This window comes from Kitasatospora saccharophila (genome assembly GCF_039529925.1).
Lineage (GTDB): Bacteria > Actinomycetota > Actinomycetes > Streptomycetales > Streptomycetaceae > Kitasatospora > Kitasatospora saccharophila.
The window spans coordinates 1-57,381 of sequence record NZ_BAAANS010000024.1; the positions used below are offsets into that span (position 1 = coordinate 1).

General features: G+C 75.2%; 48 protein-coding genes (1 of these 48 only partly in view). 24 read left to right on the plus strand and 24 right to left on the minus strand.

The genetic code is table 11. The features are described from left to right. Positions 1–254: 254 nt before the first annotated feature. On the plus strand, positions 255–758 hold the full coding sequence (locus ABD345_RS18425; protein WP_344553346.1) for a PadR family transcriptional regulator: 504 nt from the start codon (positions 255–257) through the stop codon (positions 756–758). Between the two features lie 16 nt (positions 759–774). Here ABD345_RS18425 and ABD345_RS18430 read toward each other — a convergent pair whose 3' ends face one another. The 8 genes from ABD345_RS18430 to ABD345_RS18465 form a co-directional block, all read right to left on the minus strand. Continuing rightward, positions 775–1,524, minus strand: a complete 750-nt coding sequence (locus tag ABD345_RS18430; protein WP_344553348.1) for a TetR/AcrR family transcriptional regulator — start codon at positions 1,522–1,524, stop codon at positions 775–777. Between the two features lie 69 nt (positions 1,525–1,593). Continuing rightward, complete coding sequence (locus ABD345_RS18435) at positions 1,594–3,135, minus strand: MFS transporter (RefSeq protein ID WP_344553349.1); 1,542 nt, start codon at positions 3,133–3,135, stop codon at positions 1,594–1,596. Between the two features lie 148 nt (positions 3,136–3,283). Then, positions 3,284–4,057: an SDR family NAD(P)-dependent oxidoreductase gene (locus ABD345_RS18440; protein WP_344553350.1), complete on the minus strand. Its 774-nt coding sequence runs from the start codon at positions 4,055–4,057 to the stop codon at positions 3,284–3,286. Between the two features lie 23 nt (positions 4,058–4,080). Further along, positions 4,081–4,719: a 4'-phosphopantetheinyl transferase family protein gene (locus ABD345_RS18445; protein WP_344553354.1), complete on the minus strand. Its 639-nt coding sequence runs from the start codon at positions 4,717–4,719 to the stop codon at positions 4,081–4,083. Next, positions 4,704–10,571: an SDR family oxidoreductase gene (locus ABD345_RS18450; RefSeq protein ID WP_344553355.1), complete on the minus strand. Its 5,868-nt coding sequence runs from the start codon at positions 10,569–10,571 to the stop codon at positions 4,704–4,706. The genes ABD345_RS18445 and ABD345_RS18450 overlap by 16 nt, the downstream gene beginning before the upstream one ends. Further along, positions 10,568–11,905 carry an acyltransferase domain-containing protein gene (locus tag ABD345_RS18455; protein ID WP_344553356.1) on the minus strand — a complete coding sequence of 446 codons (1,338 nt, stop codon included), beginning with the start codon at positions 11,903–11,905 and terminating at the stop codon, positions 10,568–10,570. The genes ABD345_RS18450 and ABD345_RS18455 overlap by 4 nt, the downstream gene beginning before the upstream one ends. A 221-nt stretch (positions 11,906–12,126) precedes the next feature. After that, the gene (locus tag ABD345_RS18460) at positions 12,127–13,410 is read right to left on the minus strand and encodes an MFS transporter (protein ID WP_344553487.1); all 1,284 of its coding nucleotides are present in this window, start codon (positions 13,408–13,410) and stop codon (positions 12,127–12,129) included. Continuing rightward, a complete protein-coding gene (locus ABD345_RS18465; RefSeq protein WP_344553358.1) occupies positions 13,407–13,931 on the minus strand; it encodes a MarR family winged helix-turn-helix transcriptional regulator in 525 nt (174 codons plus the stop codon). The genes ABD345_RS18460 and ABD345_RS18465 overlap by 4 nt, the downstream gene beginning before the upstream one ends. A gap of 121 nt (positions 13,932–14,052) precedes the next feature. On the opposite strand from ABD345_RS18465, the gene ABD345_RS18470 reads away from it, so the two are divergent. From ABD345_RS18470 to ABD345_RS18480, 3 genes are all read left to right on the plus strand, one after another. Beyond that, positions 14,053–14,376, plus strand: coding sequence for a hypothetical protein (locus ABD345_RS18470; protein ID WP_344553359.1), 324 nt, complete (start codon positions 14,053–14,055; stop codon positions 14,374–14,376). 89 nt (positions 14,377–14,465) lie between these two features. Beyond that, on the plus strand, positions 14,466–14,819 hold the full coding sequence (locus tag ABD345_RS18475; protein WP_344553360.1) for a hypothetical protein: 354 nt from the start codon (positions 14,466–14,468) through the stop codon (positions 14,817–14,819). Positions 14,820–14,870: 51 nt separating this feature from the next. Beyond that, positions 14,871–15,869, plus strand: coding sequence for an SDR family oxidoreductase (locus ABD345_RS18480; protein WP_344553361.1), 999 nt, complete (start codon positions 14,871–14,873; stop codon positions 15,867–15,869). On the opposite strand, the gene ABD345_RS18485 is transcribed toward ABD345_RS18480, so the two are convergent. From ABD345_RS18485 to ABD345_RS18495, 3 genes are all read right to left on the minus strand, one after another. Next, complete coding sequence (locus ABD345_RS18485; protein WP_344553362.1) at positions 15,860–16,906, minus strand: helix-turn-helix transcriptional regulator; 1,047 nt, start codon at positions 16,904–16,906, stop codon at positions 15,860–15,862. The two genes, ABD345_RS18480 and ABD345_RS18485, sit on opposite strands and share 10 nt — an antisense overlap. Before the next feature lie 228 nt (positions 16,907–17,134). Next, positions 17,135–19,405, minus strand: a complete 2,271-nt coding sequence (gene yicI, locus ABD345_RS18490) for an alpha-xylosidase (RefSeq protein ID WP_344553363.1) — start codon at positions 19,403–19,405, stop codon at positions 17,135–17,137. A gap of 145 nt (positions 19,406–19,550) precedes the next feature. Further along, positions 19,551–22,400: a beta-glucosidase family protein gene (locus ABD345_RS18495; protein WP_425556849.1), complete on the minus strand. Its 2,850-nt coding sequence runs from the start codon at positions 22,398–22,400 to the stop codon at positions 19,551–19,553. 228 nt (positions 22,401–22,628) lie between these two features. On the opposite strand from ABD345_RS18495, the gene ABD345_RS18500 reads away from it, so the two are divergent. The 8 genes from ABD345_RS18500 (at position 22,629) to ABD345_RS18535 (ending at position 34,171) form a co-directional block, all read left to right on the plus strand. Continuing rightward, positions 22,629–24,311: an ABC transporter substrate-binding protein gene (locus ABD345_RS18500; RefSeq protein WP_344553365.1), complete on the plus strand. Its 1,683-nt coding sequence runs from the start codon at positions 22,629–22,631 to the stop codon at positions 24,309–24,311. Then, positions 24,308–25,288: an ABC transporter permease gene (locus ABD345_RS18505; protein ID WP_344553366.1), complete on the plus strand. Its 981-nt coding sequence runs from the start codon at positions 24,308–24,310 to the stop codon at positions 25,286–25,288. Before ABD345_RS18500 ends, ABD345_RS18505 begins: the two co-directional genes overlap by 4 nt. After that, a complete protein-coding gene (locus tag ABD345_RS18510) occupies positions 25,285–26,286 on the plus strand; it encodes a carbohydrate ABC transporter permease (RefSeq protein ID WP_344553367.1) in 1,002 nt (333 codons plus the stop codon). Before ABD345_RS18505 ends, ABD345_RS18510 begins: the two co-directional genes overlap by 4 nt. A 92-nt stretch (positions 26,287–26,378) precedes the next feature. After that, positions 26,379–27,425 (plus strand): LacI family DNA-binding transcriptional regulator, encoded by a 1,047-nt coding sequence (locus ABD345_RS18515; protein WP_344553368.1) that lies wholly within the window; start codon positions 26,379–26,381, stop codon positions 27,423–27,425. An 8-nt stretch (positions 27,426–27,433) separates the two neighbouring features. After that, positions 27,434–28,918, plus strand: coding sequence for a glycoside hydrolase family 43 protein (locus ABD345_RS18520; RefSeq protein ID WP_344553369.1), 1,485 nt, complete (start codon positions 27,434–27,436; stop codon positions 28,916–28,918). A gap of 76 nt (positions 28,919–28,994) precedes the next feature. After that, entirely contained in the window at positions 28,995–31,004 is a 2,010-nt protein-coding gene (locus ABD345_RS18525; protein WP_344553370.1) for a beta-galactosidase, read from the plus strand. Next, positions 31,001–33,184 carry a glycosyl hydrolase family 95 catalytic domain-containing protein gene (locus ABD345_RS18530; protein WP_344553371.1) on the plus strand — a complete coding sequence of 728 codons (2,184 nt, stop codon included), beginning with the start codon at positions 31,001–31,003 and terminating at the stop codon, positions 33,182–33,184. Before ABD345_RS18525 ends, ABD345_RS18530 begins: the two co-directional genes overlap by 4 nt. A 6-nt stretch (positions 33,185–33,190) precedes the next feature. Next, positions 33,191–34,171, plus strand: coding sequence for an acetylxylan esterase (locus ABD345_RS18535; protein WP_344553373.1), 981 nt, complete (start codon positions 33,191–33,193; stop codon positions 34,169–34,171). Positions 34,172–34,227: 56 nt separating this feature from the next. On the opposite strand, the gene ABD345_RS18540 is transcribed toward ABD345_RS18535, so the two are convergent. Next, positions 34,228–34,914, minus strand: a complete 687-nt coding sequence (locus ABD345_RS18540; protein ID WP_344553374.1) for an MBL fold metallo-hydrolase — start codon at positions 34,912–34,914, stop codon at positions 34,228–34,230. A gap of 144 nt (positions 34,915–35,058) precedes the next feature. On the opposite strand from ABD345_RS18540, the gene ABD345_RS18545 reads away from it, so the two are divergent. After that, positions 35,059–35,916: a CHAD domain-containing protein gene (locus ABD345_RS18545; protein ID WP_344553375.1), complete on the plus strand. Its 858-nt coding sequence runs from the start codon at positions 35,059–35,061 to the stop codon at positions 35,914–35,916. A 174-nt stretch (positions 35,917–36,090) separates the two neighbouring features. Here the strand turns inward: ABD345_RS18545 and ABD345_RS18550 are convergent, their stop codons facing one another. Beyond that, positions 36,091–36,846, minus strand: a complete 756-nt coding sequence (locus ABD345_RS18550; protein WP_344553376.1) for a uracil-DNA glycosylase — start codon at positions 36,844–36,846, stop codon at positions 36,091–36,093. 108 nt (positions 36,847–36,954) lie between these two features. Between ABD345_RS18550 and ABD345_RS18555 the strand changes: the two genes are divergently transcribed. Together ABD345_RS18555 and ABD345_RS18560 are read left to right on the plus strand one after the other, a co-directional pair. Further along, on the plus strand, positions 36,955–37,878 hold the full coding sequence (locus ABD345_RS18555; protein ID WP_344553377.1) for a slipin family protein: 924 nt from the start codon (positions 36,955–36,957) through the stop codon (positions 37,876–37,878). Between the two features lie 108 nt (positions 37,879–37,986). Continuing rightward, positions 37,987–38,409, plus strand: coding sequence for a CBS domain-containing protein (locus ABD345_RS18560; RefSeq protein WP_344553378.1), 423 nt, complete (start codon positions 37,987–37,989; stop codon positions 38,407–38,409). A 94-nt stretch (positions 38,410–38,503) separates the two neighbouring features. Here the strand turns inward: ABD345_RS18560 and ABD345_RS18565 are convergent, their stop codons facing one another. Both ABD345_RS18565 and ABD345_RS18570 read right to left on the minus strand, forming a co-directional pair. Continuing rightward, positions 38,504–39,433, minus strand: coding sequence for an SGNH/GDSL hydrolase family protein (locus ABD345_RS18565; protein WP_344553379.1), 930 nt, complete (start codon positions 39,431–39,433; stop codon positions 38,504–38,506). A 154-nt stretch (positions 39,434–39,587) separates the two neighbouring features. Next, positions 39,588–40,058, minus strand: coding sequence for a PaaI family thioesterase (locus ABD345_RS18570; RefSeq protein ID WP_344553380.1), 471 nt, complete (start codon positions 40,056–40,058; stop codon positions 39,588–39,590). Positions 40,059–40,157: 99 nt separating this feature from the next. Here ABD345_RS18570 and ABD345_RS18575 point away from each other — a divergent pair, with 99 nt between their 5' ends. Further along, positions 40,158–41,264 (plus strand): PP2C family protein-serine/threonine phosphatase, encoded by a 1,107-nt coding sequence (locus tag ABD345_RS18575; protein ID WP_344553381.1) that lies wholly within the window; start codon positions 40,158–40,160, stop codon positions 41,262–41,264. Between the two features lie 268 nt (positions 41,265–41,532). Beyond that, entirely contained in the window at positions 41,533–42,531 is a 999-nt protein-coding gene (locus ABD345_RS18580) for a Gfo/Idh/MocA family protein (protein ID WP_344553382.1), read from the plus strand. Here the strand turns inward: ABD345_RS18580 and ABD345_RS18585 are convergent. Both ABD345_RS18585 and ABD345_RS18590 read right to left on the minus strand, forming a co-directional pair. After that, positions 42,516–45,404, minus strand: a complete 2,889-nt coding sequence (locus ABD345_RS18585) for an FAD-binding and (Fe-S)-binding domain-containing protein (RefSeq protein WP_344553383.1) — start codon at positions 45,402–45,404, stop codon at positions 42,516–42,518. The two genes, ABD345_RS18580 and ABD345_RS18585, sit on opposite strands and share 16 nt — an antisense overlap. Positions 45,405–45,411: 7 nt before the next feature. After that, entirely contained in the window at positions 45,412–45,900 is a 489-nt protein-coding gene (locus ABD345_RS18590; RefSeq protein WP_344553384.1) for a hypothetical protein, read from the minus strand. On the opposite strand from ABD345_RS18590, the gene ABD345_RS18595 reads away from it, so the two are divergent. After that, positions 45,890–46,072 carry a hypothetical protein gene (locus tag ABD345_RS18595; protein ID WP_344553386.1) on the plus strand — a complete coding sequence of 61 codons (183 nt, stop codon included), beginning with the start codon at positions 45,890–45,892 and terminating at the stop codon, positions 46,070–46,072. The genes ABD345_RS18590 and ABD345_RS18595 overlap by 11 nt on opposite strands. Positions 46,073–46,181: 109 nt before the next feature. Continuing rightward, complete coding sequence (locus tag ABD345_RS18600) at positions 46,182–46,706, plus strand: GNAT family N-acetyltransferase (protein ID WP_344553388.1); 525 nt, start codon at positions 46,182–46,184, stop codon at positions 46,704–46,706. 55 nt (positions 46,707–46,761) lie between these two features. On the opposite strand, the gene ABD345_RS18605 is transcribed toward ABD345_RS18600, so the two are convergent. The 3 genes from ABD345_RS18605 to ABD345_RS18615 all read right to left on the minus strand — a co-directional run bounded on the left by ABD345_RS18605 (position 46,762) and on the right by ABD345_RS18615 (position 49,932). Continuing rightward, the gene (locus tag ABD345_RS18605; protein ID WP_344553389.1) at positions 46,762–47,589 is read right to left on the minus strand and encodes a hypothetical protein; all 828 of its coding nucleotides are present in this window, start codon (positions 47,587–47,589) and stop codon (positions 46,762–46,764) included. 218 nt (positions 47,590–47,807) lie between these two features. After that, entirely contained in the window at positions 47,808–48,803 is a 996-nt protein-coding gene (locus ABD345_RS18610) for a glycosyltransferase family 2 protein (RefSeq protein WP_344553390.1), read from the minus strand. 235 nt (positions 48,804–49,038) lie between these two features. Further along, entirely contained in the window at positions 49,039–49,932 is an 894-nt protein-coding gene (locus tag ABD345_RS18615; RefSeq protein WP_344553392.1) for an aggregation-promoting factor C-terminal-like domain-containing protein, read from the minus strand. A gap of 560 nt (positions 49,933–50,492) precedes the next feature. On the opposite strand from ABD345_RS18615, the gene ABD345_RS18620 reads away from it, so the two are divergent. After that, complete coding sequence (locus ABD345_RS18620; RefSeq protein WP_344553393.1) at positions 50,493–51,797, plus strand: metallophosphoesterase; 1,305 nt, start codon at positions 50,493–50,495, stop codon at positions 51,795–51,797. Between the two features lie 79 nt (positions 51,798–51,876). Here the strand turns inward: ABD345_RS18620 and ABD345_RS18625 are convergent, their stop codons facing one another. Next, on the minus strand, positions 51,877–52,395 hold the full coding sequence (locus ABD345_RS18625; RefSeq protein WP_344553394.1) for a GNAT family N-acetyltransferase: 519 nt from the start codon (positions 52,393–52,395) through the stop codon (positions 51,877–51,879). Positions 52,396–52,473: 78 nt separating this feature from the next. Further along, positions 52,474–52,923, minus strand: a complete 450-nt coding sequence (locus tag ABD345_RS18630; protein WP_344553396.1) for a hypothetical protein — start codon at positions 52,921–52,923, stop codon at positions 52,474–52,476. A gap of 241 nt (positions 52,924–53,164) precedes the next feature. Between ABD345_RS18630 and ABD345_RS18635 the strand changes: the two genes are divergently transcribed. Beyond that, positions 53,165–54,391 (plus strand): glycoside hydrolase family 6 protein, encoded by a 1,227-nt coding sequence (locus tag ABD345_RS18635; protein WP_344553398.1) that lies wholly within the window; start codon positions 53,165–53,167, stop codon positions 54,389–54,391. Between the two features lie 33 nt (positions 54,392–54,424). Here ABD345_RS18635 and ABD345_RS18640 read toward each other — a convergent pair whose 3' ends face one another. Continuing rightward, positions 54,425–54,802: a hypothetical protein gene (locus tag ABD345_RS18640; protein WP_344553399.1), complete on the minus strand. Its 378-nt coding sequence runs from the start codon at positions 54,800–54,802 to the stop codon at positions 54,425–54,427. Further along, positions 54,786–55,316: a MarR family winged helix-turn-helix transcriptional regulator gene (locus ABD345_RS18645; protein ID WP_344553401.1), complete on the minus strand. Its 531-nt coding sequence runs from the start codon at positions 55,314–55,316 to the stop codon at positions 54,786–54,788. Before ABD345_RS18645 ends, ABD345_RS18640 begins: the two co-directional genes overlap by 17 nt. A 138-nt stretch (positions 55,317–55,454) precedes the next feature. Between ABD345_RS18645 and ABD345_RS18650 the strand changes: the two genes are divergently transcribed. From ABD345_RS18650 to ABD345_RS18660, 3 genes are all read left to right on the plus strand, one after another. Beyond that, positions 55,455–56,303 (plus strand): alpha/beta fold hydrolase, encoded by an 849-nt coding sequence (locus tag ABD345_RS18650; RefSeq protein ID WP_344553403.1) that lies wholly within the window; start codon positions 55,455–55,457, stop codon positions 56,301–56,303. An 83-nt stretch (positions 56,304–56,386) separates the two neighbouring features. Further along, a complete protein-coding gene (locus tag ABD345_RS18655) occupies positions 56,387–57,115 on the plus strand; it encodes an ABC transporter ATP-binding protein (protein WP_344553404.1) in 729 nt (242 codons plus the stop codon). Then, positions 57,112–57,381: the 5' portion of a hypothetical protein gene (locus ABD345_RS18660; RefSeq protein ID WP_344553405.1), read on the plus strand. The gene runs 1,482 nt beyond the window's last position; 270 of the gene's 1,752 nt are visible here — the first part of the coding sequence; the start codon lies at positions 57,112–57,114; its stop codon lies beyond the right edge, outside the window. Before ABD345_RS18655 ends, ABD345_RS18660 begins: the two co-directional genes overlap by 4 nt.

Genomic DNA, 57,381 nt, shown 5'->3' on the forward strand with positions numbered 1-57,381 from the left:
GGGAACCATCGTGGGCAACCCCCTGAAAGCCATGCCCGGCGTCTCTGGGCCTCTGGACCTTACGACGGCCCGTCCAACCCACCAACAACGTAGGACCTCCTGAGTCGGAGAGTGCCACCAGTCGGGGCGAATCAGGGCGAATAAGGGGGCGCACAACGGGGTAGGGCAAAGCCAAGGAGAGCCGCCCGGCGTACGACCGACGAAGTTCGGCCGCACGGCGCACTCCCCCCGCCCATTTCGAAGGGAGCACCCGAGTGCGGCTTCCGCTCCTCGCGCTGCTTGCCACCGGACCCGCGCACGGCTACCAGCTCCGGCGCGCCCTGGAGTCCACGTTTGGCCCGGCCTACGCGCGCACCAACGACGGCCAGGTGTACGTCACGCTCGGCCGGCTGGAGAAGTCCGGCCTGATCGAGGGCCAGGACGTCGCCCAGGACGGCCGCCCCGCCAAGCGCGTCTTCGTCCTCACCGACGACGGCCGGCGCACCCTCGCGGACTGGTTCGCCCGCCCCGCCGACGGCGGCAAGGTCCGCGAGGAGTTCTTCCTCAAGCTCGTCCTCGCCCCGCGCACCCGCCTCGCCGACCCGCGCACCCTGATCGACCTCCAGCGCTCCCACTGCCTCGCCGCCATCCGCGGCCTGCACGCCACCGCCGACCGGGCCCCCGACCACGGCGTCTCCCGCCTCCTGATCGAGGGCGAGGTCCTCCACCTGCAGGCCGAACTCGACTGGCTGGAGCGCTGCCAGCAGGAGTTCACCTGACCGGCGCGCGGGCCGCTCAGCGCAGGCCGGAGCGCATGCCGATCAGGAGCCAGTCGAGGGCGCGGTGGAAGTCGCGTTCGCGCAGGACGTGGTCGGGTTCGGCGGGGCGTTCGACCAGGACACCGGAGTCGGCGACGCCGGGGAGGTCGCGGACGGCCTCGGTGATCTCCTCGATCAGGTCGTCGGTGGTGCTGTTGGCCTCGGCGGCCTTCTCGGACCAGTTGATCTCGGTGGCGGTGAAGCCGTAGGTGTACTGGAAGATCGCCGAGAGGGCCGCCATCGAGTCGGCCTCGGAGAGCGGGGAGGCGCGGGCGATCTCCAGGGCCCGGGCGGAGTAGCGGACCGAGTTCGGGCCGATGTTCAGGTAGTCGGCGTAGATCCGGATCGCCCAGGGGTGCGCCAGCATGGCGGCGCGCCAGGTCACGGCCAGGGCGCGCAGACCGGACTGCCAGTCGGTGCCGTCGCCCGCCTCCGGCAGGGACATCTCGCCGGCCACCACGTCCAGCGCCAGCTCCAGCAGGTCGTCCTTGTCGGCGACGTACCAGTAGAGCGACATCGGCGTGACGTCCAGCCGGGCGGCCAGCGCGCGCATCGAGAACCTCGACTCGCCCTGCTCGTCCAGCAGCCGGACGGCCGCGGCGACGATCACCTCGCGGTCCAGGCCGCCCGGCCCGCCCGCGCCCGCCCGCGGGGAGCGGCGGCCGCGGACCGGGCCGGGCGTGAGCCAGACGCTCTTCTTGACCTGCGAGGCTCGCTTGGTGGCCACGCTGCTCCTTCGCTTCGACGGGTGCCACCACCGTACGGCCCGGGCGGAGCGGCGGGCCGGGAAGGGCGGTCAGTGGGCCGCGGGGACGGGCTCCGGGGCGTCGCTGCCGGAGGGGGTGCCGGCCGGGCGGTCGGCGCGGTGCAGCAGGGCGGCGGAGACCAGGCCGCCGAGCAGGACGGCCGCGGCGCCGATCAGCTGACTGGACGACAGGCCGTGGGCGAAGGCGTCGTGCACCGCGGCGCGCGCGGTGTCGTCGGGGGCGGCGGCCAGCGCCTCCGGCAGCGACTTCGCGGCCGAGGCCGGGACGCCCCCGGGCAGGCCCGCCGCGAACCGGGAGCCGAGGACCGCACCGAGCACCGCCACGCCCAGGCCGCCGCCGAACTCGGTGACGGTGCCCTGCACGCCCGCGCCGGCCCCGGCCCGCTCCGGCGGGATGGCGCCCATCACGGCCGCCGCCATCGCCGGGTTGGCGATCGCGATGCCGCAACCCATCAGCAGCAGGCCCGCCAGCAGCCCCGGGTACCCGTGGCCCGAGCCCAGCGCGGCGACCAGCGCCAGCCCGCCGGCCAGCAGCCCCATGCCGCTCGCGACGGCCCCCGCGAAGCCGATCCTCGGCAGCAGCCGGGCGCCGACGCCCGACAGGTTCAGCAGCACGATCACCAGGGCCAGCGGCGACATCCGCAGGCCGGCCTCCAACGGCTGGTAGCCGAGCACCAGTTGGAGGTACTGGGTGAGCAGGAACAGCGACCCGGCCATGCCGAAGGCGACCAGGACGCCGCCCGCCACCGCGCCGTTGAAGCGGCGGTCGCGGAAGAAACCCAGGTCGAGCATCGGGGTGGGGGTACGGGCCTCCCAGCCGACGAAGCCCGCCAGCGCGGCCAGGCCGACCGCGCCCGCCAGCAGCACCGGGCCGGAGCCCCAGCCGTGCACCGGCCCGGAGATGATCGCGTACACCAGGCCGACCATGCCGACGGTGGACAGCACCGCGCCCGGGACGTCCGGCCGGCGGCCCGAGGGGTCCTTGCTCTCCGGGAGCAGCCGGGCGACCGCGACCAGGCCGACCAGCGCCACCGGGACGTTGATCAGGAAGATCGAGCCCCACCAGAAGTGCGCCAGCAGCACGCCGCCGAGCAGCGGGCCGCCCGCGAAGCCGAGCGAGCTGACGGCGCCCCAGATGCCGATCGCCTTCGGCACCTCGGGGCCGTGGAAGACCTGCACCACCACCGCCAGCGTGGTGGTCATCAGCAGCGCGCCGCCGATGCCCATCCCGGCCCGGGCGGCGATCAGCTGGCCGGAGGACTGGGCCAGCGCCGCCGCCGCGGACCCGGCGCCGAACAGCGCCAGGCCGATCAGCAGCGCGCGCTTGCGCCCGTACCGGTCGGACAGGCTGCCGGCGGTCAGCAGCAGGCCGGACTGGACCAGGGCGTACGCGTTGATCATCCACTGGATGTCGGCGGTGCCCGCGCCCAGGTCCTCGGTCAGTGAGGGGATGGCCACGTTGAGCACGGTGTTGTCGAGCAGCACCACCAGCGTGGCCAGGCAGACCACCGCCAGGATGACCCACCGCCGCGGGTCCGGTGCGGGGGGCGTGTGGACGGAGTCTGGAGACAAGGGGGCTCCCAGGGCGGGGGGAAGGGCGGGGCGGGGGGAAGGGCGGGGCGGAACGGCCGGGCGGCCGTCCGTTGTACACCGTAGAGGAGTTCTTCTACGGTGTACAACGCCTTTTCCGGGGCGGGGACGGGGCCGGGGCGGGGACGGATCAGACGGTCATCCCGCCGTCGACCGCGAGGCTGGCACCGGTGATGCCCGCGCCCGCCGGGGAGGCCAGCAGCAGCACCGCCGCGGCGACCTCGTCCGGGCGGGTCAGCCGGCCGGTGGCGGTGCGGCCGGTGAAGTGCCGCACCAGGCCCGGGTAGTCGGTGCCGAACGCCGCCGCGGCCTGCGGGCCCCGCTCGGTGAACCAGTCGGTCTCCACCGCGCCCGGGCACACGCAGTTGGCGGTGACCCCGTACGCCCCGACCTCCTTGGCCAGCACCCGGGTGAAGCCGATCAGCGCGTGCTTGGCGGCCGCGTACGCGCACAGTCCCGGGTCCGGGTCGCGGCCCTCGACCGAGGCGATGTTGACGATCCGGCCGGAGCGCTGCGGCAGCAGGTGGGCCAGCGCGCGGCGGGTGGTGTGCAGGGCGGAGTCCAGGTTGAGGGCGAACGCCTCCCGCCAGGCCGCGTCGGTGATCTCGGCGACGGCGGCGAACCCGGTGGCACCGCCCACGTTGTTCACCACCACGTCCAGGTGCCCGTAGCGCTCGACCGTCCCGTCCACCGCGCGCTCGGCGTCCGCCCGGACGGTGGCGTCGGCGGCCAGGAAGGTGACGTCCGCGCCGCCGTCCAGCCGGGCGAGGGCGGCGCGGCCGGTGGGCTCGGAGCGGCCGGTGACCACCAGCCGGGCGCCGTGGGCGTGCAAGGCGTGGGCGATGGCCAGGCCGATGCCGCGGGTGCCGCCGGTGACCAGGGCGACGGTTCCGGTGAGGTCCATGGGGTGCTGCTCCCGTCGTGGGCTCAGTGGTGCCCGGGCCGGTGGTGCAGGGCGAGGGTGGCGGTGTGCGGGCGGCCGGGCAGCCGGACCGGCAGCAGGTGCCAGCCGAGCGGCGCCCGGTCCCGCCCCAGCCGGACCAGGGCGGGCCGGGGCCGCAGGACCAGCTCCACGTCGACCAGGGCGCGCAGCAGCGGCCAGCCGAGGGCCTTGGCGACGGCCTCCTTCGCCGTCCACAGCGACAGGAAGCCCGACTGCCGCAGGACGGAAGGGAGTTCGGCCAGCGCGGCGCGCTCGGCCGGGGTCAGCGCGAACTCCAGCAACTGCGGGGACGGCGGCGCCGCCAGGTGCTCGACGTCGACGCCGAGCAGGGTGCCGTGGTGCGGGGCGGCCAGCACGGCCGCGACGGTGACCGGCCCGCTGTGCGCCGCGGACAGCCGCAGCGGCGGGAACCGCTCCGGCCAGGCCAGCGCGGGGCGGCCGAGTCGGTCGGGCACCACGCCGACCTCGGCCGTCGGCCGGGCGCAGCGGGCCGCCACCGCGTGCCGCAGCAGCGCGTGCCCGCGCACCGGTGGCCGCTGCGGGCCGACGTGCCACCAGAGGTCGACCGGGCCCGCGGCGGTGGCCAGCCGGCGGTGCCGCGCGCCGCTCAGGGCGGGGAGCACGGGGCGGGCGGCCGGAGCCGGGTCAGGACGGTGGCGTGCAGGCCGGTGAGCTGGGCGACCACCAGGCCGTCCGCCGTCCGGGCGGTGCTGGTGCCGGTCGCGGCCGAGTGGTGCAGCCACAGCCCCTCCGGGTGGGCGAGCAGCAGGTCGTGGTCGTCGCCCGGCCGGTGCAGGGCGATCCGCTCGATGTGCCGGGGCACCGCGACGGGGTGCCGCCCGTCCGGGTCGGGCGCGAGGGCCGGGGTGCGGGCCAGGCTGTCCAGCAGCACCGCCGGGGTGCCGAGCCGGGGCAGTGCGGTCAGGGCGTCCGGGTCGGGCCGCCAGTGGGCGGCGGTGCCCGTGGCGGTGGCGCGGTACCCGTCGGTGGCGCGGAAGGGGCCGGTGAGGACGACGGGCGAGGACGGGTCGTAGTACGGGTCGTAGGAGGGGCCGGGGGCGGAGGTGGGGGCGGGCTGGTCGGAGGGTGGGGCGTGGGGGGTGAACAGCGGTGCCGGGCCGCCGAGTTGGACGGTGGCGCGGAAGTGTTCACGGTCGGCGGCCAGCACCCGTCCGTCCGGCGCCACCACGTCCGAGCGGATGCTCACGTGCACGGCGCGCCCCGGGCGGGGCGCGGGGGACGAGGGGGACGGGCGGAGGCGGGCTTCGACCCGGAAGCGGGCGGGGCGACCGTCGGTGCGGGCGCGGACCCAGGTGCGGAAGGCCAGCCGGTCGAGGCCGCGGACCGGCAGGCCCGGGCAGAGGGTGCGGGCGGCCTGGGCGGCGAGCTCGGCCAGCAGGACGCCCGGCACGGTCGGACGGCCGTCCACCAGGTGGTGACGGAGGAAGGCGTGGGTGTCCAGGTCGAGCAGCAACTCCCAGACTCCGTGGTCGGGTTCGAGCCTGGCGGGCGGGCCGAGCAGGCCCGGGGCGGTGGCTTCCGGGGTGGCGGCTTCCGGGGTGGTGGAAGTGGTGGGAGCGGTGGAAGTGGCGGGGGGTGTGCGCAGGCCGGGGAAACGGGTGTCGAAGGAGCGGTGCTCGGCGGTGCCGACGAAGGTGACCAGCCGGTCGGTCCGGCCCTCCGGGTGCGCGCGGCGGCGCAGTTCGGCCAGGAAGTGCCCGACGCCCTCGGCGGTGCTCATCCGGGACAGCCGCGCGGTGCGGGCCGTGTACGACTGGACGACCGGGCCGGAGCCGAGGCCGGTCTCGTCCCAGATCGTCCAGGCGATGGTGAACTCCCGTCCGTCGGAGGCGGATTGGGCGGCGGCGGAGAGGAAGTCGTTGGCGGGGGAGTAGTCGCTCTCGCCCGGCAGGCCGGCCACGCCGGTGACCGAGCCGAAGTTGCACCACAGCCCCGGGGCGAGCGGGCCGTCGAACGCGGCGCGCAGGTGGTGGTAGCCGGAGAGCTTGACGTCGCGGATCCGGCGCATGCCCGGCAGCGTCTTGCGGGTGATGTCGCCCGGGTGGTGCAGCCCCGCGCCGTTCACCAGCAGGTCCACCCGCCCCTCCCGGGCCCGGACCGCCTCGGCGACGGCCCGGACGGCGGCCGGGTCGGTCACGTCGCAGGTGTGGAAGTGCACGTGCTCGGCCCCGCAGGACGCCCGCAGCGCGCGCAGCGTCAGCGCGGACTCGCGGGCGTGCAACAGCCGGTCGAAGTCGGCGCTGATCTCGCCCACCGGGCGCTCCGGGGTCCGGGACCGTTCGGCGGTGATGTGGCGGGCCCGGGCCGCGGGCAGCTCCGCGTCCGGGGTATCCAGCAGTTCCGCCGGCACCTCGGCGGGCCGGCCGGACCCCACCAGGTGCACCCGGAGCGGGAGTCGACCGGCCAGGCCGAGCAGGCAGGCGGCGGTGATGCCGCGCGCGCCGCCGGTGGCCACCACCACCGGGTGCGGCGGCAGCGGCAGTCCGTCGTCGTCCGGCCGGGGGTCGGCGGCGGACGCGGTCAGGCGCTGCACCAGGCGGACGCCGTCGCGGTGCCGGGCCACGGGCAACCCGTCGGCCGGGCGCGCGAGTTCACCCTCCAGCACGGCCAGCACGGCCGCCGGGTCGGCGCGGTCGGAGACCAGCGCGCGGACGGTGCACTCCGTCAGCTCCCAGGCCAGCGACTTGACGAACCCGGTGAACAGGTGGGCGTGCGGCGCGGGTTCGCCCGCGCGGAACGGGGCGGCCGCGCCGACCGCCAAGGTGGCGAGGGTGTCGCGGAGTCGGCGCACCGCCCAGAACGCCGCCTCCTGCACGGCCAGCAGTTCGGCCGTCGGCGGCGCGGGCCACGGCGGCCCCGCGTGCAGGTCGGCGACCACCCGCAGGTGCCGGAACCCCGCCGGACGCCCGGCCAGGAGGCGGTCGACGGCCCGTTCCGGGTCCTCGTCCGCCCCGACGGCGAGCAGCCGGACGCCGGGCGCGGCGGCCCGGAGGACGGACTCCTGCGCGGTGCCGGTGACCAGCAAGGTGTCGGCCGGGAAAGGGAGTTGCCGTTGCCGGGGGAGGCCGGCGGCCTGCCAGGACAGGGTGTGCCGCCAGGTCAGCGGCCGGGGGAGGGCGGGAGGCTGCGGCGGCTCGGGGTGTCGGGCGGCGGGAGGGCCAGCGGCGGGACGGTCGGGGGCGGGGCGGCGGGCGGCCAGGTGGCGGACGGCGGCCAGCAGGTCGTCCGCGCCCGGGTAGCTCCACCGGTCGGACCCGGCCGGGGGCCGCTCGGGCCGCTCGGGCTGCTCCAGTTCGGCGAGGACGGCGTCGAGCGTGTCGAGCACCGGCCACTGCCGGGCGCGCGCGATCGAGGCCCGGGTGAGGACCACCGCGAACGCGCCCTCCGCCGTGGCCGGTTCGGGGGCGTCGTGAGCGTCGGCGTGGGAGTGGGCGTGGGCGTCGGGGGCTTCACGGGCGTCGAGATCGTCGGGGCTGTCGGGGCTGTCGAGACGGTCGGGGCCGGAGACGCCGTTGACGCCCAGGACCAGCGCCAGTTCCAGCTCGCCGCGCCGCAGGTGTGCGGCCGCCGCTCGCAGGGCGGTGCGCCCCGAGGTGGGGCCGGTGTCGAGCGTCATGGTCGGCCCGTGCAGGTCGTACCGGGCCGCGACCCGGGCCGGGATCACGTTCGGCATCAGACCGGCCAGAGTGTCCTCCCCCGGGTCGGTGCGGTCGCGCACCGCGTCGAGGAAGGACGTGGTGGCGGCGCGCAGCGCCGACCGGTCCAAGTCGTCGTCCGGGGGCTGGAGTTCGAGCGCGGCCGCCAGCGCGGTGGCGTGGCAGCGGACGGTGAGGTCGGGCGAGGCCGCCGGTACGCCGGTGTGTGCGGCGAACACCCCGCAGCCCTCCCGGAGTTCCTCCCACCAGGGCGGGACGCCCGGCCGGACCAGGGCGGCCACGGCCTGCAGCGCCATCAGTTGCGCCCGGTCGACGCGCGCGACGGTCCGGGCGGGCAGCCGCACCGCTTCGAACGGCGGGAGGGGGTAGGGCGATCCGAACGAGCGCAGGTGCGAAGGGTTCTGATCAGACGTCAGGCTGGTTGCGAGGTCCGGATCCCCCGGCAGGTGGGCCGACCAGGCGACCAGCACCACCGGGTCGTCCGGCAGCGGGGCGGGCAGCGACGGCGGGGCGCTCTCGCCCGGGCGCGGGGCGTCCTGGAGCAGCAGGTGCCCGTTGGTGCCGCCGAAGCCGAACGCCGACACCCCCACCGTGCGCGGCCGGTCCGCCGGGCGGGGCCAGGGCACCGGGTCGGTCGGCACCCGCAGCGGCGGCGCGCCGTCCGGGGCCCGGTACGGGACCTGCGGCGGGACGGTGGAGTGCGCGAGGCCCTGCAGCGCGTGCACCACCGAGACCGCGCCGGCCGCCCAACCGGTGTGCCCGACCACCGACTTGTTCGAGGTGCACCAGGCGTGCGGCAGTTGCTCGGACAGCACGCCGCGTTCGACCCCGTCGCCGACCGGCGTCCCGGTGGCGTGCGCCACCACCCAGTCGACCCGCTCGGCGGGCAGCCCCGACACCGCCCGCGCCCGGGCCAGCGCCCGCTGCTGACCGGAGGCGTTGGGCGCGTGCACGGCCCGGCCCCGCCCGTCCGAGGCGGCGCCGAACCCGGCCAGGACGCCCAGCACCCGGTCGCCGTCGGCCAGCGCCGCGTCCAGCCGCTTGAGCGCGACGAACGCCGCCCCGTCGGAGAACAGCACCCCGTCGGCGTCCGCGTCGAAGGCCCGCACCGCACCCGAGCGGCTCAGCCCGCGCAGCCGGGAGAACAGCACGCTGTAGCGCGGTCCGAGCGAGAACGCCCCGCCGCACAGCGCGAGTTCGCACTCGCCGTCGAGCAGCGCCCGGGCACCCAGGTCGATCGCGTACAGGGCGGAGGAGCAGGCCGTGTCGACCACCTGGACGGGCACCGGCCCCGGCAGCAGCGCGGCCACGGCGGCGCGGACGGCGGCGAGCGGCAGGTGCTCCCCAGGGGGCCCCGCGTGCCGGTAGGCGGCGCGCAGCCGGTGCCGCAGCCGGGCCCGCAGGGTCGCCGGCGGGAGGTCGGACGGGCCGGGCCAGTGCGCGGCGAGGCCGGTGACGGCGGCCTCCACCAGCACGCTCTCCTCCAGGTGCTGCGACCCCTCGGCCCAGGCCCCGGCGAAGCAGGCGGTGCGGACTCCCTCGCGGGCGGCGAGCGTCGGCGCGCCGCACTGGAGCAGTGCGGCGCGCGTCCACGCGGTGAGGAAGTCCTCGGCGGGGTCGGGCGCCGGACGGAGGTAGCCGGCCACCCGGCTGTAGGTGCGGTCCGGCGCGTCCCCGGCGGACCAGAAGTGCTCCAGCGGGAAGCGCTCGCCGGGCTCGCCGAACTGCGGGACGCCCTCCACCAGCCGCTGCCACAGCTCCTCCGGGTCACCGGCTCCCGGGGCGACCAGGCCGGTGCCGACCACGGCGACCGTCCGGTCGGCGCCCCGGACGGGGGCGGAGGGGGCCAGGAAGGGCACCGGAGCGGATGCCGGGGCGCGGGTCGGGACGGATGCAGGGACGGATGCCGTGGCGGGGGCCGTGGCGGGGGCCGGGGTGGGGGCCGTGGTGGGGGCCGGGGCGGGCTCAACCGCCTTGGTGGGATCGGGACTTCGCGGGGTGAGCATGGCCCGGCCGACCGAGAGCCCGCCGTCGGCGAGCAGGCACTGTCCCGAGATCCAGCGGGACTGCGGCGAGGCGAGGAAGGCCACCAGTCGGGCCAGGTCCTCCTCGCGGCCGACCCCGCCGAGCGGGGCGGCCGCCGCGCAGGTCGCCCGCAGGGCGTCCGCGTCCGGGAAGAGCGCGGCCGTCGGGTTGTCCAGCAGCCCGGCCGAGGCGGTGTTCACCCGGATGCCGACCGGCCCCAGGTCGGCGGCCAGGTAGCGGGTGAGCGCCTCCAGGGCGGCCTTGCAGACGCCCACCAGCAGGTAGTTGTCCATCGCCAGTCCCGCGCCGATGGAGGACACGTTCACGATCGACCCGCCGCCCCGGGCGGCCATCAGCGGCGCCGCCGCCAGCGCGCACCGGCGGGCGCCGTGCAGGTTGGTGTCCAGCGCCCGCTGCCACTCGGTCTCGGTGAGGTCGTCGTAGCGGGCGAACACGCCCCGCGCCGCGTTGTTCACCAGGACGTCCAGGCCGCCGTGCCGTTCGGCCAGCGTGGCGAACACCGCCGCCACCTGCTCGGGCTTGGCGACGCTGCCCCGCAGCGCCTCGGCTCGCCCGCCCGCTGCCCGGATCGCGGCGACCGTCTCCTCGGCGGCCTGCGGCGAGTGGAAGTGGTTGACCACCACCAGGGCGCCGCGCGCGGCCAGTTCGCGGCTGATCGCCGCCCCCACGCCCTTGCCGCCGCCGGTGACCAGCGCGACCTTGCCGGTCAGGTCCTGCGCGGTGCCGCCGGGTCGGTTCGGGGCGCCGCTCATGCCGACACCCCCGGGGCGGTGGGCAGGGTGCGCAGCAGCTCCGCGAGCGCGTCCAGGGTGGTGTGGCTGGTCAGCCGGGAGCCCTCCTCCGGCAGGGTGCGGCCGAAGCGGGCGGCGGCCTGGGCGAACAGCTCGGTCTGCTTGATCGAGTCGACGCCCAGGTCGGCCTCCAGATCGGCGTCCCCGGTCAGCACCTCGGGCGGGTAGCCGAGCGCGACCGCGTACAACTCCCGCAGGACGGACACGACTTCACCGGGTTCGGGCAGGGAGTCGGCGACCGGTTCGCGGGCCCGGACGGGGGCGGGCGGGGACGCGGACGCGGCTGCCGGAAGCGGAAGCGGCGGGGGCGGAGGCGGTGCGGGGCGGTCGGTGTTCAACGCGGCGACCTCGGCGGCGAGTTCGGGGCCGCTGGTCCGGCGGCGCAGGGGTGCGAACGTTCGGACGCCGGGCACCGTTGCCGTCACCAGGGCGCTGAGCACGCCGCGCGGGCCGCACTCCACGAACAGTTCCACGCCCTGCGCGTGCAGCAGGCGCACCGCGTCGGTGAACCGGGTGGGGCGCACCAGGTGCGCGGCGACCAGTTCGGCGACCGCGTCGTCGCCGTCCACCCGCCGGCCGAGGATCGCCGAGTGCAGCAGGTGCCGGGCCGGACCGGCCCGCAGCGCGCCCGCCCGGCGGCTGAACTCGCCCGCCACGGGGGCCAGTAGGCGGTGGTGGAAGGCGTACGGGACGGACAGCAGGCCGGCCCGGACGCCCACCGCCCCGGCCTGTCGGCGCACCCGTTCCAGCGCCCCGGTCGGGCCGGAGACCACGCACTGGCGCGGACTGTTGTCGGCGGCCACCGTCACCTCCCACTCGCCGAGCCCGCACAGCAGGGCCTCCGTCCGGGTGGCGGACAGCTCCAGGGCCAGCATCCCACCGGGCTCCGGCGGCCGGGCGGCGAACGCCTCGTCGCGCGCGGCCACCAGGGCCAGCCCGTCCGCCGGGTCGTACACCCCGGCGGCGGTGAGGGCGACCAGCTCACCGAAGCTGTGGCCCAACAGGACGTCCGGGACCAGGTGGTGACGTTCCGTCAGGAGTCGGAACAGGGCCGTCCCGGCGGCGAACAGGGCCAGGTGCAGCTCGGCGGGGCGGTCCCGGACCAACTCCTCCAGGGCCGGGGCCCGCTCGTCGAGCAGGAACCGGGACGGGGCGGACCGGCCGAGCCGGGCCGCGGCCGCGTCCAGCTCCCGCAGGGTCTCCGAGACCAGCGGCTCGTCGTCGGCGAGCCGGGCCAACCCGCCCGGCAGGTAGGCCCCCTGGCCGGGGAACACGAAAGCGCAGCGCTCGACCAAAGCAACTCCTCGACACAGAGCGACACTTGGAAGCAGGGGAACGCGCGCAGCGGCGCGCACCGGTCCGGAGGGCGCGGAGAGGGGAAGGGGAGGAGGGGGGAATCGGGCGCGGATCGGGCTGCTGCCCTCCTGCGCACACGCACATTGACGTTACCCGTGCGGGTGACGGCGGTCATCACCCACACGGGTGCGGTGGAGTCGGCGACCAGTTCGAACGCCGCTCAGTCGAGCGGGAAGCCGGGGGTGGTAGAGCCGGGCGGGCGGCCCGGTGCGGCTCCCCCGGTGCGGCGCAGCCCCGGGGTGCCGCACCCGATCAGTGCCACGGCGGCGACGCAGAGCAGGCCGCCGCTGACCAGGGCGGTGCTGCCGGAGGACACGGAGGCGACCAGGCCGCCGCGCAGGTTGCCCACGTCCGGGCCGGCCTGTCCGACGATCTGCTCGGCCGCCCCGACCCGACCCAACAACCGGTCCGGGGTGTGCAGTTGGACGACGGTGCCGCGGGCGACCACGGAGACGGTGTCCGCCGCGCCGGCCAGCGCGAGCAGCGCCAGCCCCGCCCACGGGCCGGACACCAGGCCGAACAGTGCCAGCGCGACGCCCCAGGTCGCGGCGGCGCCGAGCATCACCGCCGACTGGTTCGGCCGCCGGGTGAACGCCCCCGAGCAGACCGACGCGGCGACACCGCCCACCGCGATCGCGCTCAGGAACAGGCCCAGGGTGCGCGGCCCGCCGTCGAAGCGCTCCGCGTTGACCAGTGGGAACAGGCTGATCGGCATCGACAGCACGGTGGCGGCCAGGTCGGTGAGCAGCGCGGCCCGGACGACGGGCGTCCGGGCCAGGAACGCCAGCCCCTCCCGGACGTCGCGCAACCCGGGCCGGTCGGCCGGCCGTTCGGCCGTGTCCGGGCGCATCGGCGGCAGCCGGAAGACCGCGTACAGGGCGGCCGCGAAGCTCACCGCGTCGACCAGGTAGCAGCCGCCCGCGCCGACGCCCGCCAGCAGCAGGCCGCCCAGCGCGGGACCGAGCAGCATCGCGCCCTGGAAGGCGACGCGGTTCAGGGCCAGGCCCGCCGCCAGCTGTTCGGACGGGAGCAGCCGGGGCAGGAACGTCCGGGAGGCCGGGCCCGCGACGGTGGCGAACACCGACTGCCCGGCCACCAGTCCGATCACCCCGGCGGCCGGGAAGTACCCCAGCGCCGCCTGCGCGGCGAGCAGCAGCGCGCACCCCGCCTGCCCGGCGACGGACAGCAGGTACAGCGCCCGCCGGTCCGCGCGGTCCACCAGCGCGCCCGCGAACATCCCGAGCACCAGCAGCGGCAGCGCCTGCGCCAGGCCCACCGCGCCGGTCCACACCGTACTGCGGGTCTCCTCCCAGACCTGGAACACCACGGCGACCAGGGCCAGTTGGCTGCCGAAGCCGGACATCACCCCGCCGGTCCAGAGCCGCCGGAACGCCGCCGAACCGCGCAGCGGGGCGAGGTCGAGCAGCAGCCGCCGTCCGGTCACCGCCACCGCGGGTCCTCGGCGAGCTTCGCGGTGAGCCGGTCGTGGAAGCCGCGGCGGGCCAGCGCCTGCTCGATGTCCGCCACCACCCGGCTGAGCGGGTAAGGCAGTTCGGCCTCCAGCTCGACCAGCGCGGCCTCGGTGGCCTCCCACTCGGCCGCCAGCCGCCCGACCACCTCCCGGGCCTTCGGCGTCAGCGCGACCCGCTTGCTCCGGGCGTCGTCCCCCGGCAGCGTCTCCACCCACCCGGCCCGCCGCATCGCGGCCACCTTCTGGCTGAGCGCCGAGTGCGTGCGGTGCACCGACTCGGCCAGCTCGGTGATGGTCATCGGCCCGCGGGCGTGCAGTCGCAGCAGCTCCATCACGAAGCTCGACCGGAGCCCCTCGACGGGCGCCTCGGCGTACACCCGGGCGATGTCGGCCTCGATCGCGTCCTGCAGCAGGCGCAGCGGGCGCCACAGGCTCTGCTCGGTGGGGTCGGTGGGGTCGGTGGGGTCGGTGCTGGGAGACGGGTTCTCGGTCATGGCGCAATCATAACAGTGCTTGTATAAGTACTGTTGGATTTGGTGGGGGATCGGCCGGACGCGGAAGGACCCGGCGGGGAAGGGCGGTCGACGGGCGAACGCCCGGCAGGAGAATGGGGCCATGAGACCTGAAGTGCGGGCGTTCGCCGCCGACGGCCCACTGCCCGACTGGGACACGGAGGAAGCGGAGATCGACCGGCGGGCCGGGCAGATCGAGGCGATCCCGCGGCCGGTCACGGTGGGGGAGGCGGCCGCCCTGGCCGACTGCTTCGGCCCCGACGACTGCTACGGCGTCGCCTGGACGCTGCTGCACCTGATCGAGACCGGCCCCGGTCCGGCGGTGACCGTCCGCCCCGATCCGGCGACGGACGAGTGGCGCCACCGCCTGTGGCGGCGGGCCGTCAACGGCGGCCTACTGCCCGGGGAACCGGGCGACGACGGGTGACGACGGGCGGTGAGCGCGGTGAGCGCGGTGAGCCGGGCCGCGGGCCGAAACCGGCGGCGGGGGCGACCGCCCGTTCGGTAGCCTCCGGCATGGACTTCACCTCGGGCGGGACGGACGGGCCGCGCTTGGACGCCGCCGCCCTCGAACGGATCGGCCTCGGCGACAACGTGTGGGGCTTCCTGCCGGGGGCGGCCGACGCACGGAGCGCGGCCGAGGCGTTCTACCGGGCCGGGTGGCGGGTGCGCCGGTCGGCCTCGGACGAGTACCAGGTCGAGTGCGCGTACGCGGAACTCACGCTCGCCCCCGGGGCGCCGGTGTCCTTCGGCGGCTTCGTGGACCCCGAGCGGACGGCCGAGTTGACGGCGGCACTGGAGCGGACGGGGCCGGCCTCCGACGTCGAGTTCGCGGACGCGCCGCCCGCTGTGGACGTGATCGAATGGTGAAGAAAAGAAAGGTGACGTGTTCTGTCACCTTTGGGGTCGATCGTTGAAGGCATGGAGAACATGAACGATGCCGGTGGACGCTCCCGCGACAGCCTCCCCGCCCGCCCGCTGACCGGCCGGATCGCCCTGGTCGCGGGCGCCACCCGGGGCGCCGGCCGGGCGCTGGCGGTGGAACTCGGCCGGGCGGGCGCGACGGTCTACGTGACCGGGCGGACCACCCGCGCGCGGGTGAGCGAGGTCGGCCGGACGACCGAGACGATCGAGGAGACCGGGGAACTGGTGACGGCGGCCGGCGGCACCGGGATCGCGGTGCCCACCGACCACCTGGACGAGGAGCAGGTGCGGGCGCTGTTCGGACGGATCGAGGCGGCGCACGGGCACCTCGATGTCCTGGTCAACGACCTGTGGGGCGGCGAGCACCTGACGGCCGGGTCGATCTTCGGGAAGAAGAGCTGGGAGACCCCGCTCGCCGACGGCCTGCGGGTCCTGGAACTCGGCGTCCGCTCGCACGTCGTCACGGCCGCGCTCGGCCTGCCGCTGCTGGTGCGCTCGGACGGGCCGGTGCTGGTGGAGGTCACCGACGGCACGGCGGAGTACAACCGCCGGTACCGGGAGAACCTCTACTACGACCTGGCGAAGAACGCCCCGATCCGGATGGCCTACGGGCTGGGCCAGGAACTGGCGGAGTACGGCGGCACGGCGGTGTGCGTGACGCCGGGCTTCCTGCGCTCCGAGCAGATGCTCGCGCACTTCGGCGCGGCGGAGCGGAACTGGCGGGACGTCATCGCCGTCGAGCCGACCTTCGCGATCGCGGAATCGCCGCAGTACCTCGCCCGCGGGGTGGCCGCGCTGGCCGCGGACCCGCGCCGGGCCGAGCGGTGGAACCGGAAGTCCACCTCCAGTGCCGAACTCGCCCGGGTCTACGGCGTCACGGACGCGGACGGCAGCCGGCCGGACGCCTGGGCCTACTTCGCGGCGCTGGAGGAGCAGGGGAAGCGGGAGGAGCGGGGGGAGCAGGGGCACCCGGTTTCGGCGGAGGACTACCGCTGAGAACCGGCGGGGCCCGCGCCCGGGTCCGCGCCCGGGTCCGCTGCCGCGTCGCGGTAGAGCGCGACGAGGGACCGGGCGTGCCGGGCGAAGCGGGCGCGGAGGGCGGGTGGGGCGAGCACCTCGGCGTCCGCGCCGAGCCGGACCAGTTCGGCGAACGCGATCTCCTCGGACTCCACGGCGAGTTCGAGGGTGACGCGGCCCGCCGGGTCCGGCGGCGGTGCGGCGGCCAGCGCCCGGCCGGCCGCGGTCGGGTCGGTGACCCCGGGCAGGCGGCGCGCGCCCTCCGGGGTGAGCCGCAGCGTGACGGCGGCGCGCAGCAGGGAGCGGGCGAACCGGGCGCTGTGCTCCTGCCAGTACGCGGCCAGGTCGAAGGACGGATCGCGGGTGAACGCCCCGTCCGGGAGCGTGCGCAGCCCGGTGATCCGGTCGGCGCGGTGGGTCAGGAAGGCCGGACTCCCCGCCGGACCGGGGACCCGGCCCACCAGGTACCAGACGCCCGCCTTCAGGACCAGCCCGTACGGCTCCACCCGGCGGGGCGCGCCGGGCTCGCGGCCGGGGCGGGCGTAGGCGAACTCGACCGCCAGGTCCGCCCAGAGGGCGCGGGCCAGTTCCGGCAGCAGGTCGGGGGTGGACGGTTCGCGGAACCAGGCCGGGGCGTCCAGGTGGAAGCGCCGGGCCGAGGACTCGGCGGCCGCCCGCAGCGAGGGCAGCAGGGTGGCGGACAGCTTCAGCCGGGCGGTGTCGGCCGCGTCGGACAGCCCGAGGTCGCGCAGCGCGGAGGGCAGGCCGGACAGGTACAGGGTCTCGGCCTCGGTGGGGTGCAGCGTGGTGAGCCGGGTGCGGTGGCCGGGCGCGAGCCGGTAGCCGCCGGTCCGGCCGCGCTCCGACCGGACCGGGACCCCGGCGTCCTGGAGCGCCTGGACGTCGCGGATGACGGTCCGTTCGGAGACCTCCAGCTCCCGGGCCAGTTCGGCGGCGGTGAGGCCGGGGGTGGACTGGAGCAGGAGGGCCATGCGGATCAGGCGGGCGGCGCGCATGCGCACCAGCATCGCCGATCCGCGACCCGAGCGGGTACGGGCGGCCGAACGCGCGGCCCGGACGGATCCGCAGCGGGCGGACGTGCGTGCGCGACGGACGTGCGTGCGCGGCCCGTGCGGACGTGCGGATCGGGCGGACGCGCGGATCGGGCGGACGCGCCTGCGCGGCTCGCGCGGGTGGAGTTCCCCGGGGGCGCGGCCCCGCCCCCGGGGAAGTGTGAACGGCGGTCAGGCCAGCGGCAGTTCGGCCTCGGTGGTGCCCGCCGGGAAGGCGTGCTCGCGGCCCGCGTGCCGCAGGTTCCAGGGCTTGGCGCTGTCGGTGGAGACCAGCAGCCGGTCGCCCGCGCGGCGGACGGTGAAGCGGGCCGCCGTGCCGGTGCCGGAGGTCTCCGGGACGGCGACCTCGCGCACGGCGCCGTCGGCGAAGGCGTGCACCAGCAGGGTGACGCCGTCGGCCCAGTCGGAGACCGGGCGGCTCTCGTCGGCGGCCAGCGGGACCACCGAGTCCGGGCGGGCCAGCAGCGGCAGGGTGTCGAAGCCGTGCCGCTCGCGGACCCAGCGCGGGCCGGTGACCTCGTCGCCGGTGAGCACGTTCGTCCAGACGCCCGCGGGCACGTAGTAGTCGACCGTGCCCTCCTCGGTGAACACCGGCGCCACCAGCAGGTCGCCGCCGAGCAGGTACTGCCGGTCCAGCGCCGCCACCGCCGGGTCGTCGGGGAACTCCAGCAGCATCGCCCGCATCACCGGGGTGCCGTGCAGGTGGGCCTGCTGGGCGGCGTGCTGGAGGTAGGGGGCGAGGCGGTGCTTGAGCCGGGTGAAGGCGCGGGTGACCTCGACCGCCTCCTCGCCGTAGTCCCACGGCACCCGGTACGACTTGGAGCCGTGCAGCCGGCTGTGCGAGGAGAGCAGACCGAACTGCACCCAGCGCTTGAACAGCGCCTCGGTCGGGGTGCCCTCGAAGCCGCCGATGTCGTGGCTCCAGAAGCCGAAGCCGGACAGGCCCAGCGACAGGCCGCCGCGCAGCGACTCCGCCATCGCGGTGAAGGTCGACTCGCAGTCGCCGCCCCAGTGCACCGGGAACTGCTGCCCGCCCGCCGTCGCGGACCGGGCGAAGAGCACCGCCTCGCCCTCGCCGCGCTCCTCGCGCAGCAGCTCGAAGACGGCCTCGTTGTACCGCTGGGTGTACAGGTTGTGCATCTGCTCCGGGTCGCTGCCGTCGTGCCACACCACGTCGGTGGGGATCCGCTCGCCGAAGTCGGTCTTGAAGCAGTCCACGCCCTGGTGCAGCAGCCGGCGCAGCCGCTCGGTGAACCAGGCGGTCGCCGCCGGGTTGGTGAAGTCGACCAGCGCCATGCCGGGCTGCCACAGGTCCCACTGCCAGACCGTGCCGTCGGTGCGGCGCACCAGGTAGCCCTCGCGCAGCCCCTCCTCGAACAGCTCGGAGCGCTGCGCCAGGTACGGGTTGATCCACACGCACAGCTTGAGGCCCTGCTCCTTGAGCCGGGCCAGCATGCCGGCCGGGTCCGGGAAGGTGTCCGGGTCCCAGACGAAGTCGCTCCAGTGGTAGCCGCGCATCCAGAAGCAGTCGAAGTGGAAGACGCTCAGCGGGATGCCGCGCTCGGCCATGCCCCGGGTGAACCGGGTGACCGTCGCCTCGTCGTAGTCGGTGGTGAACGAGGTGGACAGCCACAGGCCCAGCGCCCAGGCGGGCGGCAGCGCGGGACGGCCGAGCAGGCCGGTGTAGCGGGTCAGCACCTCCTTGGGGGTGGGCCCCTGGAAGACCAGGAACTCCATCGACTGGTCCTCGACGCTGAACTGCACCTGCCCGACGGCCTCCGAGGCCACCTCGTAGGAGACCCGCCCGGGGTGGTTGACCAGCACGCCGTAGCCGCGGCTGCTCAGGTGGAACGGGACGTTCTTGTACGCCTGTTCGCTGCTGGTGCCGCCGTCGGCCTGCCAGATGTCCACCGTCTGGCCGTTCTTGACGAACGGGGTGAACCGCTCGCCCAGGCCGTACACCGACTCGCCGACGCCGAGCGCCAGTTGGGCCACCATGTGGTGCCTGCCGTCGGCGTCGACGGCGAAGCCGAGGCCGCGCTCGCCGAGCGAGGTGAGCAGCTCGCCGCCGGAGAGGAAGTCGGCCCGCCACGGCCCCTCGGTGTCCACCCGCAAGGTCAGTGCGCCGGACCGGAGTTCGACCACCGAGCCGGCCCGGACCACCGTGCCCGCGCCGTCGGTGCGGCCGACCAGTTCGAAGCCGCCGCCGGGGCGGACCGATCCGGCGTGGTGGGTGAACCGGACGGCGATCACGCCCTCGGCGGGGGAGTGGCAATCCACGGTCAGCAGAGGGGAGTTGAGCGTGTCGGCCCGGTTGGTGACCCGGCGCAGCGGCGCCCAGAGGGTGAACCGGTCCGACTCGGTGCGGACGTCGGCCACCTCGGCGGCGTAGCGGTTGGTCACGCCCGGGCGCATCAGCCAGTAGCCGTCGGTGAACTTCATCGGGGGGATCTCCAAGCGGGAGGGCAGGAAGGCGGGGTGCGGCGGGGCCGCGCCCACGGCGGTCAGGTGCGCGTGGGCGCGGCCCCGCCCGGCCCCGGGGGCGGAAGCGGGTCGCGCTCCCGGGGCGGTCGGTCCACCGGCGCGGTCAGGCGACGGTGAAGGCGGCGAGCCGGACCGGCCCGCGCAGGGTGACCCGCAGGTCGTGCACGCCGTGCGGCGCGGCCGCCAGCGCGGCGGTGGCGGTCGTCCAGGCGTAGCGGCCGCCGGTCGGCCGGACGGGGAGGGTGGCGAGCACCTGCCCGTCCACCGCGAACTCCAGCTCGGCGGCGTCCGCGCCGGCCAGGGCGCCGTCCAGCGCGACCTCCGCCGAGACCTCCTGGGCGCCCGTCAACTCGACGGAGGAGAACAGGAGTTCGGCATCGGGGGCGGATCCGGCCGGGGTGACCGCGTCGCCCTCGGTCCGGGTGGCGTCGACCAGGGCGATGCCCCGGTGCGCGTCGAAGTCGGCCGCCCCGGTGCGCCGGCCGAGGACGGTGCGGGGGGCGGGGGCGTCGCCCTCGACGGTGAGCTCCGCGGTGGCGCGGACGTCCTCCGCGGAGGCGGCGGCGAGCAGCTGGTAGCGGCCCGGGTCGACGGTGAACGCGCCGGTGGCGACGTCCCAGTGGGCCAGGTGCGCGGCGGCCGGGAGGTCGAAGACCAGGCGGCGGCTCTGGCCGGGCGCCAGGGTGATCTTCCGGAAGTCGGCCAGCCGGCGGCGCGGCGCCTGGTAGCGGGCCTCCAGCGGGCGCACGTACAGCTGCACCACCTCGGTGCCGCCGCGGCTGCCGGTGTTGCTGACGGTCAGCGCGGCCCGGACGGTGCCGTCCCGGCCGAGGGTGGCCGATTCGACCTCCAACTCGCCGTACTGGAAGGTGCCGTAGGACAGGCCGTGGCCGAACGGGTAGCGCGGCGCGCCCTCGTGGTACTGGTACGTCCAGCCCGCCTGGATGATGTCGTAGTCCAGCGGGTGCGGCAGCTCGTCGTCGCCGCGGTACCAGGTCTGCGGGAGCCGGCCGGCCGGGTCGGCGTCGCCGAACAGCACGTCGGCGAGGGCGTGCCCGGTCTCCTGGCCGCCGTGCGAGCTCCACAGGACGGCGGGCAGGTGCTCGTCGGCCCAGTCGAGGGCGTACGGGTAGCTGCTCATCACGATCAGCGCGGTGTCCGGGCGGACGGCCGCGACGGCGCGCAGCAGCTCCTCCTGGGCGGGCGGCAGGGCGATGCCCTGGCGGTCCAGGGTCTCGCGGCCGTGGATCAGCGGGTGGTTGCCGAGCACGACCACGGCGAGGTCGGCGGCGGCGGCCGCGGCGACGGCCTCCGCCCGTCCGTCGCGCAGCAGTTCGCGGGTGAAGCGCTCGGCGCCGGCGGCGTCCTCGGCGGTCACCGCGAGGGTGCCGGCGGCCGCGTACCTGCCGGTCAGCACGGACTGCAGCAGCACGGCGCCGCCGTCCGCCTCGACCAGCCGGAAGGTCTCGTGCACGTCCCAGCTCTTGATGACGGCCTGGTCGGCGACCAGCGAGCCGTCCTCCTTGACCGAGAGGAACCGCCCGTTGTCGACGGCGCGCAGGGTGAGCACGCCCAGGCCCCAGTCGCCGAGGTCGAAGGCGGTGCCGTTCAGCGGCTCGCCGGTGGAGGCGGCCCGCAGCAGGATCCGGTCGATGCCCTCGTGCACGGTCAACTCGCCGCCCGCGGGGGCGAGTCGGGCGCGCAGGCCGTCGGCGACGGTGACCGCGTAGGGCAGCGTGCCGGAGTACCAGTCCTCGAACAGCGCGTCGCCGTGCGGGCCGATCACGGCGATCTTCCGCGCCGGGTCGGTGAGCGGCAGCAGGCCGGTGTTCTTCAGCAGGACGGTCGACTCGGCGGCCGCCCGGCGGGCCAGCGCGCGGTGCGGGGCGCTGTCGACCACCTCGGCGCCGATGTGCGCGTACGGGTCCAGTTCGGGGTCGAACTCGCCCATCCGGAACCGGAGTTCGAACTGGCGGCGGACCGCGAGGTCGATGTCCTCCTGGTCGATCAGGCCGCGCTCCAGGGCGTCGCGCAGCCGGCCGATGACGGTCTCGCTGTCCTCGCCGTGGTCGGTGAAGGAGTCGATGCCCGCCTTCAGCGCGGCCGCGTGGCCCTCGGCGTGGTCGTCGAAGTAGTGCTCCGGGTCGACCAGGTTGGACGGGGCCTCGGCGTCGGAGACCACGAACAGCTCCCGACCGGTCGGCTCGGCCCAGCGCCGCAGCTCGGTCTCCAGCAGCGGGGAGACGTGGCAGGGGCGGCCGTTGACCAGGTTGTACGCCGCCATCACCCCGGTGGCCGCGCCGGAGGCGACGGCCGGCCTGAAGGCCGCCAGGTCGTACTCGTGCAGGACGCGCGGGCGCAGGCCGGAGGAGGTGGTGCAGCGGTCGTCCTCGTTGTTGTACGCGAGGAAGTGCTTGAGCACCGGGGCGGCCCGCAGGTAGGTCGGGTCGTCGCCGGCCAGGCCGCGGCAGAACGCCTCGCCGAGGCGGGCGGTGTGCACCGGGTCCTCGGAGTAGCCCTCCTCGTTGCGGCCCCAGCGCGGGTCGCGCAGCAGGTTCAGCACCGGGGCCCACGCCTGCAGGCTGTTCGGGCCGCGGTCGGGGGCGATGGCGGGGGAGCGGTGGTGGTGGAAGGCGCGCAGTTCGATCGAGGTCGCCTCGGCGACCTCGCGGACCAGCTCCTCGTCCCAGCTCGCGCCGAGGCCGACGGCCTGCGGGAACGCGGTGGCCACGCCCAGCCAGGAGACGCCGTGCAGCGCCTCCGCGCCGGTGCGGAAGGCGCCGATGCCCAGCCGGGGCACGGCGGGGGCGTACTGGTGGAGCATCGAGAGGCGCTCGGCGGGGGAGAGCCTGGACAGCAGATCGTCGACGCGCTTGTCCAGTGGAAGCGCGGAATCGCGGAACGGGTACCGCTCGGCCGAGGTCTCGGCGGCGGAGGAGGACGGGGAACTCAACGGGCTCACCCCAGGATGATGGTGCGGTGCGGTCGGTCGTCGAAGCGAATCGACGCTGACACGAAGCATCGACCATGTCAACTCCCTGTAGCAACGCGGAAAATGAATTTGTCCAGGCACTTGTCTAACCGGAAACGCGCCGTTAGTGTCGCCGCAACATCAAGCGCTTCGACAGTCAAGCGCTTCGACAGCGCCCAGTGCAGGGCGCCGCGGAAGGGCCTCCCCACCATGAGAACCGAGCTGAACCGCAGATCCTTCGTCACCGCCGCCGTCTCCGTCGCCGGAGCAGCGGTGATGACCCCCCTGCTGGCCGCCTGCGGGGGCGGCGGCTCGAAGCACAAGACCGGTGCGAACTCCGCCGAGGGCGTCAAGTCGGCCCTGCCAGCCTTCGTCGCCAGCACCTCCGTGGCCGCCGACATCCCCTCGGTCACCGGCGCGGACGGCGCGATGACCGACCCGGCCTTCCTCACCTACCCGGCCAGCCCGGTCGCCACGGTCACCGGCGTGCCCGGCAAGGGCGGCAGTTACACCGCCGTCACTCCGCTGTGGGGCACCGTCCCGCCCGCGGGCAACTCGTTCTACACCGCGATGAACAAGGCCCTGGGCATCACGATGGAGATGAAGCCCGCCGACGGCAACAACTACGCCACCATCATCCCCACCATGACCGCGGCCAAGAAGCTGCCGGACTGGATCCAGCTCCCGACCTGGTGGAACCCGAACTTCAACGTCGGCGAGCTCGCCGCCAGCCAGTTCGCCGACCTCACCCCCCACCTGGCCGGCGACAACATCAAGAAGTACCCGAACCTGGCCGCCATCCCGACCGGCGCCTGGCAGGCCGGCATCTGGGGCGACAAGCTCTACGGCATCCCCTCCTTCTCCACCGGCTTCTCCATCGCGGGCACCACCTTCTACCGCCGCGACCTGCTGGAGCCCAAGGGCATCACCGCGGACCAGGTCAAGACCCTCGACGACCTGATGGCCCTGGGCAAGGAGCTCACCGACGAGAAGGCCGGCACCTGGGCCTTCGACGACGTGTGGACCTACCTCTTCCCGTTCTTCGGCGTCCCCAACAAGTGGAAGCTCACCGACGGCAAGCTGGTCCACAAGTACGAGACCCCGGAGCTGCTCGAAGCGCTCGACTGGCACTACAAGCTCGCCACCGCCGGCTACCTGCACCCCGACGCCATCGCCGGCAACAACGCCGACGCCAACACCCGCTTCTACGCGGGCAAGACCCTGATCCAGGGCGGCGGCACCGGCGTCTGGAACCTCGCCGACCACCAGTCCGGCACCGCCGCCACCCCCGGCTTCCGCCGCGGCTCCTTCGACTTCCTCACCGCGAAGGCCGGCGCCACCCCGTCGCTGTTCATGGGCGCCTCCACCAGCCTGATGAGCTACCTGAACGCCAAGCTCAAGCCCGAGCAGATCGAGGAGCTCCTCGCCGTCGCCAACTACCTGGCCGCGCCGTACGGCTCCGCCGAGTACACGATGGTCAACTTCGGCGTCGAGGGCACCCACTACACCCGGGTCGACGGCGTGCCCACCGCCAATGACGAGGGCAAGAAGGACGTCCAGGCGCAGACCTACCCCTTCCTCGCCACCGCCTCCTCGGTCATCTCCAACCCCGGCGCCGACCAGGTCACCAAGGACATCGCCGCCTTCCAGGCCGCCAACGTCAAGTACCTGTACAAGCCGCTGTTCTGGAACATGAACATCTCGATGCCGCAGAACATCGCGACCATCGACACCGCGCAGGCCGTCGAGGACACCATCAAGGACTGCTACCACGGCAAGAAGAAGGTCTCCGACGTCCAGGCGGCCATCTCCACCTGGAAGTCCGGCGGCGGCGACCGCCTCAAGCAGTGGATGACCGACAACGTCCTGAGCAAGTACGGAACGGGTCAGTGAGCACAGCGCGATCGGAGCGGGGTAAGAGCACCGCAGGCCGGAGGACCACCGGCAAGAACGGTGCCGTCCGGCTGAACTGGCGGGTCCGGCTGCGGCGCGACAAGACGCTGCTGCTGATGACCGTCCCGGCCGTGGTCCTGCTGCTGATCTTCAACTACGCGCCGCTGTTCGGCCTGATCACCGCGTTCCAGTACTACGACCCGCTGGTCGGCGTGCGCGACAGCGAATGGGCCGGCCTCGCGCAGTTCCAGCAGCTGTTCCACGACCCGCTGTTCTGGGGGGCGCTGAAGAACACCCTCTGGCTCAGCCTGGTCCAGCTGGTGCTGTTCTTCCCCGTTCCGATCGCGCTGGCCCTGCTGCTCAACACGGTGCTCAGCGAACGGCTGCGCAACTTCATCCAGTCCGTGGTCTACCTGCCGCACTTCTTCTCCTGGGTGCTGGCCATCACGATCTTCCAGCAGATGCTCGGCGGTGCGGGAATCCTCAACCACTTCCTGCGGCAGAACGACATGGCCCCCTGGGACATCACCACCAACCCGCACACCTTCGCCCTCCTGGTCACCTCGCAGGCGATCTGGAAGGAGGCCGGCTGGGGCATCATCGTCTTCCTCGCCGCACTGGCCGCCATCAACACCGACCTGTACGAGGCGGCCGCGGTCGACGGCGCCGGACGCTGGCGCCGGATGTGGCACATCACCCTGCCCGGCCTGCGCGGCGTGATCGTGCTGATGCTGGTGCTCCGCCTGGGCAACGCGCTGACCGTCGGCTTCGAGCAGTTCCTGATCCAGCGCGAGGCGGTCGGCCACGAATCGGCCGACGTGCTCGACACCTTCTCCTTCTACTACGGCATCGCCACCGGCAACTACAGCTTCGGCGCCGCGGCCGGCCTCTTCAAGAGCGTCATCTCGCTGCTGCTGATCTGGGGCGCCAACAAACTGGCACACGCCTTCGGCGAGGACGGGTTGTACCGCAGATGAGCCACTCACCCACCACCGTCCGCGAGGGCGCCGCACAGCCGGGGCCCACCGCCCCCGCCCCCGCGCCCCGCCCGGCCCGGACCGGCCGCCCCCGCGCCCGGGCCGGGCGGGCCCCCTGGGAGGAACCGCCCACCCTGATCGGCCAGGGCGCCAAGGGCATCACCCTGGCCGGCGTGATCGCCGCCGTGGCCGTCCCGCTCTGGATCATCGGACTGACCAGCATCTCCACCCCCGGCGCCGTCAACCGGGCCGGCGGGCTGGTGATCTGGCCCGACGGCATCACCTTCGACGCCTACCAGCAGATGCTCGGCGACGGCACCGTCCGCACCGCCCTGATGGTCAGCTTCGCGATCACCGTCGTCGGCACCCTGGTGTCCATGATCGTCTCGGTGATGGCGGCCTACGGCCTCTCCCGCTCCGAGTCCTTCGCGCACCGCCCGATCCTGACCCTGCTGATCGTCACCATGTTCGTCAGCGGCGGCCTGATCCCGACCTTCCTGGTGGTCACCGGACTCGGCGGCTACGACCAGTGGTGGTCGCTGATCCTGCCCAGCGCCGTCTCGGTGTTCAACATCCTGGTGCTGCGCTCGTTCTACTCCACCACCTCCGCCGACCTGATCGACGCCGCCCGCCTCGACGGCGCCGGCGACTGGCGGATCCTGTGGTCCGTGGTGCTCCCCACCTCCCGGGCGGTCACCGCCGTGATCGCGCTGTTCTACGCGGTCGGCTACTGGAACTCGTTCTTCAACGTGATGCTCTACATGCCGACCTCGGCCGAGAAGTGGCCGCTGCAGTACGTGCTGCTGACCTACGTCAACCGCGGCAACGGCCTGCCCGGCTCCGTCAACTCCGGCTTCGGGGCGGCCAACTCGCAGACCGCGCCGCTCACCCTCCAGATGGCCGTCGTGGTCCTCACCCTGGTGCCGCTGCTCATGGTCTACCCGTTCATGCAGAAGCACTTCCGCACCGGCGTCCTGACCGGCGCCATCAAGGGCTGAGCCGGAGCGGGAACAACGCACGACCCGGCGTCAGTAACCTGGCGCCACAGGGGCCGCACACCCCACCGACCAGGAAAGCAGGAACCCCACCCATGGTGACACTCGCCGACGTGGCCCGGCACGCGGGCGTCTCGCCCAGCACCGTCAGCTACGTGCTCAGCGGCAAGCGCTCGATCTCGGAGGCCACCCGCCGCCGCGTCCAGCACGCCGTAGAGGAGCTCGGCTACCACCCCAACGCCGGCGCCCGCGCGCTCGCCGGACGACGCTCCCACATCATCGCCCTCGTCGTGCCGCTGCGCACCGACGTGTACGTGCCGATCATGATGGAGATCGCCGTCTCGGTCACCATGGCGGCCCGCCAGCACGGCTACGACGTGCTGCTGATCACCAACGACGAAGGCCCCGACGGGGTCCGCCGGGTCGCCGCCAGCGGCCTGGCGGACGGGGTCATCCTGATGGACGTCGAACTCGACGACGAACGCATCCCCGTCCTGCGCGAACAGGGCATCCAGGCGTCGATGATCGGCCTGCCCGCCGACAGCTCCGGCCTGTCCTGCGTCGACCACGACTTCGCCGCGGCCGGCGCCCAGTGCGCCGACCACCTCGCCGACCTCGGCCACCGGGACGTCGCCTTCATCGGCTACGCGCCCGCCGTCTACCACCGGCACGCCGGCTACGCCGAACGCACCCTGACCGGATTCCGGGAGCGCGCCCTCGAACGCGGCCTGAGATTCCTGCACCGGCCCTGCGAAGGCACCTACGAATCCACGGCCGGCACCCTGGCCCGGATCCTCGCCGACCGCCCCGACACCACCGGCTTCGTGGTGCAGAACGAGAGCGCCATCGGCCCGCTGCTGCAACTGCTGCCCACCAGCGGACGCACCGTCCCCGAGGACGCCTCGGTGGTCGCGCTCTGCCCCGAACAGCTCGCCGAGCAGTACGCCCCCGGCCTGACCGCCGTCACCGGACCCGCCCAGGAACTCGGCCGGGTCGCCGTCGACCAGGTGATGCGCCGGATCGCCGCCGCCGAACGCGGCACCGACCCCGAGGACGAACTCGTCCTGCTCGCGCCCGTCCTGACCCCCCGGCAGAGCAGCGGACCGCTGCTCGCCCCCGTCCCGCCCGCCCGAAGGAGGTAGCGCCGCCCGTGACGGCCAGCAACCCGGCGCCCGGCCCGGCCGACCGCCCGCACAACCCCGTCGTCCCCGGATTCCACCCCGACCCGAGCGTCTGCCGGGTCGGCGAGGACTACTACCTGGCCTGCTCCAGCTTCGAGTACCACCCCGGCGTGCCGATCCTGCACAGCCGCGACCTGGTCCACTGGCGGCAGATCGGCAACGCCCTCGCCGACCTGCCGCTCCCCGCGGACACCCCCTCCTCCGGCGGCGTCTACGCCCCCACCCTGCGCCACCACGACGGCCGGTTCCACCTGATCACCACCGAGGTCGGCACCGGCAACCTGCTGGTCACCGCCGAGGACCCGGCCGGACCGTGGTCCGCCCCCGTCCGGCTGCCCGACGTCCCCGGCATCGACCCCGACCTGGCCTGGGACGAGGACGGCACCTGCTGGTGCACCGTCGCCGGCGTCGCCCAGCTGCGGATCGACCCGGCCACCGGCAAGGCCCTGGAGGCCCCCCGCCCGCTGTGGTCCGGCACCCGGCAGGCCCCCGAGGCGCCGCACCTGTACCGGATCGGCGACTGGTGGTACCTGATGATCGCCGAGGGCGGCACCGAACGCGCCCACAGCGTCTCGATCGCCCGCTCCCGCCGCCCCGACGGCCCCTTCGAGCCCTGCCCCGACAACCCGCTGCTCACCCACGCCGGAAGCCACAGCCCGATCCAGAACACCGGCCACGCCGACCTGGTCCAGGGCCCCGACGGCAGCTGGTGGGCCCTGCTGCTCGGCGTCCGCCCGCAGGGCGGCACCCCCGGCTGGCACCCGCTCGGCCGCGAGACCTACCTGACGCCCGTCAGCTGGGTCGACGACTGGCCGGTGATCGCCGAGGTCCCCGTCGAACTCCCGGACCTGCCCTGGGAGTCGCACCCCTGGCCGGCCGAGCCGACCCGGGAGGACTTCGACGGCCCGCTGCCCCCGCAGTGGCTCTCCGTCCGCGACCGCCCCGCCGCCCACGTCAGCACCGAGCGCCGCCCCGGCTCGCTCACCCTGCACGCCCGCGGCGGCCACTTCGACGGCACCTTCACCGGCCGCCGCCAGCAGCAGCACGCCGTCCGGGCCCGCACCCGGCTCGACGCCACCGAGGGCACCGGCGGCCTCACCGTCCGCCTCGACGACGAACACGCCTACAGCGTCGAGGCCGACGGCCGGAGCGTCCGGGTCGTCACCCACCTCGGCGGCCGGGTCACCGTCGCCGCCGAACGGCAACTCCCGCACCACGACGTGGTGCTGCGCGTCGAGACCGCCCCCGCCGCCCCGCGCGGCCCGCGCACCGGCCCCGACGCCCTCGCCCTCGGCTACGAGCGGCCCGACGGCGGTTTCGAGGTGCTCGCCACCCTCGACGGCCGCTACCTCACCACCGAAGTGGCCGGCGGCTTCACCGGCCGCGTCATCGGCCTCCACGCCGCCGAAGGCACCGCGCACTTCGACTGGTTCGAACTCCAGCCCCTGGACTGAGGTCCCGGCGCGCCCCCCGACCACCGGCCGGGGCCGCCGACCTCCCCCGACCGCTGAACCGGACAGGAACACCCCCATGCCCGACCTGAACGACGCCACCCGCGGCCGCATCCTCTACGGCGGCGACTACAACCCCGAGCAGTGGCCCGAGGAGACCTGGCCCGAGGACGTCCGCCTGATGCGGCAGGCCGGCGTCACCAGCGTCACCGTCGGCGTGTTCTCCTGGGCCCGGCTCGAACCCACCCCCGGCGCCTACGACTTCGGCTGGCTCGACCGCCTGCTCGACCTGCTGCACGAGGCCGGGATCGGCGTCGTCCTGGCCACCCCCACCGCCTCCCCGCCCCCGTGGCTCGGCCACCTCCACCCCGAGACCCTGCCGCGGGCCGAGAACGGCACCACCGTCTGGTACGGCTCCCGCAACCAGTTCTGCGCCTCCTCCCCGGAGTACCGCCGCCGCGCCGCCGCCGTCACCGAGCAACTCGCCGCCCGCTACGGCGCGCACCCCGCGCTCACCATGTGGCACGTCAACAACGAGTACGGCACGCACTGCTGGTGCGACGAGACCGCCGCCCACTTCCGGCGCTGGCTGCAGGACCGGCACGGCACCCTGGAGGAACTCAACTCCGCCTGGGGAACCGCCTTCTGGAGCCAGCACTACGCCGACTGGGCGGAGATCCTGCCGCCCCGCCAGGCCCAGTACATCCGCAACCCCGCCCAGTTGCTCGACTTCGCCCGCTTCACCTCCGACGCCCTGCTGGAGTGCTACACCGCCGAGCACGCCATCGTCGCCCGGCACAGCCCCGCCGTCCCCGTCACCACCAACCACATGCCGTTCTGGCGCGGCCAGGACGGCTGGGCCTGGGCGCAGCGCCAGGACGTCGTCGCGCTCGACATCTACCCCGACCCCGACGACGCCCTCGGCGCCCAGCACGGCGCCCTCGTCCAGGACCTCGCCCGCTCGATGGCCGGCGGCCCCTGGATGCTGATGGAGCAGGCCACCGGCGCCGTCAACTGGCGCCCCGTCAACCGCCCCAAGCCGGCCGGCCTCAACCGGCTCTGGTCGCTGCAGGCCGTCGCCCGCGGCGCCGACGCGATCTGCTTCTTCCAGTGGCGCCAGTCCCGGCAGGGCGCCGAGAAGTTCCACTCCGCGATGCTCCCGCACTCCGGCACCGGCAACCGGGTGTACCGCGAGGCCGCCGCCCTCGGCGCCGACCTCGACCGGCTCGGCCCCGCCGTCTGCGGCACCCCCGTCACCGCCGAGGTCGCCCTGCTGCACGACTGGGACGCCTGGTGGGCGAGCGAGCAGCCCGGCCGCCCCTCCGAACTGCTCACCTACCAGGAGAACGTCACCGCCTGGCACCGCGCCCTGTGGGAGGCCAACCACACCACCGACCTGGCCCACCCCGCCGCCGACCTCGGCCGCTACCGCCTGGTCGTCGTCCCCTCGCTCTACCTGCTCACCGACGCCGCCCTCGACAACCTCGCCCACTACGTCCGCTCCGGCGGCACCCTGGTGGTCGGCTACTTCACCGGCGTCGCCGACCACCAGGACCGGATCCGCCCCGGCGGCGTCGACGCCCGGCTGCGCGAGGTGCTCGGCCTCGCCGCCGTCCACCAGTGGTGGCCGCTGAACGAGGGCGAGACCCTGCGGTGCACCGGCGAAGCGGACTTCCGCGGCTCGCTGTGGGCCGAGGAACTGGAGACCGCCGGAGCCGAGACCGTGGCCCGCTACGCGGACGGCGAACTCGCCGGACTCCCCGCCGTCACCCGCCACACCCACGGCGAGGGCACCGCCTGGTACCTCTCCACCCGCCCCGAACCCGACGCCCTGCGCGCCCTGCTCACCCGCGCCGCCCGCGAAGCCGGACTGCGCCCGGTCGTCGACGGGCTGCCCGCCGGCGTCGAGGCGGTCCGCCGCGGCGAACTGCTCTTCCTGCTCAACCACGGCCCGCAGCAGGCCAGTTGCGAACTGCCCGGGCACTGGGAGGATCTGCTGACCGGCAAGCCCGGCACCGGCACCCTCACCCTGGAACGCCACGGCGCCGCCGTCCTGCGCCCGGCCGCCGCATACCCGGCCGTCTCATGAAGGGCCCCCGCCGACGCGGCAGTTGGGAACCCACCCCGGCCGCCCGCTGGGAAGACGCCTTCCTCACCGGCAACGGCACCCACGGCGCCATGGCGCACGGCCGCACCCACGACGAACTGATCGTCGTCAACCACCACCTGCTGCTGCGCCCCAACGGCGGCGAACGGGCCCTCGCCCCCGACCTGGCAGGGCAGTTGGAGGACCTGCGGGACGCCGTCCTGACCGGCCGGGCCCGCGCGGCCGTCGCCCGCCACGTCACCGCACCGCTCCAATGGGTCCGCCCCTTCCACCCCGCGCTCGCCCTCCGGCTGCGCCGCACCGCCGCCCCCGTCGGCGACTACCGGCGCGAAGTCGACCACCGCACCGGCGTCCTGGCCACCCACTGGGACGGCCGGCGCGCCGAAACCTTCGCCTCGCGCGCCGACGACCTGATCGTCCACCGCGAAGTGCGCACCGGCGACGTCGAGTTGACCCACCACTGGCAACTCGACGGCGCTCCCGCCGACTTGGACGTCCGCACCGCCGCCACGGCCGAACCCGGCGGGGCCGTGCTGCGCACCGACGTCCGCCACCCCGGCGACTCCGGCACCGGCTACACCTGCTGGACGCACCTCCGCGCCACCGGCGGCACCCTGCGCGCCGAAGGGGAGACCGTCCGCGCCGAGGGCTGCGCCGAGATCCTGCTGCTCACCCGGGTCCACCCCTGGGAGGACCCGCAGCCGCCCGCCCTCCCCGACCGCCCGTACCCCGAACTGCTGGAACGCCACCTCGCCCGGCACACCCCCGCCTACGACCGGGTCGACCTCGACCTCGGCGCCCCCGAGGAACACCGCGCCCTGCCCGGATCCGCCCTGCTCGCCGCCCCCGACGAGCACCGGGCCGCCCTGCTGGAACGGCTCTTCGACGCCGGCCGCCACCACCTGCTCAGCTCCGCCGGCGTCCTGCCGCCCCGGCTCACCGGCCTGTGGACCGGCTCCTGGGACACCGCCTGGAGCGGCGCCCTCACCTGCGACGCCAACCTCAACCTCCAGGTCTCCTCCGCCGCCGCGGCCGCCCTCCCCGAAGTCAGCCACGCCCACGCCGCCTTCGTCGCACGCCAGTTGGACGACTGGCGGAGCAACGCCCGCCGACTGTTCGGCCTGCCCGGCATCGTCGCCCCCGCCCACACCGACGGCCGCTCCGGCCACGCCTACCACTACAGCGAGGACTACCCGCTGCACCTGTGGACCGCCGGCGCCCACTGGCTGCTGCAACCCCTGCTCGACCACGTCGACACCACCGGCGACACCGCCACGGACCGGGAACTCGTCCGCCCCGCGCTCGCCGAGACCGCCGACTTCTACCGCGCCTTCCTCACCCGCACCGGCCCCGACGGCCGCCTGCTGCTCGTCCCCTCCTACTCGCCCGAGAACACCCCCCGCGGCGCCGACAGCCCGATCAGCGTCAACGCCGCCATGGACCTCGCCGCCGCCCGCCACACCCTCACCGCCACCGGCCACCACCGGCTCGCCGACCGGCTGCCCCCCTACCGGGTCAACCCCGAAGGCGCCCTGGCCGAATGGGCCTGGCCCGCCGCCCCCGACAACCAGGAGCACCGGCACCTCAGCCACCTGCACCCGGTCTGGCCGCTCGGCGAGATCAACCCCCTCGACACCCCCGACCTCGCCGCCGCCGCCCACCGCGCCCTGCACCTGCGCGGCAGCGAGAACCACTCCGCCCACGGCCACCTGCACCGCGCCCTGATCGCCGCCCGGCTCGGCGACGCCGACCTGCTCGGCGAAGCCCTCGACGCCGTCCTGCACGGCCGCTTCTTCCACCCCTCGCTGATGAGCTCGCACTACCCGCACCTCGACGTCTACAACGCCGACGCCGCCCACACCCTCCCCGGCGTGCTGATCGAAGCACTGCTGCACTCCACCCCCGAGCGCATCGTGCTGCTCCCCGCCCCGCCCGCGCACCTGCCCCGCGGCACCGTCCGCGGCCTGCGCACCCGCTGCCGCACCACCCTCACCACCCTCGACTGGGACACCGCCGAGGGCCGGGTCGACGCCGTCCTGACCGCCGACACCGACCGCAGCGTCACCGTCCACCTCGGCACCGACCCCGGCCGACCCCCGGTCCGCCTCGACCTGCGCGCCGGCCACCCCACCCCCCTGCACCTCGACCCCACCCGGAGCTGAACCGCCGTGCCGCTCACCGACCTCGACCTCGACGACCTCCGGACCTACCGCCCCGACCTCACCGCCCCCGCCGGCTTCGACGCCTTCTGGGCCGACACCCTCGCCGGCGCCCGCGCCGCCGACGGCCCCGTCACCGCGCGGCTGCGCACCGACACCCGGCTCACCGCCTTCGACGTGTACGACGTCCGCTTCCCCGGCTGGCGGGGCGAACCCGTCGCCGCCTGGCTGATCCTGCCCCGCCGCACCACCGAACCGCTGCCCGTCATCGTCAAGTACATCGGCTACAGCGGCGGCCGCGCCCTGCCCGGCGAACACCTGCTGCCGCCCGCCGCCGGCTACGCCCACCTGGTCGTCGACAGCCGCGGCCAGGGCCACGACACCCCCGACCACGGCGAGGGCGACGGCACCCAGTGGGCCGAGGGCTTCATGACCCGCGGCATCGACGCCCCGGAGAACTACTACTACCGCCGCCTGATCACCGACTGCGTCCGCGCCCTCGACGCCCTCCCGCACCTGCCCGGCACCGACCCGGCCCGGGCGATCGTCTCCGGCGCCAGCCAGGGCGGCGGGCTCGCCCTCGCCGTCGCCGCCCTCGCCCCCGGACAGGTCGCCGCGCTGCTCAGCGACGTCCCGTTCCTGTGCCACTTCCGGCGCGCCGTGCGGATCACCGGCGACGGCCCCTACCCCGAGATCGCCAAGTACCTGCGCTGGCACAGCCGGGAGAAGGAGGAACAGACCCTCGCCACCCTCGACCACTTCGACGGCGTCCACTTCGCCCCCCGGGCCAGCGCCCCCGCGCTGTTCAGCGTCGGCCTGATGGACCCGGTCTGCCCGCCCTCCACCGTCTTCGCCGCCTACCACCGCTACGGCGGCCCCGCCGCCATCGAGGTCTGGAACTTCGCCGACCACGGCGGCGGCTACGGCTCCACCCCGCTCAAGCAGCTCGACTGGCTCGCCGAACAGGGCCTCGCCCCGAAGACCGCCTGACGGGGGCCCGGGCGGGGCGGGCCCGGGCGCCCCCGCGGCCCGGCGGACTCAGCGGCTCACCCGAAGGCCGCCGACGCCGCCTTCAGACCCTCCGCCGCGTTCCCGACCAGCGGCGTCCCGTGCCCGAACACCGCGTTGGCGGCGCCGAGTCCGGCCAGCCGGTGCAGCGAGGCGATCGCCCGGGCCCGGTCGGTGTTGAACACGCCCAGCATGGTCTCCCCCATGTTGGCCGCCGCGTCCCCCGTGAACAGCAGGTCCGGACCCGGCAGGTGCAGCGCCAGCGAACCGTCCGTGTGCCCCGGCGCGCCCAGCACCCGGGCCCCGCCGCCGAACGGCAGCACGTCGCCGTCCCGCACCTCCACGTCCACCCGGCACGGCGGCGCGGGCGGCAGGTCCGGCACCGAGGCCCGGATCGGACGCTCGAACTCCTCCAGCACCGGCGGCGCCCCCACCTCCTCGCCCCGGATCACCGGCGCCTCCAGGTGGTGCGCCACCACCGGCACGCCCCCGAAGCGCGCCGCCAGGTGGGCCGCGCCGCCGGTGTGGTCCTCGTGCCAGTGGGTCAGCACGATCCGCGCCAGCTCCCCGCCCGGCACCGACTCCACCAGCGCCGCCACCTGCTCCTCGAACCCCACCGGCCCGCTGTCCACCAGCGTCAGTTCCCGACCGTCCGACCACAAGTAGGCCGCCCCGACCGGGAGGACCAGCATCCGCAGACCGGGCAGCACCTCGATGACATCCATGCCGACCAGTCTGCGCACCCGCCCCGCCCCCAGCCTCCCGTTTAGCCCACAGCAGACCCCCGGCGCGCCGCGCCGCCCGGAGCGTTCGTGACCGCCCCACCCCGGACCGGCCTACCCTGGGAGGGCACGGAAGGACGTGACCACGTGGCCCACCGGACGCACCGCAGCGCGGGAGACGCCGTCACCGCACGCCTGCGCACCCAGACCGCCGAACTCGCCGCCCTCGCACCCGACGTCCGCGCCGACCGCCCCGACGCCGTCCACCGGATGCGGGTCGCCGCCCGCCGCCTGCGCAGCGCCCTGCGCACCCACCGGCGCCACCTGCGCGGCGACCACACCGCCACCGAGGACGGACTGCGCCACCTCGGCCGGGCCCTCGGACCGGCCCGCGACACCGAAGTGCTCGGCGCCCGCCTGCTCGCCCAGGCCCGCGAACTGCCCCCCGGCGCCGACCGCGAACGCGTCCTCGCCGAACTCACCGCCTGGACCACCCGCGAGACCCGCGACGCCCGCGCCCGCGCCCTCGCCGCCCTCGACGGTGAACCCTTCCGGCGCCTGCTCGCCACCCTCACCGCCCTCGCCGCCGACCCGCCGCTCAACTCCCGCGCCGCGAAGCCCTACGGGCCCGAACTCACCCGCACCCTGCGCCGCGAACACCGCCGCACCGCCGAACGGATCGACGCCGCCCGCCGCACCCCCGAGGGCCCCGCCCTCGAACGCGCCCTGCACGACGCCCGCAAGGCCGCCAAACGCGCCCGCTACGCCGGCGAGACCGCGGGCCGCCCCGCCCGCGCCTTCACCCGCCGGATGAAAGCCCTCCAGGACGTCCTCGGCCGCCACCAGGACGCCGTCGTCGCCCGCGACACCCTCCGCACCCTCTCCGACGGCGGTTTCGGCTACGGCGCCCTCTACGGCCGCCAGACCGCCGAACTCGGCTTCGCCCGCGAGCTGCTGCCGCAGGTCTGGGAGCAGGCCGCCCGCCGACCGAAGAAGCTCCGCTGAGCGGAGAGCACCATCAGGGGCTCGGGGAACGGCGAGGCCCAGGCTGCGGACGGTTCACTGCCGGAGCGCGCATCGGCTTCGGGTTCTGTTCACCACGCGCAGCAGCACGGACACTTCGATGGGCTCCGGCCGTCAGCAGCACGAGCCCGCCGTTCCCCGGGCCCCTGATGGTGCTCAGGTCAGGCCCAGACCGGCTGCGGTGGCCGCCTCGCGGAGGAGGTCGTCGACCATGGCGGGGGTGAGGCGGCCGGTGTAGGTGTTGCGGGGGCTGACGTGGAAGCAGCCGAAGAGGTGCATCTCGGGGCCGCCGTCGGTGGCGGGGAGGACGGCGTGCGCGCCGTGGCCGAAGACCGGCTTGGGGCGGGGGACCTGCCAGCCGGCGGCGGCCAGGACCGGGAGGAGGGCCTGCCAGGCGAAGCCGCCGAGGGCGACCACGGCGCGGACGGTGGGGCGGAGCTCCTCGAACTCGCGGACGATCCAGGGGCGGCAGGTGTCGCGTTCGGCGTTGGTGGGCTTGTTCTCCGGCGGGGCGCAGCGCACCGGGTCGGTGATCCGGACGCCGTGCAGCCGCAGGCCGTCGCCGCGCCAGGTGGACTCCGGCCGGTTGGCGAGGCCGAGCCGGTGCAGCGAGGCGTACAGCAGGTCCCCGGAGGGGTCGCCGGTGAAGATCCGGCCGGTCCGGTTGCCGCCGTGTGCGGCGGGGGCGAGGCCGACCAGCACCAGTCTGGCGTCGTGGGGGCCGAAGCCGGGGATCGGCCGGGCCCAGTACTCCTGGTCCTGGAAGGCCCGGCGCTTGACCAGCGCGGTCTCCTCGCGCCAGGCGACCAGCCGGGGGCAGGCACGGCAGTGGACCACCAGTTCGTCCAGCTCGGTGATGCTCCGGGTCTGCGGGGCCAGGACGGCGGGGGAGAAGTCCGAGGGCGGTTCCATGCCCGGAATCCTACGGTCGGTGACCGGTCCGGGACGGGAGGGCGCGGAGTAGCGTGGAGGTACGGGTCCGGGCGCGGTCCGGGCGCCGATCGGGTCGAGGTGACGGCGATGATCGTGGTCGACGCGTTGATCGCGCTGCTGCTGGTGCTGGCGGTGTACGCGGGGCTGAGCGTGCGGCTGGTGCAGCAGACCCAGCGCGGGGTGGTGTTCCGGTTCGGCCGGGTGCTGGACGAGGTGCGCGGCCCGGGGCTGGCCCGGATCCTGCCGGTGGCGGACCGGCTGCGGCGGGTGAACGTGCAGACCGTCACGATGCCGATCCCCGCCCAGGAGGGCATCACCCGGGACAACGTGACCGTCCGGGTGGACGCGGTGGTGTACTTCAAGGTGGTCGACCCGGTGAAGGCGATCGTCGACGTCCAGGACTACGGGTTCGCGATGTCGCAGGTCGCGCAGACCTCGCTGCGGTCGATCATCGGCAAGAGCGAGCTGGACGACCTGCTGGCCAACCGGGAGCCGATCAACCAGGGGCTCGAACTGATGCTGGACAGCCCGGCGCTGGGCTGGGGCATCCAGATCGACCGGGTCGAGATCAAGGACGTGGCGCTGCCCGAGTCGATGAAGCGCTCGATGGCCCGGCAGGCCGAGGCCGACCGGGAGCGGCGGGCCCGGATCATCACCGCCGACGGCGAGTTCCAGGCGTCCGCGCGGCTCTCGGAGGCCGCGAAGGTGATGTCCGCGACGCCCGCCGCGCTCCAACTGCGGCTGCTGCAGACGGTGGTGGAGGTCGCCGCGGAGAAGAACTCCACCCTGGTGCTGCCGTTCCCGGTGGAGCTGCTGCGCTTCCTGGAGAGCTCCACCGAACGGGCCGCCGCCCAGGCCGCCGAGGCCGCCCAGGTCACCGGAGCGGCCCGGCCGGACCCGGAGGCGGAGCCCCGGGGCGTCGAGCAGCTGGAACTCCCGCAGGACGCCGCCGCCGTCGAACTCGTCGACGGGCAGGGGCCGTTGCCGGCCGCCCCGCCGCACGCGGCCTGACCGGCCCGCGCCTGCGGTGGCGGGCCCACCCGACCCGGGGCGAGCATGGAGGGACGGACGTACCGTGCACGGGACCGCCGTGCGCCAGCCACCCCGGGAGGTCCGGCCATGACGACCGCGAAAGAGATCATGCACCCCGGAGCGGAGTGCGTCACCGGCGACCAGACGCTCGCCGAAGCCGCCCGGCTGATGCGCGACCGGGGCGTCGGCGCGCTGCCGATCTGCGGCGAGCAGCAGAAACTGCTCGGCATCCTCACCGACCGGGACATCGTCCTCAAGTGCGTCGCCGAGGGGCTCGACCCCGCCACCGTGCGCTGCGTCGAACTCGCCGCCGGACGCCCGATGGTGATCGAGGAGGACGAGGAGGCCGACCTGGTGCTGGAGGTCATGGAGGAGCGCCGGGTGCGCCGGCTGCCGGTGATCAACCACCCCGACCACCAGCTGGTCGGCATGATCAGCGAGGCGGACATCGCCCGCCACCTCTCGCAGGAGCGGCTCGCCGAGTTCGTCACCACCATCACCGCGCGCTGACCCCGCCGACCGGCCGGACGGCCTGCGGCCCTCCACCGGCGAGGACTTCCTGATCGCCGCCACCCGAGGGCCGCGGTCCGCTCCTGACGGAGCGTCAGCTCCGGTGGTGCTCGGGCAGCTCAGCCAGGAACGCGTCCGCGATCACCTGGTAGCCGGCGTCGTTGGCGTGGATGTCGCCGCGCGCCATGTTGGTCCACTGCAGGATCCGGGCCACGTTCAGCGGCACCTGCTGCCCGCCCAGCGGCACCGTGGGCTGGAACGCCCCGGTGGCGAAGGCGCCCGCCACGTCGGCCGTCGGGACGCGGTGGCGGGCGTCCACGTCTTCGATCACACCGTTCAGCGACTCGCTCAACCGCACCGAGGCGGTGGCGAGTTCCTTGCCCCGGTCGCCGGTCACCCAGGCGGCCAGGAACGGGTCGTACAGGTTCATCCCGACGATCCGGGTGTGCGGGCCCGCCGCCGCCCGCAGCTCGCCCAGGATCCGGTCCAGCCCGGTGCGGACCTGCTCGATGCCGTTCAGCGCGCACGGCAGGTCCAGCGAGCCGCCGGCGGCGCAGCGCTGCACGTCGTTGGCGCCGATGTCGATCGTCACCAGCAGCTCGTCCTTCCGGTGCGCCTTCACGTAGGCCACCGCCGCCTCCAGTTGGGAGCCGCCGAAGGAGTGCGGGTACGGGCAGCCGCCGTTCGCCATGCTGCCGGTGGTCTCGCCCGGGCAGCCCAGGTCGGTGAACTCGAACGGCCGGTGGTCCCGCGCGGCCCGCGCCCCCAGCGTCCGGGCCAGGTCCTGCGCGTAGCCCCGGCCCACCAGGTGCCCGCCGTCCGGCGTCGTCTGGTAGCCCGCCGCCAGCGAATCGCCGAGCGCCAGGTAGTACGCGGTGCGGTGCGGGCCGCCGCCGGGTCCGTTCCCGCCCGGGCCGTGCCCGGCGGCCGGCGCCGCGACGGCGGGCGCGGTGCCCGCGGCGGCGAGCACCAGGGCGGTCAGGGCGGCGGCAACGAGCGTACGGCGGCGCGCTATCGGGCGCACGGGGCCTCCAGGTGGCGACGGGTCGGGATCGAATCGACCAGGGGAGGCTACTGCCCGGTACCGCCCGCGCGCAGGGGTTTCGGCCCGACTGCCGGCCCGACTGCCGGTCCGGGAACCGGAGGGGAGCCGGACGGGAGCCGGACGGGGAGGGCGGTCAGCCGGGGAAGGCGTACACGGCGGTGGCGTGCGCCACCGGCTCCTCCGGGGCGTCCGGCGCGGTCAGCGCGACGTCCACGAAGGCCACCCGGCGGCCCAGCTTGGTCAGCCGCGCCGTGACCAGCAGGTCGGTGCCGCGGGCCGCGCGCTGGAAGGTGGTGGACAGCTGGACGGTCGTCATCGGCGCGAACCCCCCGAGCGCCGCGCAGACCGCGATCGCCGCGGCGGTGTCGGCCGCCGCCGCCATCGCCTGCCCCGACAGCCCGCCGCCCTCCCGGGCCAGCCGCTCCGACCAGGGCAGCCGCAGCACCGCGTGCCGCTCGCCCGTCCCCACGACGGACAGCCCCAGCTCCCGCACCCAGGGGGCGAAGTTCCCGGCGAGGATCCCGTCCGCCTCGGCGGGGGTGAGCTTGCCGCCGCCCGCCCCGTCGTCGGCGGCGTCGGCAGTGGTGGCACTGGTGGTGGTCATGGAGCCGATGGTAGGGGCGGCCGGTCACGCAGCGCCATAGCCCGTGCGCGCAGCGTGCACCGGGTCGTGGAGGCGGCGTCCGCAAGGCATGGTGGTGGGGTGGGAGTGCGGCGGAGACTGGTCGGCCTGCTGAGCGAGTGGCGCACCGGACACCTGATGGTGCTGCTGCCGCTCGGCCTGATCGTGCTGATCTCCGTCGTCGACATCGCGATCTCCCCGAACATCCACCTCGGTCCGCTGCTGGTGGTCGCCCCCGCGATCACCCCCTCCTTCGGCGGCACCCGGCTGACCGCCCTGATCGGGGTCCTCGCCCTGATCGCCCAGGTCGTCATCGCCTCCCTGCACGGCGGCCTGTTCACCCCCAACCACCAGGCGCAACTGCTCGCCCTCGCCGTGGTGACCGCCGTCATCCTCGCCTACACCCGGATCCACGAACGCCACGACCGCGAACTCGACCGGGTCCGCACCGTCTCCGACGCCGTCCAGCGCGTCATGATGCGCCCGCTGCCCGACCGCGCCGGACCCCTGCGGATCGCCACCCGCTACCTCGCCGCCGACGACGAGGCCAACGTCGGCGGCGACCTGTACGCCGCCGTCCGCACCCCGCACGCCACCCGCCTGCTGATCGGCGACGTCCGGGGCAAGGGCCTCGGCGCCGTCGGCGACGCCGCCGCCCTGCTCGGCGCGTTCCGCGAACTCGCCCACCGGCACGAGGACCCCGCCCGGCTGGCCGACGCGCTCGAAGCCTCCTACCGCCGCCACCTCGCCGAACTCGCCGACAGCGGCCAGGACGTCCAGGAGAACTTCGTCACCGCCCTGGTCCTCGACCTCCCCGACGACCGCCCCGCCGCCCGGGTCGCCGACTGCGGACACCCCCCGCCGCTGCTCCTCACCCCCGCCGGCGCCCACCCGCTGCCGCTGTGCCGCACCGCACCGCCGCTCGGCATGAGCGCCCTGGGCCCCGTCGACCGCCGCACCGAGGAGTTCGACTTCCCGCCCGGCAGCACCCTGCTCCTCCACACCGACGGCGTCACCGAGGCCCGCGCCGCCGACGGCACCTTCTACCCCCTCCCGGCCCGCGCCGCGCGCCTCCCCGCCGAGAGCCCCCGCGCCCTGCTGGACGCGCTCCGCCGCGACCTCCTCGACCACGTCGGCGGGCGGCTGATGGACGACGCGGCGATGGTCGCGGTCGCCCGCGAGCGCTGACAACGAGAGCCCCGCCAGGGGCTCGGGGAACGGCGAGGCCCAGTCTGCTGACGGTGCACTGCCGGAGCGCGCATCGGCTTCCGGTTCGGTTACTACACGCAGCAGCACGGACACTTCGATGGGCTCCGGCCGTCAGCAGCACGGACCCGCCGTTCCCCGAGCCCCTGATTTCGCCTCCCGCCGTTCTCACCCAGCCGCTGGCGATGCCCTTTTACCTGGTGGATAGGGTGGGGCAGCCCGTACCACCGCCGGACCGGAGGAGTTTTCCGTGCAGCCGATCATCGACCGTCCGATCCGCTGGGGGATCCTCGCCACCGGCGGGATCGCCATCTCCTTCGTGGAGGACCTGCTCGCCGTTCCCGGCGCCGAGGCGTTCGCGGTCGCCTCCCGGCGGGAGGAGTCCGCCCGGGCCTTCGCCGGGCGGCACGGCATCGCGCACGCGTACGGCAGTTGGCAGGAGCTGGCGGCCGACCCGGAGGTCGACGTGGTCTACGTGGCGACCCCGCACGCCGCGCACCACGCGGCGACCGCGCTGCTGCTGGAGGCGGGGAAGGCGGTGCTGTGCGAGAAGCCGTTCACGCTGAACTCGGGGCAGGCCGCCGAACTGGTCGCGCTGGCCCGCAAGCGCGAGGTCTTCCTGATGGAGGCCATGTGGACGTACCTGGACCCGACGGTGCGGCGGATCACCGAACTGGTCGCGGACGGGGCGATCGGTGAAGTCCGTTCCGTGCAGGCCGAGTTCGGGTTCACCGCGCAGGAGGACCCGACCCACCGGCTGTGGGACCCGGCGGCGGGCGGCGGCGCCCTGCTCGACCTCGGGGTGTACCCCGTCGCGTTCGCCCAACTGCTGCTCGGCGCACCGGAGTCGGTGCAGGCGTGGGCGCGGCTGACCGAACTCGGGGTGGACGCCAACACCGGCATCCTGCTCGGCCACCCGGGCGGCGCGACCGCGCTGCTGTCCTGCTCGCTCGACGTGCAGTGCGGCCAGCGCGCCTCCGTCCAGGGCAGCGCGGGCCGGATCGAGATCGACCGGGACTTCTTCCACCCGGCCGGGTTCACCCTGCACCGGGACGGCGCCGAGCCCGAGGTCTTCACCGGCCCGGCGAAGGCCGGGCACGGCTACGGACTGGAGGCGGCCGAGGTGATGCGCTGCCTGCGGGCCGGGGAGACGGAGTCGCCGCTGGTGCCGCTGGACTCCACGCTGTCCGTGATGCGCACCCTGGACGCCGTCCGGGAACGGATCGGGGTCCGCTACCCGGGCGAGTGACCGGGCGCTTCCCCGTCCTGCTCGAAGGCCCGCAGCAGTACCTCCGCCAGGTGCAACGGCCGGGCGGAGGGCTCCAGTTGGGTGAGCTGGGTGCGGCAGCTGAGCCCGTCGGCGAGGAGCAGCGTCTCCGGCGCGGCGGCCCGGACGGCGGGCAGCAGGGCGCGTTCGGCGGCGGCCACCGACACCTCCCAGTGGCCGCGCTCGAAGCCGAACGCGCCCGCCAACCCGCAGCAACCGGCGTCGAGTTCGCGGTTCTCCAGGCCGAGGCGGGCGGTGATCCGCCGGTCGGCGGCGGTGCCGAGGACGGCGTGCTGGTGGCAGTGCACCTGGGTCATCGCCGTCCCGGTCAACCCGGGCAGCTCGACCTCCCGTTCGTCCAGGAACTCGGCCAGCGTGCGGACCCGGGACGGCAGTTCGGGCGTCCGGTCGGGGAGCAGCCGGGCCCAGTCCGACCGCAGGGTGGCCGTGCAGGACGGCTCCAGGCCCACCACCGGCAGGTCGGGCGGCAGTTCGCCCAGGTTGCGCAGCGAGCGGGTGACCACCCGGCGGGCCAGGCCGAGTTGGCCGCTGGCGATCAGGGTCAGTCCGCAGCACACCGGGCCGGACGGCAGCAGCACCCGGAAGCCGAGGCGTTCCAGCACCAGGACGGCGGCCCGGGCCGGGGCCGGGTCGAGGAGCTCGGACATCGAGTCGGGCCACAGCAGCACCGCCGGGGCCTCCGGGGCCGCCGGGTGCGCGGCCCGGTGGTCGCGGAACCAGGCGCTGAACCGCCGCTCCGGCAGCGCGGGCAGCTCCCGGCGCGGGTCGACGCCGCCGAGCCGCTTGAGCACCGGCGCGCTGAACCGGCCGCGCAGCGCGGCGTTGGCGGCGCGCGGCGCCAGGTGGGCCAGCCGGAGCCACAGCGGCAGCCAGCCGAAGGACAGGTGCGCGGCCGGGCGCGGCCGGAACCGGTAGTGGTGGTACAGGAACTCGGACCGGTAGGCGGCCATGTCCACGTGCACCGGGCAGTCGCTCGCGCAGCCCTTGCAGCCCAGGCAGAGGTCCAGTGCCTCGCGCACCTCGGGCGAGCGCCAGCCGTCGGTGACCAGCTCGCCGCGCAGCATCTCGCCGAGCAGCCGGGCCCGGCCCCGGGTCGAGTGCCGCTCCTCGCCGGTCACCATGTAGCTCGGGCACATCACCCCGGACGCGGTGTCCACGCACTTGCCGACGCCCACGCAGCGGTGCACCGCCGACAGCAGGCTGCCGCCGTCCTCCGGATAGGCCAGGGCGAGCGGCAACTCCCGCCCGGGGAACCGCAGATCGGCGTCCAGCGGGCGCGGGTCGACCAGCAGGCCCGGGTTCAGCAGGCCGTCCGGATCCCAGATCCGCTTGAACCGGGCGAACAGGTCGATCACCTGCGGCGGGAACATCCGGGGCAGCAGTTCGGCCCGGGCCTGCCCGTCGCCGTGCTCGCCCGACAGCGAACCCCCGTGCGCCACCACCAGGTCCGCCGCCTCCGTCATGAACTCCCGGAAACCCTCCGGCCGTTCGCGCAGCGGGAAGTCCAGCCGCAGGTGCACGCAGCCCTCGCCGAAGTGCCCGAACGGCACCCCGCGCAGCCCGTGCCGCTTCAGCAGCGTCCGCAACTGCCTCAGGTACGAACCCAGTTGCTCGACCGGGACGGCGGAGTCCTCCCAGCCCGGCCAGGCCGCGCCGCCCGGCCGCCCGTCCGGGCCCGGCGGCAGCCGGGTGACGATGCCCGCGCCCGCCTCCCGGATCGCCCACAGCGCCCGCTGCTCGTCCGGGTCGGTCACCAGGGCGACCGCCGCGGCCCGTTCCCGCCGCACCGCCTCCGCCAACTGCCGGGCCCGGTCGGCGGCTTCGGCGGGCGTCGCGCCGCCGGTCTCCAGGAACAGCCAGCACGCGCCGTCCGGCAGCCGGTCCAGCACCGGGGGGCGCGGGCCGGACACCAGCAGCGCGGCCACCAGGTCGGCGGCCATCCCCTCGCAGGTCAGCGGCGCCAGCGGGAGCAGCGCGGGCACCGCGTCGGCCGCCGCCGTCTCGTCCGGGTACCCGGCCACCACCAGCGCCCGGGCGGCCGGTTCGGGCACCAGCCGCACCGTCGCCTCCAGCAGCAGCGCGCACGTCCCCTCGGTACCGGTCACCGCCCGCACCAGGTCGTAGCCGCGCTCGGGCAGCAGCGCGTCCAGCGGGTAGCCCGAGCCGCGCCGGGGCAGCACCGGCATCGCCCGGCGCAGCAGCGCCAGGTTGTCGGCGGCCAGCGCCTGCAACTCCCGGTGCAGCCGGCCGACCCGGCCCGGGGCGGCGGCCAGCGCGGCCCGCTCGGCGGGCGGCAGCGGGCCGGCGACGGACAGTTCGGTGCCGTCGGCCAGCAGCAGGTCGAGGCCGTGCAGGTTGTCGGAGGTCCGGCCCCAGGCCAGCGAGTGCGAACCGCAGGCGTCGTTCCCGATCATCCCGCCGACCGTGCACCGGCTGTGGGTGGACGGGTCCGGCCCGAAGCGCAGCCCGAACGGCCGTGCCGCGCGCTGGAGTTCGTCCAGCACGGTACCCGGTTCCACCCGGGCGGTGCGCCGCTCCGGATCCACCTCCAGCACCCGTCCGAAGTGCCGCCGGAAGTCCAGCACCACCGCGCCCGGCCCGATCGCCTGCCCGCCGATGCTCGTCCCCGACCCGCGCGCCACCACCGGCACCCCGCGCTCCCGGCACACCCGCAGCGCCGCCCGCACGTCCGCCCGGTCGACGGGCTTCACCACCCCGCGCGGCACCTGCCGGTAGTTCGACGCGTCCTGCCCGTACACGGCGCGCTCGGCGGTGTCGAAACGGACCTCGCCACGGACGGCGGCGGCGAGGGCGCGGGCGAGATCGGAGGCCATGCCCCGATCATCCCAGGCGGAGCCGGACACGGGCGGGCGCGACGGGCGGGGACGGCCTCGCGGACCGGTCGGGCTGACCGTCCGTCACACCCCTGGCCGAGCCCGGACGGCCGTCACCGGATGCGGGTGCCCCGGGCGTGCACCAGCCTTGGGCCATGAGGAACACACTGGGACGAAGGGCCGCGTTCGGCGGGGTGTCGGTGCTCGCCGCGCTTGTCATCGGTGCGTCGAGCGCCGGTTGTTCGAGCAGCAAGAACGATTCGGGTGGCGCCTCCGGCAGTACGCCGACGGTCACCGCGGCGGGGACGGAAGCGGCGGCGAGCGCCTCGGCGGCCACGGCTTCGGCCACCGCTTCGAGCACGGCGAAGGCGGCGGGGACGGAAGCGGAGTCGCTGAAGGCGTTCGTCGCGAGCTCGTCGAGCGCGACGGCCGCGATGAAGACCGCGGTCGCCGACCACGTGACGAAGGTCGACGAGTCCAACGGCATGGTGAACATCTACACCGACCTGACCGGCGAACTCGGCTCCAGCGACGGCGACACCGCGAAGCTGATCGTCTCGGCCGCGACGGACTGGGCGACCCAGGAGCACAAGCCCCTCGCCGAGGGGGCGGGCCTGATCACGGTCTACAACGCGAACGGTGCCATCCTCTCGAACGGCAACTACTGACCCCCTCGCCCCGCCACGCGGCCCCCGCCACCGGTGGGGGCCGCGTCGTGCGGTCAGGCGGCGTAGGCTCCCGCTCCGCCCCGAACCCCGCCGTGACGAGGAGCCGCCTGTGCCCGGCCGCACCCGCATCCGTCTGATCGAGCCCGCGGACGCTGCCCCGATCGCCGCGCACCGGGCCCGGGACGCCGACGCGTTCCGCCGCTGGGAACCGGACCAGCCGCCGGGGCACCTCACCGCGGCCGGCCAGGCGGAACGGATCGATCGCCTGCTGGCTGGGCACCGCGCGGGTACCCTCTGGCCGGGCGTGGTGCTCGCCGACGGGCGGGTGATCGGCCAGGTCACCGTCGGCGGCATCCTGCCCCAGCCGCACCTGCGCCGCGCCTCCCTCGGCTACTGGATCGCCACCACCGCCCAGAACCAGGGCCACGCTGGCCGCGCCGTCGCGCTCGCCTTGCGGCTGATGGCGGACGAACTCGGCCTGCACCGCGTCGAGGCCGGCACCAACCTGGAGAACCTGCCCTCGCAGCGCGTACTGCGCCGCAACGGCTTCGCCCCGTACGGCGTCGCGCACTCCTCGATCCTCCTCGACGGGAGCTGGCAGGACGCGCTGCTGTGGGAGCGGCTCCTCGACTGACCGTCCCCGGGCGCCCGGCTCATCAGCCCCCCGCCCGGGGCGAACCGGCGGACCGTCAGGGGCTCTCCGGGGAGGCGGAGGGCTGCTGCGGGATGACCGGCAGGCTCGGGTCCACCGGTTCGGGCTGGGGGAGTGCGGCCTGGACGGGCACGGTGAACACGGCGGGCGCGGCGGGTGCGGTGGTGGGTGCGGCGGGGGAGGTGGGTGCGGCGGCCTGGATCTTGTCGTCGCGTTCGTCGTCGCCCGCGCCGTCCCTGGTGGTCAGGACGGTGTCGAAGACCTCGCGGAGCTTGTCGGTGGCCTGCTTGGAGAACAGGCCGCAGAGTCCGGCGATCCCGGCGAAGCCGTACGGGTTGGTGGCCGTCCCGTCGGTGCCGTTGGCGAACAGGCCGCCGCGCAGCAGGAAGTAGACCAGCAGGGCGAGCGCGCCGCCGATCGCGGTGCGCAGTAGGTACCAGGGCAGCCAACTGGGCAGCAGCTGCCGGTTCCCGGCGTAGGTGGCGAAGGAGGTGGCGGCGTGCACGAAGCTGCCCAGGCCGCTGGCGGCGAGCACGGCCAGCAGCATCGCGGTGTTGGAGGTCAGGTGCCAGGGGCCGAGGCCGAGCACCGTCCACGGCATCGGGTCGCCGGTCGGGGCGTGTTCGGCGGTCAGCGTGGTGAGCGGCGTCCACACGCTGATCAGCACGGCCATGCAGGCGAACGCCTCGGCCAGCAGCAGGGCCCCCAGCAGCAGGAGCGTCCAGTTGGACATCAGCCGCTGCGGCGGGAGTTGGCCCGCGGTCTCCGGGCCGGGCCCGTCGGCGGTCTCGGTCGGGGCGGCGACCGAGGGGTCCGGGGCCGGGTCCGGCGTCGGGGCCGCTGACGGGGAAGCAGGGGAGGACATCGGGGAGTTCGCCTTCCGGTCCGGTGGGTGCGTGCACGGAACTGGGCGCGGTGAGCTGCGGTTGCGGGACGGACTCTACCCCGCAGCCCCGGCCGACGGGGCGTCAGGACACCGCCGCTGACGTGTCGTTCGCAACGACCGACCGGACGACCGCCCGAGCGCCCGGCCGGAGGCTCGGCCCCGTCCCGCCGGCGCCCCGCCGGCGCCCCGGCGGCGGCTCAGCGGCGGCCGCCCGCCAGCCGGGAGAACTTGGCGACCTCGAAGGTGGCGTACGAATTCGAGGCCAGCAGCGAGAACTTGATGCCCTCGCGCCCCTCGGGGCGCCGGTACCCGTTGGGCAGGAAGCGCTTGTAGTGTTCGGCGGCGCGCTGGAAGAACTGCGGGCGCTCGGCGCGGGTCAGGCAGCCGGGCAGGTCGAAGACGAACAGGTAGTGCCGGATCATCCTGGTGAACAGGTGCGGGCGCACCGTGGAGGTGACCGGTTCGGCCTCGGCGGGCTGGGCGTCCAGCAGTTCGAAGGTGCTCTGGTAGCGGTCGAACACGTCGAAGTGGGTGGCGCCCTCGCTGCCCGCCGGGTGCAGGGTGTGGCGGCGGCGGATGGTGACGCACTCGCGGTCCAGCACCGCGACCCGGGTCGCGGCCAGCAGCGAGCGGTGCACCGCCGAGACCTCCTCGTAGAAGCCGTCCGGGAAGGCCGGGATGGTCCCGCTGCGCATCAGCCGGTCCCAGACCAGCGGCGGGGCGCCGAACAGTTCGGGGCGCTCGGCGGGGGAGAACACCTCCGGCCCGGCGGCGGCCAGCAGTTCGGCCGCGTTGCCCGGCCAGCGCTTGCCCCGGTACTCCCGGGCGTGGCCGAACAGCAGCACGTCGACCTCGCCGGTCTCGGCGAGCCGGGCGTCCATCGCCTCGAAGGCGTCCTCCGGCAGCAGGTGGTCGGCGTCCAGGAACAGCAGGTACTGCCCGCGGGCGTGCGCCGCCCCCGCCATCCGGGCCCGCCCGATGCCGGTCTCGGTGTCCGTCCGCAGCACCCGCACCCGGGCGTCACGCAGTTCGTACGCCTCGACCAGCCGCTCCGGACAGTGCTCGGACGGGGTCTGCACCACGATGATCTCGAATTCGCGGAAGGACTGCCCGAGCAGCGAGTCGAGGCATTCCTTCAGTTGTCCTTGCTCGTCGTAAGCGGGCAGCACGACGGTGATCAGTGGTGGGGCCATGGCCGGGAGGCTAGGGGCGGGGACAGCCCCAGGCAAAGGTCGGAAGCCGCACCAAAGCGGCGATACCGGACATCGGCCACGGGAAGTTCGCCAAATCTTCACCGAACGGACACGTGTGTGCGCTGAAATGTCCGGATACAGGACGGATCGCCGTGACTTGCTGACGTATCGTCAGATGTACGCACCGTGCTGGAGCTGCGGAGACGCCGTGCGGGCGGCCCGCACGGCGGCCCGGTCAGTACCAGTTGTGCGACTGCCAGAACGACCACGCCGCGCACGGGCTGCCGTACGTCTCGTTCATGTACTGCAGGCCCCACTTGATCTGGGTCACCGGGTTGTCCCGCCAGTCGGAACCCGCCGAGGCCATCTTCGACCCCGGCAGCGCCTGCATCAGCCCGTACGCGCCCGAGGACGCGTTGGTCGCGTGCACGTCCCAGCTGCTCTCCCGCTCCACGATGCTGGAGAAGCACTGCAGCTGGGCCGCCGGCACGATCTGCGCCGCGATCTGCTGCGGCGTGCCGCTGTACGCGGACGAGGACGAGGACGAGGACGAGCCGGACGCGGTGGCCGAGGGCGAGGCGGTCGCGGCCAGCGACGGGCGCTGCTGCGCCCGGGAGGCCGCCGAGGCCGACGCGGACGCCCGGGCCTTCGCCTCCGCGGACGCCTGGGCCTTCGCCTCCGCGGACGCCTGGGCCTTCGCTGCGGCCTCCGCCTTGGCCTTCGCCTTCGCGGCGGCCTCCGCCTTGGCGTCCGCCTCCGCCTGTGCCGACGCGGACGCGCTGGCACTGGCCTCCGCCGATGCCTGCGCGGACGCCGAAGCGGCCGCGTCGGCCTCCGCCCGGGCCTGTGTCGAGGCGGACGCGGCGGCGTCGGCCTCCGCCCGGGCCTGCCGGGAGGCGGCGGCCGAGGCCGAGGCGGCGGCGGACCGCGAGGCGAAGGCGTCCGCGGCCTGCTGCGGCCCGGCGGCCGGGGTCGGGTCCGCGACGGCGTCGGCGGTGGCCGCGCCCTGCGGCAGCGCGAGCGCCAGGGTGGCGGTCCCGGCGACGGCGAGCGTCGCGATGCCCGTCACCAGGGCGGCCCGGTGGCGGTGGAGCTTCTCCGAAAGGGTCAGGGTCCTGCGATGGTGCACGGAGACCTCTCCTCGCGCGGGGGCCGGACGGCCGGACGGACACGGTGGCCGCCGACCGGGACGCGGAGCGGGCCGGGGCCCGGCGGCCGGGGAACGGCCGGGGCGCGGCGGACGCACGCGGTGGCAGGGAGTGCGGCGGACGGACCGGCCGGCCCCTGGCGGACGGGACATTCTTGGCAGACGCCGGAGAGCCGAACAATGGCCCCCGAAACTACGCACCGTAGTAGTCGAACCGGCGGTGGAGGCAGTGAAAGCCGGGCTTACCCGGCCCGCCGAACGGACAAACCCACCCGCACCCGACTCTTCGTCCACCCGCCGCTGACCTGCGCGTTCGCCGCCCCCGCGACCCGCCCGACGGTCACCGCCGGCGCCCGTCCCCGCGATTCGCCGCCCACCCACTATCCGGGGCAGTAGACCACCGCCCCGATGTGCTCGGGCTCACAGGGGGTGACCGGGAACCGGAACCGCACCACCACCCACCGCAGCCGCCCGGACACCCGCCGTCCACCGCCCGCCGACCCGCCGTCCGGCGCCCCCGGCCCGGTACGGATACTGACCCCATGATGATCGCGGTGATGGCGGTGGCGGCCCTCGGGCTGCTCGGGGTGGCGCACTGGTACCTGTGGCGGCGCACGGTCCGCGACGTCTCCCGCCCCGGCGGTCGGTACCGGCGCACCGGCACCGTCCTGGCCTTCCTGCTGCCCGTGCTCATGGTGCTCGCCCCGATCGGCGGCCGGGCCTTCCCGCTCGCCGTGGAACGCTGGTTCGCCTGGCCCGGCTACCTCTGGATGGCCGTCAGCATCTACCTCCTGCTCGCCCTGCTGGCCGGCGAGGCCCTGCGCCCGCTGCTGCTCCGCCTGCACCGCCGCCACGCCCGCCGCCGGACGCCCGCGGCGGCCGTCACCGCCCCCGCGCCGGTCACCGTCCCCGCCGCACCGGCAGAGCCCGCCGCGCTGGCAGAGACCGCCGTACCGGCAGAGACCGCCGCACCCGCTGCACCCGCCGCGCCGACAGAGCCCGCCGGGCCCGCCGCCGTCGAGGCGTCCCGGCGGCTGTTCGTCTCCCGGGTGGTGGCCGGGAGCGCGGCGGCGGTGGCCGTCGGCGTGGTCGGCAACGGCGCGTACGGGGTGCTGCGCGGGCCGCGGGTCAAGCAGGTGACGGTGCCGCTGGCCAAGCTCCCGCGCGCGGCGCACGGCTACCGGATCGCGGTGGTCAGCGACATCCACCTCGGGCCGATCCTCGGCAAGGCGCACACCCGGCGGATCGTCGACACCATCAACGCCGTCCAGCCCGACCTGATCACCGTGGTCGGCGACCTGGTCGACGGCACCGTCCCCGAGCTCGGCCCGGCCGCCCGCCCGCTGGCGGACCTGCGGGCCAGGGACGGGGCGTACTTCGTCACCGGCAACCACGAGTACTTCTCCGGCGCCGCGCCCTGGGTCGAGTTCGTCCGCGAGCTGGGCGTCCACCCGCTGGAGAACGCCCGGGTCGAACTGCCCTGGTTCGACCTGGCCGGGGTCAACGACATCGCCGGCACCGCGCAGGGCCAGGGCCCCGACTACGCGCGGGCGCTGGACGACCGCGACCGGACCCGCGCCGCCGTGCTGATGGCCCACCAGCCGGTCACCATTCACGACAGCGTGCGGCACGGCGTCGACCTCCAGCTCTCCGGCCACACCCACGGCGGCCAGCTCTGGCCCGGCAACTACCTCGCCGAACTGGCCAACCCCACCGTCGCGGGCCTGGAGCGCTACGGCGACACCCAGCTCTACGTCACCCGCGGCGCGGGCGCCTGGGGCCCGCCGGTCCGGGTCGGCGCGCCCTCCGACATCACGGTGGTCACCCTGGCCTCGCTGCGGGCCTGAGCCCCGTTCGCGGGCCTGAGCCCCGTTCGCGGGCCTGAGCCCCGCTGCCGGCCTGAGCCCCGCGCGGGTCCGGACGGTGCTACCGGGGAGCGCGGTCGTTGAGGATCTTCTGGAAGATCACGTGATCGCGCCACTCGCCGTCGATGTGCAGGTACTCCGGCGCCGTGCCGATCCGGGTGAAGCCGCACTTCGCCAGCACCCGTTGCGAGGCGAGGTTGGCGAGCAGCGTGCCCGCCTCGACCCGGTGCAGGCCCAGCAGTTCGTCGGCCGTGCGGCACGCCTGCAGCGCGGCCGCGGTCGCCAGTCCGCGCCCGGCGTACCGGGCGTCCACCCAGTAGCCGAGATTCGCACTGCGGAAGGGGCCGAGCGCCACGTTGGAGAGCGCCACCCACCCGACCACCTCGGGCCCGGCCGCCAGCACCCACGGGACCGAGCGCCCGGCCTCCCGCTCCTCCAGCTGGCCGCGCACGCGTTCCGCCTGCCCCGCCTCGGTGAAGAAGCCCTCGGGCCGGCGGGGCTCCCACGGGCGCAGGTGATCGCGGTTGCGCAGGTAGGCCCGGTACAGCGCGGGCGCATCCGCTCCTTCGAGGGGACGCATGACAACACCGTTGAGGACGACGGAAGGAGGTACACAGATCACCGCGCCATGGTAGGCACCCGCCCGCACGCCCCTCGCTCAGGGGCGGGGGCGGGGGCGGAGCGGGCCGAGGGCGGCGAGGAGGGCGTCGTCCAGCGGGTGCTCCCAGGACGCCAGGCAGACGTGGGTGCGTTCCCAGTCGAAGACCAGCAGGGCCACCCGCCGGTCCGCCCAGTGGTGGCGGACCCCGGGCCGGGGCACCCCGGTGACGGTGACGGCGGTCTCCTCCAGGTCGGCCGGCCCGAGCAGCCCGGCGTGCTCCGGGCGCCCGCGGTGGCCCAGCAGGTTGCGCAGCGCGGCCCCGCTCTGCTCCCGCTCCACGGACTGGGCGACCACCAGCAGCGGGGCGGAGCGGCGTCCGGCGGTCAGGTAGGAGTGGATCACCGAGTCCACCACGCGCGGCCCGCCGCCGCTGTCCGTCCCGCCGACGACGGCCGGGCCGCGCTGCCCGCTCCAGTCGGGGATCCCGAGAACCGGGAAGTCCGTCATCTCTCCTCCGCCCGCAGACGCCTCGGCCCGCCGCCGACGGTACCCGACCGGAGCGTCCGGCCGAGGGGCCGCGAGGAGGGCCCGCCGCCCGGGGGTGAAAGTTTCACCGGGGCGGGGAGGTCCGGGCGGTTCCTGCTGCGGGTTCGGCGGGGGCGGGCCCGGCGGCCTTGACGGGGGGTCACGGGGCTGGCTGCATGGGCGCCTCCGCCGACCGACGATCCCTGCCGGGAGAAGACCTGCCATGCGCTCACCCCACCCCGTTCGAGCCGCGCTCTCGCTGACCGTGCTGCTCGCGTCCGGACTCGGACTCGCCACCGCCCCGGCCCAGGCCGCGCCCGCCAAGCCCGCCGCGTCCGGGGCGCGGACCCTCGCGCCGGACACCCGGTTCTACGTCGACCCGGCGAGCAAGGCCGCCCAGCAGGCGCTGACCGACCTCAAGGCCCACGACCTGCAGGGCGCCCTGGCGATGGCCGAGTTGGCGTCCTGGCCGGTCGCGCAGTGGTTCAACGGGACGGCGACCCCGCAGCAGACCACCGACGCGATGGCCGCGCTGCAGGCCAAGGCGGCCCGGGCCAAGCAGGTGCCGGTCACCGTCGCCTACAACGTGCCGGGCCGGGACTGCTCGCAGTACTCGGCGGGCGGCGCGTCCAACAGCACCGAGTACGCGGCCTGGATCGACGCGCTGGCCCGCGGCATCGGCGACCGCAAGACCGTCGTGATCCTGGAGCCGGACGGCCTCGCGCTGTCGCCCGCGTTCTGCGGCGGCACCGCCGCCCAGCAGCAGGACCGCCTCGCCGAGATCTCCGGCGCGGTGAACCGGCTGGAGCAGCAGCGCGGCGCGATCGTCTACCTGGACGCCGGGCACAGCACCTGGCAGAACGTCGGCACCCAGGCCCAGCTGCTGATCGACGGCGGCGTCGCGAACGCGCAGGGCTTCTTCCTGAACGTGTCGAACTACCAGACGGACGCCTCGCTGACCCGCTACGGCACGCTGGTCTCCAAGTGCGTCTGGTACCTGCAGAACACGCCGGGCGCCACCGCCGACTCCTGCGCCAACCAGTACTGGCCCGCCGCGGACGCCGACGCCTGGTACGCCGAGCGCGTCCCGGCCGACGCGAAGCTCACCCACTTCGTGATCGACAGCAGCCGCAACGGCCAGGGCCCGTGGACGCCGGAGCCCGGCAAGTACACCGGCGACCCGCAGACCTGGTGCAACCCGCCGGCCCGCGGCCTGGGCACCCGCCCCACCGCCGACACCGGCCAGGCCCTGCTGGACGCCTTCCTCTGGATCAAGGTCCCCGGCGAGTCCGACGGCAGCTGCACCCGCGGCACCGCCGGCCCGGCCGACCCCGAGTACGGCTCGGTCGACCCGATCGCGGGCGGCTGGTGGCCCGAGCAGGCCCGCTCCCTGGTGGCCGGCGCCGCCCCGAAGCTGACCTTCAACACCAACCTGCTGCCGCGGCACTGACACCGCGGCACCCACGGACGCCCGGGCGGGCACTCACCCGCCCGGGCGTCCGCCGTACTGCCCCCGCAGCACCGGGCCCAGCTTGCGCTGGACCGAGCGCAGCCGGCGCAGGGACTCCGCGTCGTCCCACCCCGTGGTGGTGCTCCACTCGGTGCCCGAGCCGACCAGGTCGCTGGCGAAGACGACCTCGGCGGCGAGCAGGACCCGGGCCCAGTCCGCCGCGGACAGCGGCAGGTCCCCGCGGAGCTCCGCCGCCAGCCGCCCGCAGCCCGCCAGCAGGTCCGCGGCGTCGGCGAAGCCCAGCGCGTAGGCCATCGCGTCCCCGCTGCGGGCCGGCCCGCCCCACTCGCCCAGCGCCCGCGCCAGGAACCGGCACTCCGCCGCGTCCAGCAGCTCACTCGGCCTCGGCATCCCGACCACCCCTCCCGTCGCCGTCGCCGTCGCCGTCGCCATTGCCGTTCCCGTTCCCGTCGCCCTCCGCGTGCCGGGCGACGACCTCCCGCACGGCGGCCAGGAAGCCCTCCACAACGGCCCGTTCGGCCGCCGACAGCCCCTCGACCAGGGCGGCCACCTCGCCGATCAGCGGGCCGAAGAAGCCCTGGCCGAGTTCCACCGCCCGCCCGGTGACCTCCAGCAGGACGCGCCGCCGGTCGTGCGGGTCCCGGGTGCGGCGGACCAGGCCCAGCCGCTCCAGCCGGTCCAGGACGGCGGTGGTGCCCGCCGAGTTGACGCCCAGCTCGCGGCCGAGCCGCCCGGGCGTGGCGGGCACGCCCTCCCGGGCGGCGTCCAGCAGGGCGATCAGCGCCCGCAGGTCGGTCGGGTGCAGGCCGTGCCGCTGGGCGAACGAGGCCGCCAGCAGGTCGAGTTCGACGGTGAGCGCGCGCAGCCGGTGCACGGTGCGCAGGCCCGGTCCGGGATCGTCCATCGGTTCGTCCTCTCGGGGGAGCGGTTGTCCGCAGGGGCTCCGGCGTGCATATTATCTCGCTCGGCGAGAAGATTGCCGAACGAGAAGATCGCCGAGCGAGAAACCCGTCCACGAGGCGCCCGTCCAGGGGAGAACAGCATGGGATTCGACCGGTCCGCCTTCCTGTCCGCCTACGACACCCTGCTCGACCGCTGGCCCGTCCCGGTCGACACCCTCGACCTGGACACCCCCTGGGGCACCACCCGGGTCAACGCCGCCGGACCGCCCGGCGCCCCGCCCCTGCTGCTGCTCCACGGCGGCGGCGCCACCGCCGCGAGCTGGTGGGCCAACGCCGCCGAACTCGCCCGCACCGCCCGGGTGTTCGCCGTCGACCGGATCGGCGAGGCCGGCCGCTCCACGGCCGACGGCCGCACGCCCCCGCGCACCCCCGAGCAACTGCACGGCTGGCTCGACGCCGTCCTCGACGCGCTCGGCGCCGACCGCGCCGACCTGTGCGGCCACTCCTACGGCGGCTGGATCGCGCTGACCTACGCGCTGCGCCGCCCCGACCGGGTCGCCCGGCTGGCCCTGCTCGACCCCACCGGCTGCTTCACCGGCTACCGCCCCTCCTACCTGCTGCACGCCGCCCCGATGCTGGCCCGCCCCAGCGAGCGCCGGGCCCGCGCCTTCCTCGGCTGGGAGACCGGCGGCGCCCCGCTCGACCCGGACTGGACCCGCCTGTACGGCCTGGCCGCGACCTTCCCCGCCACCCGCCCGGTCACCGGCCCCCGCCCCGCCCCGCAGGCCCTCGCCGCGCTGGAGGCCCGCTGCCTGCTGCTCCCCGCCGCCGACAGCCGCACCCACCACCCGCGCGCCCTGGCCGCCCGCGCCGCCCGGCTGCTCCCGCGCGCCGAGGTCCGCACCCTGGCGGGCGTCTCCCACCACGGCCTCCCGTACCTGCGCCCGGACGCGCTGAACGCCGAACTGACCGGCTTCCTGGCCCGCTGAGGCCCGGAGCCGGACCCCGGGGCGGCGGGGTCCGGGAGGCGGTCCATACTTGGGCGATCCGTTCGTCGAGAGGCGCCGCCCGCATGGCCGAGAACCCCACCGCCCCGCGCAGGGCGCTGCTGCAACTGACCGGCGTGCGCCGCTCGTACGGCGGCCGGGAGGTGCTGCACCCCGTCGACCTCGCGCTGGCGGCCGGCGAGTGCGTGGCGCTGCTCGGGCACAACGGCTCCGGCAAGTCGACCCTGCTGCGGGTCGCGGCCGGCCGCGACCTGCCGACCGGGGGCACGGTGCGCTTCGACGGCCTGCCGATGGACGAGAACGACCCCCGGATCCGGGCCCGGGTCGCCGTGGTCGGCGACACCGTCGCCCACTACCCCGACCTGACGGTGCGCGAGCACCTGCTGCTGGTCGCCGTCGCGCACGGGGTCGCCGACGCCGCCGACTGGGTCGACCAGGTGCTGGAGGGCCGCTCGCTCACCGAACGGGCCGACGCGCTGCCCTCCGCCCTCTCCTCCGGCCAGTTGCAGGCCCTGCTGCTGGCCTGCGCCCTGGTCCGCCCGCGCGACCTGCTGCTGCTCGACGAGCCCGAGCAGCGCCTCGACCCGGAGGCCCGCCGCCGGCTCGCCGAACTCCTGAAGGCCGAACTCGCCGACGGCGTCGCGGTGCTGCTGGTCACCCACCACACCGACCTCGCCCTGGAGGTCGCCGACCGGGCGGTGGTCCTGGAGGACGGCCGGATCCTCCGGCAGGGCCCGCCCGCCCGGGTCCTCGCCGCCGGCCTCCCCGGCGCCGGAACGGCCGGCCCCCGGTGAGCCGCGCCGAGAGCGCGGCCGAGAGCGCGGCCGCGACCGGGGCCGGGACGGCGGTGGGCCCGGGGGAGCCGGACGCGGCCGCCGCGCCCGCCGAGTGGACGGCGGACGACGACTGGACCGACGAGGCGCTCGCCCTGCTGCGCGCCCTGCGCTCCCCGCACCGGCGCAACCGGGCCAAGCAGGTCGCCTTCGCGCTCTACTGCACCGTGCTGATCCTGCTGGTCTGGGGCGGCGTGCCCAGTCTCGGCCTGTTCCTGCAAGCCTCG

Coding starts and splice junctions, on each gene's coding strand:
- ABD345_RS18525 (WP_344553370.1), top strand. CDS start 28,995: ATGCCCGACCTGAACGACGCCACCCGCGGCCGCATCCTCTACGGCGGC.
- ABD345_RS18655 (WP_344553404.1), top strand. CDS start 56,387: ATGGCCGAGAACCCCACCGCCCCGCGCAGGGCGCTGCTGCAACTGACC.
- ABD345_RS18450 (WP_344553355.1), bottom strand. CDS start 10,571: ATGAGCGGCGCCCCGAACCGACCCGGCGGCACCGCGCAGGACCTGACC.
- ABD345_RS18610 (WP_344553390.1), bottom strand. CDS start 48,803: ATGGCCCCACCACTGATCACCGTCGTGCTGCCCGCTTACGACGAGCAA.
- yicI (WP_344553363.1), bottom strand. CDS start 19,405: ATGAAGTTCACCGACGGCTACTGGCTGATGCGCCCGGGCGTGACCAAC.
- ABD345_RS18620 (WP_344553393.1), top strand. CDS start 50,493: ATGATGATCGCGGTGATGGCGGTGGCGGCCCTCGGGCTGCTCGGGGTG.
- ABD345_RS18500 (WP_344553365.1), top strand. CDS start 22,629: ATGAGAACCGAGCTGAACCGCAGATCCTTCGTCACCGCCGCCGTCTCC.
- ABD345_RS18485 (WP_344553362.1), bottom strand. CDS start 16,906: ATGCGCGCCGCCCGCCTGATCCGCATGGCCCTCCTGCTCCAGTCCACC.
- ABD345_RS18555 (WP_344553377.1), top strand. CDS start 36,955: ATGATCGTGGTCGACGCGTTGATCGCGCTGCTGCTGGTGCTGGCGGTG.
- ABD345_RS18530 (WP_344553371.1), top strand. CDS start 31,001: ATGAAGGGCCCCCGCCGACGCGGCAGTTGGGAACCCACCCCGGCCGCC.
- ABD345_RS18475 (WP_344553360.1), top strand. CDS start 14,466: ATGGACTTCACCTCGGGCGGGACGGACGGGCCGCGCTTGGACGCCGCC.
- ABD345_RS18650 (WP_344553403.1), top strand. CDS start 55,455: ATGGGATTCGACCGGTCCGCCTTCCTGTCCGCCTACGACACCCTGCTC.
- ABD345_RS18635 (WP_344553398.1), top strand. CDS start 53,165: ATGCGCTCACCCCACCCCGTTCGAGCCGCGCTCTCGCTGACCGTGCTG.
- ABD345_RS18605 (WP_344553389.1), bottom strand. CDS start 47,589: ATGTCCTCCCCTGCTTCCCCGTCAGCGGCCCCGACGCCGGACCCGGCC.
- ABD345_RS18630 (WP_344553396.1), bottom strand. CDS start 52,923: ATGACGGACTTCCCGGTTCTCGGGATCCCCGACTGGAGCGGGCAGCGC.
- ABD345_RS18560 (WP_344553378.1), top strand. CDS start 37,987: ATGACGACCGCGAAAGAGATCATGCACCCCGGAGCGGAGTGCGTCACC.
- ABD345_RS18550 (WP_344553376.1), bottom strand. CDS start 36,846: ATGGAACCGCCCTCGGACTTCTCCCCCGCCGTCCTGGCCCCGCAGACC.
- ABD345_RS18590 (WP_344553384.1), bottom strand. CDS start 45,900: ATGTTCACCATGCCGTTGGACTCGTCGACCTTCGTCACGTGGTCGGCG.
- ABD345_RS18440 (WP_344553350.1), bottom strand. CDS start 4,057: ATGGACCTCACCGGAACCGTCGCCCTGGTCACCGGCGGCACCCGCGGC.
- ABD345_RS18540 (WP_344553374.1), bottom strand. CDS start 34,914: ATGGATGTCATCGAGGTGCTGCCCGGTCTGCGGATGCTGGTCCTCCCG.
- ABD345_RS18640 (WP_344553399.1), bottom strand. CDS start 54,802: ATGCCGAGGCCGAGTGAGCTGCTGGACGCGGCGGAGTGCCGGTTCCTG.
- ABD345_RS18570 (WP_344553380.1), bottom strand. CDS start 40,058: ATGACCACCACCAGTGCCACCACTGCCGACGCCGCCGACGACGGGGCG.
- ABD345_RS18595 (WP_344553386.1), top strand. CDS start 45,890: ATGGTGAACATCTACACCGACCTGACCGGCGAACTCGGCTCCAGCGAC.
- ABD345_RS18465 (WP_344553358.1), bottom strand. CDS start 13,931: ATGACCGAGAACCCGTCTCCCAGCACCGACCCCACCGACCCCACCGAC.
- ABD345_RS18515 (WP_344553368.1), top strand. CDS start 26,379: ATGGTGACACTCGCCGACGTGGCCCGGCACGCGGGCGTCTCGCCCAGC.
- ABD345_RS18625 (WP_344553394.1), bottom strand. CDS start 52,395: ATGCGTCCCCTCGAAGGAGCGGATGCGCCCGCGCTGTACCGGGCCTAC.
- ABD345_RS18510 (WP_344553367.1), top strand. CDS start 25,285: ATGAGCCACTCACCCACCACCGTCCGCGAGGGCGCCGCACAGCCGGGG.
- ABD345_RS18645 (WP_344553401.1), bottom strand. CDS start 55,316: ATGGACGATCCCGGACCGGGCCTGCGCACCGTGCACCGGCTGCGCGCG.
- ABD345_RS18470 (WP_344553359.1), top strand. CDS start 14,053: ATGAGACCTGAAGTGCGGGCGTTCGCCGCCGACGGCCCACTGCCCGAC.
- ABD345_RS18480 (WP_344553361.1), top strand. CDS start 14,871: ATGGAGAACATGAACGATGCCGGTGGACGCTCCCGCGACAGCCTCCCC.
- ABD345_RS18585 (WP_344553383.1), bottom strand. CDS start 45,404: ATGGCCTCCGATCTCGCCCGCGCCCTCGCCGCCGCCGTCCGTGGCGAG.